This window comes from Streptomyces sp. P6-2-1 (genome assembly GCF_050613165.1).
Taxonomy (GTDB): domain Bacteria; phylum Actinomycetota; class Actinomycetes; order Streptomycetales; family Streptomycetaceae; genus Streptomyces.
The window spans coordinates 3,903,058-3,960,728 of the sequence record NZ_CP192513.1 but is presented as its reverse complement, the minus strand read 5'-3'; the positions used below and the strand labels follow the sequence as shown (position 1 = coordinate 3,960,728).

34 protein-coding genes, 1 tRNA gene and 4 pseudogenes are annotated in these 57,671 nt (G+C 70.6%); 13 read left to right on the top strand and 26 right to left on the bottom strand.

Annotated features, from left to right (window positions below):
• Positions 1 to 25: 25 nt before the first annotated feature.
• Together ACQYWQ_RS17030 and ACQYWQ_RS17025 are read right to left on the bottom strand one after the other, a co-directional pair.
• The gene (locus ACQYWQ_RS17030; RefSeq protein WP_431035603.1) at positions 26 to 436 is read right to left on the bottom strand and encodes a hypothetical protein; all 411 of its coding nucleotides are present in this window, start codon (positions 434 to 436) and stop codon (positions 26 to 28) included.
• Positions 437 to 780: 344 nt separating this feature from the next.
• Entirely contained in the window at positions 781 to 1,254 is a 474-nt protein-coding gene (locus tag ACQYWQ_RS17025; protein ID WP_431035601.1) for a lactococcin 972 family bacteriocin, read from the bottom strand.
• A gap of 253 nt (positions 1,255 to 1,507) precedes the next feature.
• Here ACQYWQ_RS17025 and ACQYWQ_RS17020 point away from each other — a divergent pair, with 253 nt between their 5' ends.
• Positions 1,508 to 2,434 (top strand): DUF5655 domain-containing protein, encoded by a 927-nt coding sequence (locus tag ACQYWQ_RS17020; RefSeq protein ID WP_431035600.1) that lies wholly within the window; start codon positions 1,508 to 1,510, stop codon positions 2,432 to 2,434.
• 93 nt (positions 2,435 to 2,527) lie between these two features.
• Here ACQYWQ_RS17020 and ACQYWQ_RS17015 read toward each other — a convergent pair whose 3' ends face one another.
• The 3 genes from ACQYWQ_RS17015 to ACQYWQ_RS17005 form a co-directional block, all read right to left on the bottom strand.
• On the bottom strand, positions 2,528 to 2,752 hold the full coding sequence (locus ACQYWQ_RS17015) for a DNA methyltransferase (protein ID WP_431039224.1): 225 nt from the start codon (positions 2,750 to 2,752) through the stop codon (positions 2,528 to 2,530).
• A gap of 105 nt (positions 2,753 to 2,857) precedes the next feature.
• Positions 2,858 to 3,916 carry an IS630 family transposase gene (locus ACQYWQ_RS17010; RefSeq protein WP_431039223.1) on the bottom strand — a complete coding sequence of 353 codons (1,059 nt, stop codon included), beginning with the start codon at positions 3,914 to 3,916 and terminating at the stop codon, positions 2,858 to 2,860.
• A gap of 234 nt (positions 3,917 to 4,150) precedes the next feature.
• A complete protein-coding gene (locus tag ACQYWQ_RS17005; RefSeq protein ID WP_431035599.1) occupies positions 4,151 to 7,135 on the bottom strand; it encodes an FG-GAP-like repeat-containing protein in 2,985 nt (994 codons plus the stop codon).
• A 529-nt stretch (positions 7,136 to 7,664) separates the two neighbouring features.
• Here ACQYWQ_RS17005 and ACQYWQ_RS17000 point away from each other — a divergent pair.
• Positions 7,665 to 13,859 carry an RHS repeat-associated core domain-containing protein gene (locus ACQYWQ_RS17000; RefSeq protein WP_431035598.1) on the top strand — a complete coding sequence of 2,065 codons (6,195 nt, stop codon included), beginning with the start codon at positions 7,665 to 7,667 and terminating at the stop codon, positions 13,857 to 13,859.
• An 812-nt stretch (positions 13,860 to 14,671) separates the two neighbouring features.
• Here the strand turns inward: ACQYWQ_RS17000 and ACQYWQ_RS16995 are convergent.
• A pseudogene (locus tag ACQYWQ_RS16995) lies at positions 14,672 to 14,855 on the bottom strand (transposase); the annotation flags it as partial.
• Between the two features lie 342 nt (positions 14,856 to 15,197).
• Here ACQYWQ_RS16995 and ACQYWQ_RS16990 point away from each other — a divergent pair.
• Together ACQYWQ_RS16990 and ACQYWQ_RS16985 are read left to right on the top strand one after the other, a co-directional pair.
• Positions 15,198 to 15,548: pseudogene (locus ACQYWQ_RS16990) on the top strand (winged helix-turn-helix transcriptional regulator); the annotation flags it as partial.
• A 209-nt stretch (positions 15,549 to 15,757) separates the two neighbouring features.
• A pseudogene (locus tag ACQYWQ_RS16985) lies at positions 15,758 to 16,385 on the top strand (site-specific integrase); the annotation flags it as partial.
• A gap of 121 nt (positions 16,386 to 16,506) precedes the next feature.
• Here the strand turns inward: ACQYWQ_RS16985 and ACQYWQ_RS16980 are convergent.
• From ACQYWQ_RS16980 to bldG, 11 genes are all read right to left on the bottom strand, one after another.
• The gene (locus tag ACQYWQ_RS16980; protein WP_431035597.1) at positions 16,507 to 17,106 is read right to left on the bottom strand and encodes a hypothetical protein; all 600 of its coding nucleotides are present in this window, start codon (positions 17,104 to 17,106) and stop codon (positions 16,507 to 16,509) included.
• Positions 17,107 to 18,287: 1,181 nt separating this feature from the next.
• Positions 18,288 to 18,361 (bottom strand) — tRNA-Thr (locus tag ACQYWQ_RS16975).
• Positions 18,362 to 18,444: 83 nt separating this feature from the next.
• The gene (locus ACQYWQ_RS16970; protein ID WP_431035596.1) at positions 18,445 to 20,040 is read right to left on the bottom strand and encodes an alpha/beta hydrolase; all 1,596 of its coding nucleotides are present in this window, start codon (positions 20,038 to 20,040) and stop codon (positions 18,445 to 18,447) included.
• Positions 20,041 to 20,119: 79 nt separating this feature from the next.
• Positions 20,120 to 21,325 (bottom strand): DNA polymerase III subunit delta', encoded by a 1,206-nt coding sequence (locus ACQYWQ_RS16965; protein ID WP_431035595.1) that lies wholly within the window; start codon positions 21,323 to 21,325, stop codon positions 20,120 to 20,122.
• 166 nt (positions 21,326 to 21,491) lie between these two features.
• Positions 21,492 to 25,082, bottom strand: coding sequence for a dTMP kinase (gene tmk / locus ACQYWQ_RS16960; protein WP_431035594.1), 3,591 nt, complete (start codon positions 25,080 to 25,082; stop codon positions 21,492 to 21,494).
• 463 nt (positions 25,083 to 25,545) lie between these two features.
• A complete protein-coding gene (gene topA / locus ACQYWQ_RS16955; RefSeq protein WP_431035592.1) occupies positions 25,546 to 28,428 on the bottom strand; it encodes a type I DNA topoisomerase in 2,883 nt (960 codons plus the stop codon).
• Positions 28,429 to 28,871: 443 nt separating this feature from the next.
• Positions 28,872 to 29,090, bottom strand: a complete 219-nt coding sequence (locus ACQYWQ_RS16950; protein ID WP_431035590.1) for a hypothetical protein — start codon at positions 29,088 to 29,090, stop codon at positions 28,872 to 28,874.
• A gap of 349 nt (positions 29,091 to 29,439) precedes the next feature.
• Entirely contained in the window at positions 29,440 to 31,059 is a 1,620-nt protein-coding gene (locus tag ACQYWQ_RS16945; protein ID WP_431035589.1) for a DUF7059 domain-containing protein, read from the bottom strand.
• Between the two features lie 129 nt (positions 31,060 to 31,188).
• Positions 31,189 to 31,770, bottom strand: a complete 582-nt coding sequence (locus tag ACQYWQ_RS16940; protein ID WP_431035587.1) for a small secreted protein — start codon at positions 31,768 to 31,770, stop codon at positions 31,189 to 31,191.
• A 400-nt stretch (positions 31,771 to 32,170) separates the two neighbouring features.
• On the bottom strand, positions 32,171 to 32,623 hold the full coding sequence (locus ACQYWQ_RS16935) for an ATP-binding protein (protein WP_431035586.1): 453 nt from the start codon (positions 32,621 to 32,623) through the stop codon (positions 32,171 to 32,173).
• A 108-nt stretch (positions 32,624 to 32,731) separates the two neighbouring features.
• Positions 32,732 to 33,085 carry an anti-sigma factor antagonist BldG gene (bldG, locus tag ACQYWQ_RS16930; protein WP_007823876.1) on the bottom strand — a complete coding sequence of 118 codons (354 nt, stop codon included), beginning with the start codon at positions 33,083 to 33,085 and terminating at the stop codon, positions 32,732 to 32,734.
• A gap of 81 nt (positions 33,086 to 33,166) precedes the next feature.
• Between bldG and ACQYWQ_RS16925 the strand changes: the two genes are divergently transcribed.
• On the top strand, positions 33,167 to 35,683 hold the full coding sequence (locus tag ACQYWQ_RS16925) for a DEAD/DEAH box helicase (RefSeq protein WP_431035584.1): 2,517 nt from the start codon (positions 33,167 to 33,169) through the stop codon (positions 35,681 to 35,683).
• On the opposite strand, the gene ACQYWQ_RS16920 is transcribed toward ACQYWQ_RS16925, so the two are convergent.
• The 7 genes and pseudogenes from ACQYWQ_RS16920 to ssd all read right to left on the bottom strand — a co-directional run.
• The gene (locus ACQYWQ_RS16920) at positions 35,598 to 36,032 is read right to left on the bottom strand and encodes an Rv3654c family TadE-like protein (protein ID WP_431035582.1); all 435 of its coding nucleotides are present in this window, start codon (positions 36,030 to 36,032) and stop codon (positions 35,598 to 35,600) included. The genes ACQYWQ_RS16925 and ACQYWQ_RS16920 overlap by 86 nt on opposite strands.
• The gene (locus ACQYWQ_RS16915; RefSeq protein WP_431035580.1) at positions 36,029 to 36,448 is read right to left on the bottom strand and encodes a TadE family type IV pilus minor pilin; all 420 of its coding nucleotides are present in this window, start codon (positions 36,446 to 36,448) and stop codon (positions 36,029 to 36,031) included. The genes ACQYWQ_RS16920 and ACQYWQ_RS16915 overlap by 4 nt, the downstream gene beginning before the upstream one ends.
• Positions 36,441 to 36,986 carry a DUF4244 domain-containing protein gene (locus ACQYWQ_RS16910; RefSeq protein ID WP_431035579.1) on the bottom strand — a complete coding sequence of 182 codons (546 nt, stop codon included), beginning with the start codon at positions 36,984 to 36,986 and terminating at the stop codon, positions 36,441 to 36,443. Before ACQYWQ_RS16910 ends, ACQYWQ_RS16915 begins: the two co-directional genes overlap by 8 nt.
• Positions 36,987 to 37,590: 604 nt before the next feature.
• Positions 37,591 to 38,415, bottom strand: coding sequence for a type II secretion system F family protein (locus ACQYWQ_RS16905; RefSeq protein ID WP_431035578.1), 825 nt, complete (start codon positions 38,413 to 38,415; stop codon positions 37,591 to 37,593).
• Positions 38,412 to 39,347 (bottom strand): type II secretion system F family protein, encoded by a 936-nt coding sequence (locus tag ACQYWQ_RS16900; protein WP_431035576.1) that lies wholly within the window; start codon positions 39,345 to 39,347, stop codon positions 38,412 to 38,414. Before ACQYWQ_RS16900 ends, ACQYWQ_RS16905 begins: the two co-directional genes overlap by 4 nt.
• Positions 39,344 to 40,516, bottom strand: coding sequence for a TadA family conjugal transfer-associated ATPase (locus ACQYWQ_RS16895; protein WP_431035574.1), 1,173 nt, complete (start codon positions 40,514 to 40,516; stop codon positions 39,344 to 39,346). The genes ACQYWQ_RS16900 and ACQYWQ_RS16895 overlap by 4 nt, the downstream gene beginning before the upstream one ends.
• A 368-nt stretch (positions 40,517 to 40,884) precedes the next feature.
• Positions 40,885 to 41,973: pseudogene (gene ssd, locus ACQYWQ_RS16890) on the bottom strand (septum site-determining protein Ssd); the annotation flags it as partial.
• Between the two features lie 742 nt (positions 41,974 to 42,715).
• Here ssd and ACQYWQ_RS16885 point away from each other — a divergent pair.
• Positions 42,716 to 43,540, top strand: coding sequence for an HAD family hydrolase (locus tag ACQYWQ_RS16885; protein WP_431035572.1), 825 nt, complete (start codon positions 42,716 to 42,718; stop codon positions 43,538 to 43,540).
• A 92-nt stretch (positions 43,541 to 43,632) separates the two neighbouring features.
• Here the strand turns inward: ACQYWQ_RS16885 and ACQYWQ_RS16880 are convergent, their stop codons facing one another.
• On the bottom strand, positions 43,633 to 44,457 hold the full coding sequence (locus ACQYWQ_RS16880; protein WP_431035571.1) for an oxidoreductase: 825 nt from the start codon (positions 44,455 to 44,457) through the stop codon (positions 43,633 to 43,635).
• A gap of 101 nt (positions 44,458 to 44,558) precedes the next feature.
• Between ACQYWQ_RS16880 and ACQYWQ_RS16875 the strand changes: the two genes are divergently transcribed.
• On the top strand, positions 44,559 to 45,590 hold the full coding sequence (locus tag ACQYWQ_RS16875) for an ATP-binding protein (RefSeq protein WP_431035569.1): 1,032 nt from the start codon (positions 44,559 to 44,561) through the stop codon (positions 45,588 to 45,590).
• A gap of 720 nt (positions 45,591 to 46,310) precedes the next feature.
• On the opposite strand, the gene ACQYWQ_RS16870 is transcribed toward ACQYWQ_RS16875, so the two are convergent.
• Positions 46,311 to 47,600 (bottom strand): hypothetical protein, encoded by a 1,290-nt coding sequence (locus ACQYWQ_RS16870; protein ID WP_431035567.1) that lies wholly within the window; start codon positions 47,598 to 47,600, stop codon positions 46,311 to 46,313.
• Positions 47,601 to 48,127: 527 nt separating this feature from the next.
• Here ACQYWQ_RS16870 and ACQYWQ_RS16865 point away from each other — a divergent pair.
• From ACQYWQ_RS16865 to ACQYWQ_RS16840, 6 genes are all read left to right on the top strand, one after another.
• Positions 48,128 to 50,806 (top strand): bifunctional SulP family inorganic anion transporter/carbonic anhydrase, encoded by a 2,679-nt coding sequence (locus tag ACQYWQ_RS16865; RefSeq protein ID WP_431035566.1) that lies wholly within the window; start codon positions 48,128 to 48,130, stop codon positions 50,804 to 50,806.
• 617 nt (positions 50,807 to 51,423) lie between these two features.
• The gene (acs, locus tag ACQYWQ_RS16860) at positions 51,424 to 53,358 is read left to right on the top strand and encodes an acetate--CoA ligase (protein WP_431039222.1); all 1,935 of its coding nucleotides are present in this window, start codon (positions 51,424 to 51,426) and stop codon (positions 53,356 to 53,358) included.
• Positions 53,359 to 53,732: 374 nt separating this feature from the next.
• On the top strand, positions 53,733 to 54,998 hold the full coding sequence (gene nhaA / locus ACQYWQ_RS16855; protein ID WP_431035564.1) for a Na+/H+ antiporter NhaA: 1,266 nt from the start codon (positions 53,733 to 53,735) through the stop codon (positions 54,996 to 54,998).
• 357 nt (positions 54,999 to 55,355) lie between these two features.
• Positions 55,356 to 55,919: a phage holin family protein gene (locus tag ACQYWQ_RS16850; RefSeq protein ID WP_431035562.1), complete on the top strand. Its 564-nt coding sequence runs from the start codon at positions 55,356 to 55,358 to the stop codon at positions 55,917 to 55,919.
• Positions 55,916 to 56,854, top strand: a complete 939-nt coding sequence (locus ACQYWQ_RS16845) for an alpha/beta fold hydrolase (protein ID WP_431035561.1) — start codon at positions 55,916 to 55,918, stop codon at positions 56,852 to 56,854. The genes ACQYWQ_RS16850 and ACQYWQ_RS16845 overlap by 4 nt, the downstream gene beginning before the upstream one ends.
• 278 nt (positions 56,855 to 57,132) lie before the next feature.
• Entirely contained in the window at positions 57,133 to 57,324 is a 192-nt protein-coding gene (locus ACQYWQ_RS16840; RefSeq protein WP_030999174.1) for a hypothetical protein, read from the top strand.
• The last annotated feature ends 347 nt before the right edge of the window (positions 57,325 to 57,671 follow it).

Sequence of the window (57,671 nt, the reverse complement as noted above, 5' to 3'; positions counted from 1 at the left end):
TCGGTGATTGGCGGGAAGGATATCTTCAGTTGCCGATGCCGGCCTGTGTACGCGATCTCCGCTCACGCCAGATGGTCCAGGTAACTACAGCTACGCCCAGCACAACCGCTACGGCGCGAACCACCTCCCACGTCAAAACTACTTCCGGTGCGGACGCGCCGCTTTCGACGCTAAGCCGCATCGTCATTTCGGCGAACACCACAACGGGCACAAGAGCCCGGAACGGGTAGGAAAATTGACCCCCCTTAGCCATCCACCCGGCGAGGCCAAATACCAGACCCGCGAGAAACCCAACCACGCACCACGCCGCCGTCATGGAGGCGAAGTCTCCCCATGAGAAGTACGTCGTTTGACCGGTCTTGTCAGAGAGATCGGTCCGTACGAAGTCGCCGAGGAATGCCTTCGTGACGTAGTAGACGAGGACTGCCGTGACCACGCTAAAGACCCCGAGCCCTGCCGCTTGAAATTTCGAGCGCCCGGCATAGCCCGCAAAAAAAGGTAGCGCAGCGTAACACCATCCGACGCTGAAAACCGCTCCTCCCACGCGTCCGATTCCGGCTCCACTCAGATCGGATAGTGGCCCCAGCGCCCCGATGAATGCGGCAGAGAGAAATGCGTAGGCGAACGAGCGAGTCAAGGGCATAGGAATCGTGCTTTCATAAAGGAACGGCTGTCAGTATGTCGCTTGGGTCTCCAACGAGAAGCCAAGACGCCGCACTCCATGGGGCCGCGCTCACTGCGCCCGACGTCTCGAACTCGAGCCAGCCCACATGTGCGACTTCAGTACAGTGACCAGTAGGCGCTGCACTTGTGTCCGAGGCCAGCCTTTGCGCTCGCCTTAGCCCACGCGTTGGGCTCCTTGACTACTTTGTCGACCGCTTCGGCAATCGAGACGGATGCCGAATGCGTCTTCTTCTGGTGGATGTAGTTCGAGAAGCACAGTTTCTTGCTTCCATCCAACGCCGTCCCGTAGTTCCAGTTACCACCGCCCCGGGAAACCCGCGTCTGCTTCTTACCGGACGACGCGACTTCCGGGTCCCAAGTGGCCGATCCCCATTCGGTGGGGGCCTCACCGTTCGGACCCTTCATCCAGGCGGGGGGCGGTACATCAGCCGACCTGTGCTCGGCGAGCACTACCTGCGCTTGACGCGAAGCGGACCCTTCTGCTGGTCCCGCCGCTGATGTGGCGTTGAGCGCCAGGGCTGCTGCGGCCGAAACCGCCGCAGCAGCGAGCGCCTTGGTGCCTCTCTTCAATTCACTACCCTCCAATTACTCAATGCATCCTCACGTTCACTCTAAATGAGGGCTCGCCGTAGAGGCACGCTTGCGCAGCGCGTCCGGGGCGCACCCGTGGGCAGTTGTTCGAGGGGCGTACATCCGAACCCAGACGGCACACCTCCGTTGTCCGGTGGGCTAGAGGAGACTTATAGCGTCACCTTTATGTGGGGAATACCCGCAGCTCGTCGTTGATTGGTCTTCTTGCGGATATCACGGGAGGAGCTGTTAAGTGGCCGAGCTGAAGGTGTTCCGGCGGGGTGCGGACGGGCGGGACGTTGAGCTGGTGGGTTCGGCGGTGGCGCTGGAGGTGGAGCTTCAGCGGCGGGTCGAGGCGGGCCTGGAGGCGATGCTCGGGGTTCGTTTCCTGGCGTCGGAGTACGCGACAGGGCCGTGGCACCGGGGACGGATCGACACGCTGGGGTTGGACGAGACCGGCGCTCCGGTCGTGATCGAATACAAGAAGGGCTCGGACAGCGGCGTGCTGTCGCAGGCCGTCTCATACATGACGTGGTTGCGCTCGGCGCGGCACGAATTCGCGGCGCTGGTGCGTGGCGTGCTCGGCGAGGAGGCAGCCGAGAGCATCGACTGGTCGCATCCCCGGATGATCTGTATCGCAGCGGCCTTCTCCCACCACGACCGCGTCGCCGTCGACACCGTTCCCGAGCGGATTGACCTCTTGCGCTACCGCGTCTTCGACGGGGACCTGTTGAGCCTGCTGGTGGAGCACTCATCGCCCGGCGTGCCGCACCCCAGTGGGGTTCGGGGCGGAAGAGAGCGAACCGCGGTAGCACCGATGCCGTCCACTGACTCGTTTCCGTCGGCGCGTTGCTCCGCTCCGGCGTGCCTGGAGGACCTGTACGGCGAGCTGGACGAGGCCCTCACGGCGTGGGGCGAGGTCGAGGTCACCCCGCTTCAGCACTACATCGCCTATCGGCGCCTCGTGAACATCGCCTCGGTCCTGTTCCGCCCGGGGCACAAGGTGATCCTCACGTACCTGCGCCTCGACCCCGACACGGTCGAACTGGAGGAGGGCTTCGCGCGCGACATGCGCGGGATCGGGCACCTCGGGACCGGGGACCTGGAGGTCCGCATCGGCTCGCCCGCCACCCTGGAGAAGGCGCAGCCCCTGATACGACGGGCCTTCGAAGCGGCCTGACCTACACGGAAGGGCGGCTGGAGCACCGAACTCCCGGTGCTCCAGTCGCCCTTCGCCGTCTCGGCTCTGCCGGCCCCGGACCGGTTCTCCGGCTCATTCTTCGGGCCCGGCGAGGGTGAAGTCGTCCTGGGTCAGCTCGGCGCGCAGGCGCTGCTCGGCGATGTCGGCGTAGTGGGTGGAGAGTTCGACGCCGAGGAAGTTGCGGCCTTCGCGCAAGGCGGCGACGCCGGTGGAGCCGCTGCCGGTGAAGGGGTCGAGGACCGTGCCGCCCTCGGGGCTGAGCGGGAGGACGAGCTCGCCGAACTGTGGCAGGAGTATGGAACCGGTGAGGTCGACGCGGCGGCCTTCGAGACCGGGCTCGCGGAAATCGTCGCATCCATGGAGCAGTGGTCCTCGGCCCCGGAGAAGCCTGTAGAGGACTTCTCAAGCTGCCTTCGCCGGGTACCGGGTCCAGGCACGGATAGGTGAGTCGGGGGCGAAGGCTGTCTTCGGTTCGGCGCGGGTGTCGCGCCAACGCATGTAGGCGGCGATCGTGGCATTCTGCTCACCGTGGCTGCGGTGGTCGGTGCCGTTGAGAGCGAAGTAGCGCAGAGCGGCGAAGTCGGCCTCGATCCAGTTCAGCCACGACCCGTAGGTTGGCAGGAAGACCAGTTCGATGTCGTTGGCTGTGGCCCAAGCGCGGACGTTCGGGTGCTTGTGCGGGGAGAAGTTGTTCAGCACGACATACAACTTCTCGCCGGGCCAGCGGGCGCGCAGCGCCTTGAGCAGGGACAGCAACTCACGCCACCGCTTGCGCGGCTGGATCCGGTAGTACATCTTGCCGGTGGCCAGGTCGAGGGCGGCGAGCATGTGCATCACCCCGTCGTAGCGGTTGTAGGTGGCCCGCAGGCAGCGCGGTGACCGGAGCGGACGCCATGCCTTGCCCTTGCGGGGCATCAGGTTCAGCGGGCCGAACTCGTCCACGCATACCACCCGGCCATCACTCGGCGGGGTGTCGTACAGGGCCAGGACCCGGCGCATCTTGGCGATGAAATCGCGGTCGTTCGAGGACTTCCAGATCGTGGTCGTCTGCCAGGAGACCTTGCCCTCGCGCAGTATTCGACGCAGCTTCTCGCGGCTGAGCGCAGGGACGACGGCCTGCCTGACCAGATGTTCGGCCAGCTTGGTCAGGCTCAAGGTAGAGAACCCGGTGATGCGCCAGTCGGCGGGGGACGTCAGGGCGATCAGGCAGATATGCTCGCGCACCCTGCTACCGATCGTCCTGGGGCGCCCCCCCGCTCCATTTTGGGTCGAGCGCGTCGAACCCCCGCTCGTTGAAAGCGTGGAGTAGTCGCGCACGTAGTCGGCACTGGCGTCCATCAACGAGGTGATGTCCGGCACCGACTGGCCCTGGGCAGACATCATGACGACGAGCGCCCGCCGTAGCTTCGCCGGGTCCTTGGCCGTTCGGCTGATCAGCTGCAGCCGGCGCCCTTCCTCCATGCTCACCGGCCGGACGAACATTCCAGGACGACGCCCCACCACCACCCTCGCGATCAAGACCTGGAAGCAGCCTGCCCTGCAGCGGACGAAAGATCAATACCCGGCCAGGGATCTGAGCCGAGCCACTAGCTGACATGCGCGTGGGCGGGTTGGTGACGCGATGTGGCCCGGCTGCTCCTTGCTGGGTGCGAGGACAGCCGGGCCCCTTTCGCCGAGTCGGCGTTGCCGTGTGACCTAGCTGATGGCGCGGAACGGCGCGAAGTCCGTAGGCATTTCCTCTGCGGTGCCCTTGCCGGTGGAGGGGTCTCGGTGGCCTATGAGTTTGGTGCTGGAGCCGGTCACCTGGGTGTACCAGAGGTCGAAGGCGCCGCTGTGGTCGGCGTCTCCGGGGGAGGTGAGTAGGGGATTGGCGGTGGTGGTGAGGGTGGTTGGGACCTTCACGCCGTGGGCGAGGTCGGGCAGTCCGTCGTCGCCCGTGCCGGGGTAGATGTAGACCGCGCCGGTGGTGCGGTCGCGGGCGCCGAGGTCGACGTGTCCGTCGCCGTTGGTGTCGCCGGGGGCGAAGAGGTCCGTGTCGGCCCAGGTATTGTCGCCGAGGAGGACGGGGTCGTACTCGGTGTCGAGGCGGTTGTCGTCGGTGGCGTAGTAGAGCCAGAGCTGGTCGCCCTGCTTGACGAGGAGATCGGGGTGCCCTGGCGTGTCCGGGGTTCCGTCGCCGTCGTAGTCGAGGGCGCCGTCGACATCGCCGATGGCGAGGATCTGGTCGGCGTCCTGCCAGTGGTTGTTGTTCTCGTCGTAGACGGTGAGTTCCTGGCGGGCTCCGCCGTCTTCCTCGGTGCAGTCGGTGCAGGCGAAGCCATATCCGTTGTTGGGGTGGATCCACAGACGGTCGGCATCGGCGGTGTCGTCGTGCCGGGCGGCGATGAGGTCTTCGTAGCCGTCGCCGGTCCAGTCACCACGGTGGGTGACGCGCACGCCCTTCCAGTTGGAGTGGGACGCCTCCTTGGCGACGTCCGCCACGGTGCCGTCACCGGCTCCGTACATGCGGTGCAGAACCTCGTCCTTGTCGATGGCCCAGAGGTCGGGGTTGCCGTCGCCGTTGATGTCGCCGGGCTGGTCCGCCTGTTCGAGGCCGAGGACGAAGAAAATGTACGTAGCCGCGTCCGAGACATTGCCAGCCTTGTCGATGCTCTGGGCGTACAGCGTGTGCGTCCCGGCGGCGGTGGGAGTGAGCTTGGCGCTGACCGAGCCCCCTGCGGCGGAGGGCGTCAGAGCGTGCTTCGTGGTGTCGGAGTCGGTCCAGTACTGGTACTTGGCGACGTCCTTCACGCCTCCGCTGGCGATCGTGAAGGTCCCAGGGGTACGGACGCGGCCGGTGGTGGTGGGAACGCCGTCGGAGCTGTCGGGGAAGTCCTTCGAGGAGACGGCGGGCGGTGTGCTGGGGCGGTTGGGGTCGAAGACGAAGCGGCAGCCGGCGGCCCCGAGGGTGGGCGTCCAGTCGGACTTGGCGGTGGCGTCGCTCGCCTGGGCCTTCCAGGAGAAATTGCCGTTCGCGTCGTTCAGGTACTTGCTGAGTGTGGCCTTGGGGACCTTGACCTTCGCGATGGTCCCAGAGGTCACCGAGACGGTCTGGTCGAAGAAGACCTTGCCCTTGTCGTCGTGGTGGCCGGTGGCCCAGAGGTGGAAGCGGGCAGTGACGGTACCGCCGTCCTTGTCGCTGACCTTGGCGGTCAGGGTGACGTCGGTGTTGCCGATGAGGCCGTAGGGCGCCGTGTCACCGCAGCCCTTGCTGTTCTTCGTCGAGGGGATGGTATCCAGTGCGGTGGGGGCGCTCGGCGGTGTGTTGTACGTGGTGGACATGACGGCGGACTTGGCGTCGAACTTCTTCCAGCCGTAGACGTCACTCTCGTTGTCCGCCGACAACTCCAGAGTGATCGAGTTCCACTTGCTGGAAGCCGCGTCCTTGGCGCCCTTGGTGACGTCGAACGCCAGGTTTCCGGCCGGGCAGCTCGAACCCCATCCCTTGGCGTCTGTGACGTCGTCCATCTTCTCCCGGCGCGTGGGACGGTTGTTCCAGGTCGTGGAGGCGCCGATGACGGCAGTGCGCCACAGGTTGACCTTGCGCGCGGTGCACGACCAAGACCACGTGTTCTTGATCCGGAACGTGGACTTGGTGACCTGCTTGTCCGTGCTCCACAGGTTCTTGGTGTTCATCCGGAAGTACGAGCGGGCCAGACCGTTGGTCTCGTCCTCGTAACCGGAGCGCGCCTCGTTGGTCGTCTTGCCCGAGCCGCCCCAGCCGGCGCCGTTGAAGAACGAGCTGTTGGGGTATTTCTTGTACGCGATGGTCCAGGAGTAGCGGGAGCCGTCGACATAGGGGTCGATGTACACCGGGTACTGGGTCTTCTCACCGGTCAGCAGGTCTTGGTCCGGGTGAAGTCGCAGGTTGTCGCCGTCGATGCTCACGGGCATCGCCGCCTCGTTGGCGCCGTGCGGCGGTTCAAACTCACTCGTGTCAGCGGCGGGGCCCGTCTCTTGGGCGGTGCGGGCGGCGAGGGGGGCCGACGCGGTGGTGCTGTCCCACATGCGGGGGGTGGGCGCAGTGAAGACGAGCTGCCCGGCGGGGTTGAGCGCCCTCATGTTGCCGTGCTCGTCGGCCTGGAGTGACACGCCGTCGGACTTGAGGGCGTAGGTGAGGTTCTTGAGTGCGGGGTCGGCGGCCGCCTCGGGCGTCTTGACGACAAGGAGCTGAGCGAAGCCGGTGGCTCCGGCCCGGAGCTTGAGGTCGACGTCGGGAAGTACGTCGGGGTATGTGGCGGTGTCGTCGGCGATCGTCGGCGACGGCAGAGCCGTAGGCCACGTAAAGGTGAGTGTGCGGCCGTCCCGTGTGATCGAGGCCAGCGTACGGTCGCCGCCGCCCCCGAAGCGCATGCCGACACTCGCCGCCTGCGGCTGGATCGCGCCGTCCGCCTCCCGGTGGAGCTGGGTGTCGATGTCGACGAACGCGCCATTCTGCCGTGTCCACCGGGCGACGGCGTACCGGTCCTCGGTGAACGTTCCGTCAGGGTTGGCGAACACCTGGGACGTCTCGGTCCTGCGCGCGAGCACCTCCACCGAGTCACCGCTGTCGGCTGCCTGCTGGGCCGCCTCGGCCTCCGGGCTGGCTGCGAGGCTCGACCCCGGAGGGGCGGCTGCGGCGGTCGCCGGAATGGCCGCCACGGTGAGGGCTGATGTTGCAACGAGGGGCAGGAGAAGGCGAGTTGCGCATCTGCTTCGCCTCCAAAGAATTCTCCTCATTACTTCTCCTATACACGGTCTTCACGAATGCGATCGCGGCGGACTTTACCTCTTTGGCGCGAGAGGGGTGCGACCTGGCCCGCCGCGTGGCAGAGCTTCTTACGCATTTCCGTCCACTTTATGCGGTTTTTCACTGTACATATCGCCCAAAATCCAGATGGACTTCCCGTGTTGCTATGCCGCGAGGAATAGCGGCATTTACGTCATTCCAAGTGTGGGTGGGCAAAATTGGATGAAGATACGGCTCCATCTTTCGCGAAGCCCTTTACTGTTGCTAAATTTTCCGACTGCATATTGTGAAGAGAAAGGGTGTGTTGTGCTCGAAAAGCGAAGAGCCGCGCGAGGCGGAGGGCGTCGCCATGAGGCGGCCTCGGGAAGGCGCCTACGCCGGGTCAGGTGGGTGGCCGGTGGCCTTGCTGGTCTGCTGGGAGCGGGGCTCATCGGAGGGCCGGTGGCTGAGGCGGCCGGACTAGATCTGGTGGACCTTGTGCGGCAGAAACCCGTACCGACCTCTGACGCGAAGAGGCAGGGTCTGCACGTCAAGGACGAGACGCAGGGGCGTGCGTGGAAGGCCCCGAAGGTTGCCTGGCCGAAGGCCGGTGTCGCGCCCGTGACGTTGCCCGAGACAGCACGGGCACGGGTGAAGGCCGATGGTCTGCCGGTCGGGATCCAACGCGCCACGGCGAAGGCGGGGCCGAGCAAAGCTGATGTCCAGCTCCTGGACCGCGAGACGTCGCGTCGCATGGGCATCGAGGGGATGGTCCTCGCCGTGCGCCCGACCGCGGGCACGGCGGGCAAGGCTGACGTGCAGGTGGATTACAGCGCGATCCGTGGAGCGTACGGAGCCGACTGGGCTTCCCGGCTGACGCTGAAGCGGCTGCCCGACTGCGCGCTCGACGCACCGGGTTCCGCCCACTGCGGCACGGGGGAAACACTCGCCTCGGTCGTGAACGACACTGCCGCCGGCACTGTCTCCGGCGTCGTCGCTCTGGGCAAAGCCAGTGCGCACGCGCAGTCCGACCCTGTCGAAGCCGCGCCGTCCACGGCGCGCTCGGCGACGGGTCTTTCGGCGGCGAGCGGTACGGTCCTGCTGGCCGCCACGGCGTCTGCGTCGGGTGCTTCCGGTGACTTCGGTGCCACGTCGCTGGCGCCTTCGTCGAACTGGTCTGCCGGTGGTTCCAACGGTGGTTTCTCGTGGTCGTACGACATTGACACCCCAGCGGTCCCGGGCGGGGTCGAGCCCGAACTTTCGCTCGGGTACAACTCGCAGTCGGTGGACGGGCGTACGGCGGCGACGAACAACCAGGCGAACTGGATCGGTGACGGCTGGTCGATGGAGCCGGGCTACATCGAGCGCCGGTACACCTCCTGCTCGGACGACGTGAAGGACGGCAACGGCACCGACAAGAGCGGTGACCAGTGCTGGAAGTCGGACAACGCGGTCCTGAACCTGGGTGGTCAGTCGAACGTGCTCGTCAAGGACGACGCGAGCGGTGAGTGGCACCTGGAGAGCGACGACGGCACGAAGGTCGTCAAGCTCAGCAGCACGGAGCGGGGCAACGGCGACAACGACGGCGAGTACTGGCGGGTGACCACGCCGGACGGTACGCGCTACTACTTCGGCTACAACCGCCTGCCCGGCTGGAGCACCGGCAAGCCCGAGACGAACTCGACGTGGAACGCGCCGGTGTTCGGCAACCAGAAGGGCGAGCCCTGCCACGCGGACGCGTACAAGGACTCGTGGTGCCAGCAGGCGTGGCGGTGGAACCTGGACTACGTCGTGGACCCGCACGACGACGCGATGGCCTACTACTGGCAGAAGGAGTCCAACTTCTACGGTCGTAACGTCAACCCGGACACGGGTGCCTCGACGGCGACGACGTACGACCGGGGCGGGTGGCTCGACCACGTCGACTACGGGCTGCGCTCCGACACGGTCTACAGCAAGAAGGCCGCGGCGAAGGTCGCGTTCACGATGTCGGAGCGGTGCCTGAGCGACTGCGGCACGTTCGATTCGGCGCATGCGAAGAACTGGCCGGACGTCCCGTTCGACCGGTACTGCAAGAGCGGAGAGGAGTGCAAGGACCGGTACTCGCCGTCCTTCTGGACCCGCAAGCGGCTCACGAAGATCGACACCTCGGTCCTCGTCGACGACGCCTACAAGCCGGTCGACTCCTGGGTGCTCACGCACCAGTTCCCCTCGACCGGGGACGGCTCGTCTCCCGCGCTGTGGCTCGCGTCGATCGAGCGCACCGGGCACACCGGTACGGGCGATGTGACATTGCCGAAGGTGACGTTCAAGGGGCAGCAGCTCGCCAACCGCGTCGAGGGCGCCACCACCGGCGGCCGCCCCGACCCCGTACCGCCGCTGGTGCGTTACCGCGTCTACGCGGTGAACACCGAGTCCGGTTCGACTCTCGGTGTCACGTACTCGGCCCCTGACTGCAAGCCGGGCGACATGCCCAAGCCGGAGTCGAACAATCGGCGCTGCTACCCGGTGATCTGGTCCCCGCCGGATTCTCCGGGCGCGGAGTACGAGCCGTACCTGGACTGGTTCCACTCCTATGTGGTCACCCAGGTCTTGGAGAGCGACAACACCGGTGGTGCTCCGGTCAAGGAGACGGACTACAGCTACCTGGACGGGATGGGCTGGGCGAAGGAGGAGGCCGACGAGTTCACGAAGGCCAAGCACCTCACCTACGGCGACCGCAAGGGCTACGGCCGTGTCCAGGTCCGTACCGGCGCGCCGGCCGAGGGCAAGCAGACCCTGACCGAGTACCGCTACTTCCGCGGCATCAAGGACGCCAAGGTCACCGACCACGAAGGCACCGCGATCACCGACCACCCGGCCTTCGCCGGCATGACCCGCGAGGAAGCCACCTACAGCCAGGACGGCGGCACCCTCGAATCCACCACAAGCTTCACCCCGTGGCACTCGGCGGCCACGGCCACCCACACGCGTGATGGGCTGCCCACGCAGTACGCCTACGCGACCGGCGGCGCCACCGAAATCGCCCGCACCTCGCTGGGCGAGGGCAAGTGGCGCACGACACGCACCGAGCGCACCTTCGACGACAACGGCCAGCCGCTGAGCGAGTCGGAGCTGGGCGACACCGCGAAGAGTGGCGACGAGGAGTGCACCACGACCTCGTACGCCAAGAACGCCGATGCGAACATCTTGACGCTGGTCAAGGAGATCAAGACCACCGCTAAGGCGTGCGGCGAGTTCACGTCCTTGCCCGACGACCTGATATCCGTCGAGCGGCACTACTACGACGGCGCCACCAGCCTCGACACCGCACCCACCAAGGGTGACGTGACGCGCCTGGACGAGCAGGACGACAAGGGCACCGGCTACCTCACCACCGCCACCCACACCTACGACCAGCACGGCCGCGAGCTGACCGAGACCGACGCGGACGGCAAGACCAGCAAGACCGCCTACACCCCGGCCACCGTCGCCGCCCCGGCCAAGGTCACCGAGACGAACGCGCTCGGACACGCCACCACGACCGAGTACGACCCCACCAGGGGCCTGGCCACCGGCATTGTGGACCCCAACGGCAAGCGCGCGGACGCCGAGTACGACGGCCTCGGCCGCACCCTGCGCACCTGGACCCCGGCCTGGCCCAAGAGCGCGCACGCCACCCAGCCGGCCCAGGAGTTCGCGTACACCGTCTCCACCACGGCCGCGAACACGGTCGCGACCAAGTCGCTCCAGTACGACGGCTCCTACGTCACCACCTACGAGATCCTCGACGGCCTGCTCCGTAGCCGCGAGACCCAAGTTCCCGCGTACGGGACGAAGAACCGACTGATCACCGAGACGCTCTACGACACCCGCGGCAACGCGTACAAGACCTACGACTCCTACTACGCGGACGGTGTCCCCTCGGCCACGCTGACCACCACGTCGGACAACAAGGTCCCGTCCATGACGGAGAACCTGTACGACGGGCAGAACCGCGTCACCGACTCCATCTCGCGCAAGTACGGCGACGAGACCTGGCGCACCCGCACCGAGTACGCCGGCGACCGCACAACGGTCATCCCGCCGGCGGGCGGCAAGGCGACCACGACGGTCACCGACGCGCTGGGGCGCACGAGTGAGCTGTACGAGTACACGAACGCGGCCCGTACGGCCTCGCAGAAGACCTCGTACACGTACGGCAAGTGGGACGAGCCGCTCAAGGTCACCGACCCAGCGGGCAACACCTGGACCCACACCTTCGACGCACGCGGCCAGGAGATCCGCACCGACGACCCCGACAAGGGCACGACGACGACCGGCTACGACAAGCTCGGCCGCGCCACGACGATCACCGACGCCCGCGGCGTCACACTGACCACCAGCTACGACGCCCTCGGCCGCGAGACATCGGTCAAGAAGGGCTCCACGACCCTGACCAGCCGCGTGTGGGACACGGTCGCCAAGGGCCAGCCCACCTCCAGCACCCGCATCGTGGACGGCAAGGAATACACGAACGCGACCACCGCGTACAACGACGACTACCAGCCCACCGCCAGCACCGTCACCATCCCCGAGCAGGCGGGAGCAGTCACGGGCACCTACGACTGGACGTTCGGGTACAACAAGTACACCGGACAGCAGGAATGGGTGAAGCAGCCCGCCGTCGGCAACCTGCCCAGCGAACGTGTCACCAGCGTCTACGGGGAGGGCAACCTGCCCTTCAAGACGACGGCGGGTTCCCTCGTTCTGGTGAACGACACCACACGCGACGCATGGGCCCGGCCAACCCGGCTCGAATTCGGGCCACTGGGCAAGAAGCTGTACCGGACCCGGGTCTACGACGAGCAGACCGGGCGCCTCACCCGTCAGATCACCGACCGCGACCTCGCCCCGCAGCGCGTGGACGACTCGTCGTGGACATATGACGACGCAGGGAACATCACCTCCCTCACGACCGCGTCCGGGCAGGACACGGCCCGCACGGTCGACACGCAGTGCTACACCCAGGACGCCCTCGGTCAACTGACCGAGGCGTGGACCGCCACAAAGGACTGCACTGCCAAGCCGTCGTCGACCACGGTCGGCGGTCCTTCCCCGTACTGGCAGAGCTTCACCTACGACGCCGTGGGCAACCGCACCGAGCAGGTGGACCACCAGCGCGGAGCCACCACCACCTACACCCAGCCCGAGCCGGGCAAGGCCCTGCCGCACGCCGTCCAGACCGCCACCGTCAAGGGCGGCACGGACGACGGCCACAAGGACACCTTCGAATACGACGACGCGGGCAACACCACCACCCGCAACCTCGGCACCCGCTCACAGTCCCTCGTCTGGGACGACGAGCAGCACCTGAAGTCCTTGACCGAGAACGGCAAGAGCACCGACTACGTCTACGACGCCGACGGCTCACGCCTTCTCACGCACCAGGCGGACGGCAGCACCACCCTGAGCCTGCCCGGCGGCAACGAACTCACCATCACCGCCACCGGTACCAAGGACGCCACCCGCTACTACACCCACGACGGCGAAACCATCGCCGTGCGGACCGGCAAGGGCTTCAGCTACCTCATCAACGACCACCAGGGCACCGCGCTGACCGCCGTCACCGCCGGAACCCTCCTCATCACCCGCCGCCGCCAACTCCCCTTCGGCCAGTCCCGCTCCGAGGACTCCGAAACCATCCCCGGCACCCGCGGCTTCGTCGGCGGCACCGACGACCCCACCGGACTCATCCACCTCGGCGCCCGCGAATACGACCCCACCCTCGGCCGCTTCCTCTCCGTCGACCCCATCATCGACGAAACCGACCCGGCCCAGATGAACGCCTACTCCTACGCCCACAACAACCCCATCACCCAAGCCGACCCCGACGGGCTGCGCCCCGACGGCCCCGCGGGCGGCGCCACCTACAACGACGACCGCTGGGCGGCCGACCGCGGCATGACCGCCGGCTACACCCAGAAAAACGGCAAATGGGTCTGGAACCAGACTCCCAAGAAGGACAAGGAATCCCGGAATAAGTACGCCGCCTACAAGGCAAGCCCCAGCACGTACAAGGTCTTCCACTATGACGCCAAGAAGGCGGCAAAGGCAGAGGCCCAGGCTAAGAAACGGGCAGAGAAAAGAAAAGCAGAAGCAAAGCGTCGCGACGCGATAGAGCGGCGACGCTCTATGAGTCGTGCAGATAAGATCGCAAACGGGATAGGGAAATACCTCTATAAAGCCATGGAGGTAGCGGACAGCATCGGGGGGGTTCGGAAAATTACAAAAATGACAGGATATGACCAAACTCGCGGATTCTGTGGAAATGGTGCAGCGAGCGCCGGGATTGCCGGGACGATGGGCCTATGTTTCTCCGTTATGCGAACACCCGACGGAATGTATCACCCCGCCATTTCGGGATCCTTCGGATTCGGCATCGGTTCACCCGGCGTCTCAGGTTCGGTAGACAATACGTACAGTAATGCCGATTCTTACGAGCAGGTTAAGGGGTGGGGAACCAACGTGGAAGTAAGCGCGGGTGCGCCGATCAGCGGCCACGCAGGATGGTCAACAGGCGGGGCCAGGAATTCAAAGGGGGATCTCGTGGGTGAGGTTTCCGCCGGTGTTGGCGCTGAAGTCCTACCCTTTGAGATCAACGGCGGCCCAAGCTATACCTGGGTGAAGAGCTGGTGAGTGGTTCAGGCACCGGACGAGAGGAATATTCGATATGAGCTCCCTGGCCGAAGGGACCGTGGTCGCCCTGATTGCAGGGCCCGTGGCAATGCTTTGCGGCCTTGGCCTACTTCGCTCCGCCAAGAGGAACACAAATACGCTCGCCAACTGGTCGCGTGAGCAGTATGGTCTCCAACCGACGAATCCTGCCGCAGCGCGTGCCATTACCTTCGCTGTTGGTGCGCTCTTCACGCTGGGCGGTGGGATAATCCTCCTAGTAGGGGTTCTCGGCCTGGTCCTCTGAGTTTCCGGGGAATCCGGACCCACCGAAGGGTGGCCAACCGCATCAGCTGCGATACGGTTGGCCACCGACGTGGGTGGCGGCTGTCCTCGCCGTGCTCGGCGCGGGGGTCGTCCGCAGCCCTGTGAGGTCGCGGACGATATCCTCGGCGCACACCCCCAGTGACCGGCCGGCGGCGCGCTCGCCGAGACGCTGGACCGAGGTGTCGAGGAGGCCCCGGCCTGGAGCAGCCACAGCTCGTCACCGAGCGGGGAAAGGGCCCGCCATCAGTACGGTCGCAGGTCAGCACAGCCGTGCCGGGCTCGGTGCGGGCGTGGTGCCCGCGCACGCTCATCGTGCTCCTCCGACCGCCTCCGGCTCCCACCAGGTCCTGCGGCGCGTGCGCATCGTGGACAGCTCAAGAACTTCCGGGCCGTCGCCACGCGCTTCGACAAGCGTGCGTGCGGGTCTGTCAATCGAGCGGTGTAACGAGCGTGGTTGGGGTTACTGGCGGGCTGCGGAGAGGCGGCCGTCGGAGGCGTTCAACGCGGTCTTCCAACGCAGAGTCCAGCAGTCTTCGTCAGCTGCTGGAGCAACCCGCCCTCACCCGTCAGCTGCAGTCCTTCGGCCTGGGCCCGGGACACCAGCTCTTCGATCAGCCGGTCATCCATCGCCTTCGCCGGCTGAGGCTCAGCCGCCTCGACGGTCTCGGCCTCGATCACACTCTTACTGGTCATCGGTGCATCCTCCATGATCGGAAGTGACGTCGAACGATGCACAGTCCCAGTCGACGAAGCCACGACGCGCCACGCCGGATTGCGGGCAGCGCCGTATCGGCTCAGCGCGCAGGGCGAAGCTTTGCTTCCCGTGCTGAGCACCGTGTCGCAGTGGTCCCGCGCACACCTGTCCCTGGGGCCGATGGCCGACGCCGAGCGAACCGAGGACGCACTGCATCGCCTTGCCCTCCGGCACACCACCGCCGTGATCCAGATGCTTGACGCGAACGACGGCCCGATGCGACTGGCGTACCTCGTTGCGGAGACGGGGATGGATCAGGCCGTTGGCACGCCAAGCTCCGTCGGCTCCAGGCCGACGGACTGGTCGCGCGATCGGGCTCACGGCACGGCGACCCGTACGTCCTCACCGATGCAGGTCAGGCTCTGGGGCCCGTCTACGCCGGTGTCGAAGACTGGAGCGAGCCCGGCGCCGTACGCCGCGATCCGCCTTCTGCTCGCCGCCCGGAGGCAGCGGCCACGCGCGCCCGCGCCGCCGACATGCCGCTGAGCGGGGCTGGCGAAGACATCCGCGTCACGGCAGCCCTCCAGCGGAGCACGCCGACCTCGACACCCCTCTTCAGCCACCCGTCCCAGCCTCAGCCGCGCGTCTCGGCGGCTGTGACCCTTCAGTCGACGCCGGGCCGAGGCCGGTGACCCACACGGTCGGGCCCAGAAGCGCCTCACCACCGCCTTGTCCGCGCGCTTCAGCATCGTCCTGTGAAGCGCGCGGACGCTCTTTCACGCCCCCGCCCTCGACTACGGGATGCTCACCGGCGCGGTGCACGTCGATCCTGGTCCGCGACAACCGGATGCGGCGACACGACGGGCGGCCAAGCCTTGGGCACACGGCTGGTGTGGCTGGTCGGGGTGAGAGCTGCGGCGTGCGGTGGGTAGACCACTCGGCCAAGGCACGCTCGCTCACCATCGCGACCCAGCTCGTACAGGATGGATGGGACGTTCACGAGGGTGCTCCGAAACCGATTCCGGTGTCCGTCTGATCGCCCTCGACGAAGAAACCAATCAGTACCTCTCAGCCCACAGGCTCCGCCAGCAACGAGAGCGAGAGGAATGGGGCGAGGGCTGGCTGGACACCGGACGCATCTTTACCCAGGAGGACGGCTCCCTCCTTCACCCCGGCAAGGTCAGCGACCTGTTCGAGCGCTTGGTGGAAGCCGCTGACCTGCCGCCGATCAGGCTGCACGATCTACGCCACGTCGCAGCGACCCTGATGCTCGCCGCCGGGGTCGATATCAAGGTGGTCTCCGAAACACTCGGCCACTCGGACACCCGGATCACGAGGGACATCTACCAGTCCGTCCTGGACGATCTCGCCCGCGACGCCGCCGAGAAGGTCGTCCAGCTCGTCCCGCACACACGCCGCTCAGTTACCACTGTCACCGACCGGCGCTCCGAGCAGTGGACGCTGCCCCTCGCCCGAGGATGAAGCCGCCCCACAAGGCCGACATCCCAAGGAAAAAACACCCCGCTTGACTCCCCCACGGAAGCCCCGACCGGTTTCACCGGTCGGGGCTTCTTGCCTACACGGGCGAAACCGCATCAGCACACCGGCACGTTTCGACCCCGGGCGGGCCCGACGTACTCTGATTTTCCGTCAGCTACGTACCTGAGCGCTCAATATGACCTCGCAGGCAAGGAGCCGAACGAGATCGATATCTGGCCAGAGCGCTTCGGCCTCGTCACTCTGGGGAAGAAGGGCGGGAGTATTCAGATATTTCGGGTCATCCTTTGCGTGAACGATCCGATTCCGAATTCTGTAGACCCGTTCAGCCACCTGATGAGAAAGGATGGTGTGCTGGTTATCCGGGTTGATATTGTCAGTAATCCCCCTGATTGGCCCCTGCTTCGTAAAATGCTTGCCCCATTGCCTCTTCGAAAAGAATTCCAGGAGCACGTCATGTCTTACGAAGTCCTTCAGGAGCGTTTTCAGATGCGCCGCCTCAGACGCCGTGGCGGATGTCTCGCCCACGTCGAGAAGGCGCATCAGGCTCTTGTCAGAGCGGCGATCGAATCGAGGATCCGCCAACTCAAGCTCGATCTTCTTGAGCGCGCCCCTCCTTCCGGCTACGGGGAAAAAATTCTCCAGGACTTGATAGTAGGACAAAAAAGCGAGCGGCGGGTTCCCCGTCGCGCTTCCCGCGAAGCGGAAGAGGACTGAAACTTCGGATTCGATCTTGATTTCCGGGAAGCGCACGATTCGCTCTGGCTGTTCACCTCTCGCCGGGTGCCGCCGTCGGTCCGTCTGACTGGGCCATTTAGCAAGGCGCAAGTTCAAGCGATTCCGTACGTCGAGTTCGTACAGCAGTGAATCAACGAGGGGAGCCGCAGCTGCTTCTAGTTCCTGAGCCCTCATCTCTCTGTCATAGAAAACGCGCAAGGAAGTGACGTAGCGGGGTGCCTCCCCAAATCCGACGTTGGCTAAGACGTGGCACGCCTGCGATGGGCCTCCCACTTCTAGGCAGACGCCGTCACCCGTGAGGTGGATTTTCGGCGCCCCTTCGTGCGTCAGGATTCGATCGAATCTCAAGGTCGCCGAATTATCCGGGTCATGACGGCGTGCACATTCATCCTCGGTTTGGTCTGCAACCAGCCCTAAAAGTCTTCGCAAAATGGACGGCCCCGGCAACTGGTTAGGGCCAAGGAGGAATTCAAGGTACCCATCGCTGGGGATTACTATCCCAGCCCACTGAGCAGAGTGCTGGGCGCCCTTCTCGAGCTGAGTAAGAAGGGTCGCATGATACCCCCTAGGGAGATGCACTTCTCTGTTACCAAGATGGTTCCATCTTGGGTGCGACGAAAATTTGAACGACCCAGCCTGGGTACCGACCAGGCCGATATCGTGCTCAGCCAGCAAGCGGATCATTCGAGTCTCTGAAGCAGTATTCGCTAAGGCTGTCGGGGCTGTCTTAGATCTACTCTCCTCCCGCAGCTCTCCATCAACCCACTCCTCTTCGTTTTCTTCTTGGACAGTCACATCTCCCCCTCGCGGCGATCTGAACAAAAGGATACCGAGACATCGAGGGCAGCGGGGTGGGTCTGGCCAGTTACATGCCCAGCCCGCAGGCTGAGCATGACCAGCACCCGTACGCCCTTTGGCAAAGCGGGCGGGAGCACCGCCCGCCGTGCGGGTCGATTGAGATCACTCCAGGCGGCCGGTATCGGCTCATTGTTGAAACAGCACAACGCTTGCTGTCAGGGTCCCGCTCCTGCCGCTCGTCCTCGGCCACGGCCGTTGCACTCCGCTTGCACGTTCGGCCACGGTCCGGCCACGGAGGCCCGGAAGGCGGCCACTCCCGTAGCGACTTCAGTCGCGAGAGTCGAGTCGAGAACGCAGAAAACCCCAGGTCACGGCGTATGTGACCTGGGGTTTCTCGGAGCCGCCTTCGGGATTCGAACCCGAGACCTACGCATTACGAGTGCGTTGCTCTGGCCAACTGAGCTAAGGCGGCTGGTGTGCTGTCCCGTCGGGGTGCAGCAGCCTCGGCAAGTCTACACAGTTCTCGGGGGTGCTTCCGACCGGGCGGGGGTGGGGTCAGTGGCAGGTGGTGTCGGGGGTGGGTGGGGTGCCGGTGAGGAGGTAGGTGGTGAGGGTGGTGTCGACGCAGGTGCTGCCCCTGTTGTACGCGGTGTGGCCGTCGCCCTCGTAGGTGAGGAGGCGGCCCGAGGTGAGCTGAGCGGCGAGGGAACGGGCCCAGCGGTAGGGGGTGGCGGGGTCGCGGGTGGTGCCGACGACGACGATCGGCGGGGCGCCCTCGGCCGTGATGCGGTGCGGGGTGCCCGTGGCGGGGTGGGGCCAGTCGGCGCAGATCAGGGCGGTCCAGGCCAGCGCGCGGCCGAAGACGGGGGAAGCCTTCTCGAAGTCCGGGAGTGCGGCACGTACCGCCGCGGGGCCGGTGAAGGCCGGGGGTGCGTCGAGGCAGTTCACGGCGGTGTTGGCGGCCATGAGGGACGAGTAGTGGCCGTTCGTGCCGCGCTCGTAGTACGCGTCGGACATGCTCAGCAGGGTCGTGCCGTCGCCGTCCATCGCCTCGCCGAGTGCCCGGCGCAGCGCGGGCCAGGCGGCTTCGGTGTAGAGCGCGGCGATGATGCCGGTGGTGGCCTGTGCCTCGGTGAGCGTGCGCGTGCCGTCGTCCGTGGGGAGCGGGGCGCGGTCGAGTGCGGCGAGGAAGGCGGCGAGTGTGCCGTTCGCGGCGGGCCCGGCGGCCGGGAGCGGGCAGTCCTCGCGGTGGGCGCAGTCGCGCTGGAAGGCGCGGAAGGCCGTCTCGAAGCCGGCTGCCTGGTCGAGATTCAGACGGCGCGCGTCGAGCGAGGGGTCCATCGCGCCGTCGAGGACCATGCGGCCGACGCGGCGCGGGAAGAGTTCCGCGTACGTGGCGCCGAGGAACGTGCCGTACGAGGCGCCGACGTAGTCGAGCCGGCGCTCGCCGAGCACCGCGCGCACGATGTCCAGGTCGCGTGCCGCCTCGGTCGTCGAGACGTGGCCGAGCAGCGTGCCCGTACGGCTGCGGCAGGCCTCGGCGAAGCCGTGGAACGAGCGGCGCAGCGCCGCCGTATCGGCCGCGTCGTCGGGCGTGACGTCGGTGGCTGCCCAGCGGTCCATGCCCGGTCCGTCGAGGCAGCGCACGGGAACGCTGTGGCCGACCCCGCGCGGGTCGACGCCCACGAGGTCGTACCGCGCCCGTACCGCCTCGGGGTAGTGCTCCCCCGCGTACCCGGTCAGGAAGTCCACCGCCGAACCGCCTGGCCCGCCGGGGTTGAGGAGGAGGGAACCGAGGCGCCCACCCGGGCCTGTCGCGGGCTTGCGCGCGACCGAAAGCGCGACGTCGGCGCCGCCGGGGTCGCTGTAGTCGAGCGGGACCCGGACGGTGGCGCAGGCGAGGCCGCGCTCACGCGCCACGGCCCGCCCGGCGGTGTGCGCGGCGGGCTTTCCGCAGGTGTGCCAGTCGACGTGCTGCTGGTAGTACGGGGCGAGGCGGGGCGCGTGCGAAGGCCCCCCTGTCTGCGCGGCAAGCGCCTTCCCGCCCGTCGTCGGCACGGTGGCGGCGAGGGCGAGTGCGAGGATCGCGGCGAGCCCGGCGGTCCACCGCGCGCGGGAGGGCAGATGCGGGCGGCGAGGCAGGAGGCTCATCCCGCGACTCTAACCCTGAGCGATTCCTTGACTACTATCCGCGCGTGTCGCCCTGGTGGAGCGGCCGGTCCCCCGCACTTCAGCCCGCTCGGAGTGCCATCGCCATCGACTCCACCGCGAGCAGCGGGGCCACGTTCCTGGCGAGCGCCTCGCGGCAGGCGCCGATGGCCTCCATGCGGCGCAGTGTCGACTCGGGGCGGCTCTCGCGCGCGATGCGCTCGATGGCGTCCCGTACGTCCTCGTTGGCGATCTCCGCGCCCGCGCCGAACTGGAGGGCGAGCACATCGCGGTAGAAGCCGGTGAGGTCGAGCAGCGCGAGATCGAGGCTGTCGCGCTGGGTGCGGGTCGAGCGGCGCTTCTGCCGGTCCTGCAATTCCTTCATCGCCCCCGCGGTGCCCCGGGGGAGACGGCCACCGGCCTGTGCGCCGAGCGCGGCCCGCAGTTCCTCCGTCTCCTTCTCGTCCGTGACCTCGGCGACCTCCTTGGCGTCGTCCCCCGCCGCGTCGATCAGCTCCTGCGCGGCGCGCAGCCCGGCGACGACGTCCCCGAGCCGTACCGGGAGCTTCAGCACAGCGGCCCGGCGGGCCCGCGCCCGCTCATCGGTCGCGAGCCGACGCGCGCGATCGATGTGCCCCTGCGTGGCGCGCGCGACGGAGGCGGCGAGCGCAGGGTCGACACCATCCCTGCGGACGAGGAGGTCAGCGACGGCATCGACGGGAGGCGTCCGCAGACTCAGGTGCCGGCAACGGGAGCGGATGGTGGGCAGCACGTCCTCCAGCGAGGGCGCGCACAGCAGCCAGACCGTACGGGGCGCGGGCTCCTCCACGGCCTTGAGCAGCACGTTCCCCGCACCCTCGGTGAGGCGGTCGGCGTCCTCCAGGACGATGACCTGCCAGCGCCCCGTGGCGGGCGAGAGCTGCGCGCGCCGCACCAGGTCGCGCGTCTCCTTCACACCGATCGACAGCAGGTCGGTCCGTACGAACTCGACATCGGCGTGGGTCCCGATGAGCGCCGTGTGGCAGCCCTCGCAGAAGCCGCACCCGGGCTCCCCACCCGCCGCCCGGTCCGGGCTGACGCACTGGAGCGCGGCGGCGAAGGCCCGCGCCGCCTCGGCCCGCCCGGAACCCGGCGGCCCGGTGAACAGCCAGGCATGGGTCATCCGCGAGCCCGCCGCCGCCTCCCCGCCCTCGGCGACGGTCGTGACCAGCGCGTCGGCGTCCTTCGCCGCCGCGGCGAGCTGAGCGCTCACCCGCTCCTGCCCCACCAGGTCGTCCCAGACCGCCATCGGTCACCGCACCTTTCGTCGTACCTCGCCCTCCATTGTGGGCGAAGGCGCTGACAAGAGCGGGAACTCCCGCAGGTCACCGGCCGTTGGAGGCCCTACAGGGGGCCCACCCATCCCCTAGGGAATCCGTTCGAGCGCCCCCTAAGGGTCGGCCGCCCCGCGGCGTTCAGTCCTTCCGCCCGCGCCCGCCCCACCCGCGACGCTTCCGCTCCTTGCCCTCGGGGCCCGACCCCGTTGCGGCACCCGAGCCGGAGCCACCGCCGGAGCCACCGCTGGTGCCGGGCCCGCTTCCGGCCTCGTCCCCCGGCCGCTCACGTGGCTCGTACCGCGCCCCGAGGAGTTCGTCCGCGAGGGTCGGCAGGTCGTCGAGCGGCGTCTCCTCGGCCCACGCGGGGCGGGGTCGGCGACGAGGCGCGCCGGTCTCGTCCACCTGGGGCAGCTCGCGCGTACGGTCGTCGGGGCCGAGCCCGCCGGGCGGCGGGCCGGGGCGCTCGTCGCGGAAGAACCCGGGCGGCACCCTGTCCGCCGGATCGTCCGCCGGTGCCTGCGGGGCTCCACCGGACGCGGGGGTGCCCGGCTCCCTGTACTGCGGCAGCACCGCGGTCTCGTCCTCGGCACCGCCCCGACCCGCGTCCGTCGGCTCCCGGTACTGCGGCAGCACGGTCGTGTCGTCCTCGACGCCGTCCCGCCCGGCGGGCGCCGACTCCCGGTACTGCGGCAGCACCGTCGTCTCGTCCTCGGCACCGGGACGTACGACCGGCGTGGACACCGTGGTGTCCTGGTCGCTCGCGGCGAAGCCGGGGCGCGGGGCCTCGTCCTCCACCTCTGGCTGCTCGTCCCGTACGGCCCCTGGCCGCTCATCCCTTACCGCATCGGACGTGTGGAAGCCGACGACCGGCGTCGGCACCGTCGTCTCGTTGTCGGGCACGGCGCCGGCGGAATCACGGGCCTCGCGCTCGGCCCGCTGAGCTTGCTGAGCCCGTTCGGCCCGCTCCGTCGCCGCCCGCTCGGCCGCCGCCCGCTCCGCGTCCTCGCGCGCCCTCCGCTCGGCCGCCGCCCGCTCCTCGGCCTCTCGGGCCGCCGCCCGCTCCTCCGCCTCGCGGGCCTCCCTGGCGGCCGCTTCCTGCTCCTCGGCGAGCTTCCGCGCCCGCTCCGCCCGCAGCAGTGCCTCCTCGGCCTTGCGCTGCTTCTCGATACGGCGCTGCTCGGCCTCCTCCCGCAACCGCTTCTCCTCAGCGGCCTGCTTGCGGAGTCGCTCCTGCTCGGCCTCACGGGCCGCTTCCTCCGCCTCGCGCTTGCGCTGCTCCTCCTCGGCGCGGCGGCGTTCCTCCTCCTCGCGCTGGCGGGCCTCCTCCTCGCGGCGCAGCTCCTCCTGCCGCCGGGCCTCCTCCAGCTCGCGGCGCTTGCGTTCCTCCTCCTCGGCGCGGAGCCGGGCGAGCTGTTCCTGCCGCTCGCGCTCCTGGCGCTCTTCCTCCGCCTTGCGCGCGGCCTCTTCCTCCGCCTTGCGCCTGGCCTCTTCCTCGGCGGCCTTGCGCGCCTCCTCCTGGGCCTTGATCTCGGCCTCGGAGAGGGGCAGGAGCTGGTCGAGACGGTGCCGCACGGTCTGGGTGACGGCCTCGGGCTCCTGCGCCCCGTCGACCACGAGGTACCGCTCGGGCGCCGCGGCGGCGAGAGTGAGGAACCCGGTGCGCACCCGCGCGTGGAACTCGGCCGGTTCGGACTCCAGGCGGTCCGGGGCCTCGGTGAACCGCTCGCGGGCGGCCTCGGGCGCCACGTCGAGCAGCACCGTCAGGTTCGGTACGAGACCGCCGGTCGCCCAGCGGGAGATCCGGGCCACCTCGACGGGCGAGAGGTCGCGGCCCGCGCCCTGGTAGGCGACGGAGGAGTCGATGTACCTGTCGGTGATGACGATCGCGCCGCGTTCGAGCGCGGGGCGGACGACGGTGTCGACGTGCTCGGCGCGGTCGGCCGCGTACAGCAGTGCCTCGGCCCGGTGCGAGAGCCCGGCGCTGGAGACGTCGAGAAGGATCGAGCGCAGCCGCTTGCCGACCGGGGTCGCGCCCGGCTCGCGGGTGAGGACTACCTCATGGCCCTTGGCCCTGATCCACTCGGCGAGCGCTTCGGCCTGCGTCGACTTGCCCGCGCCGTCGCCGCCCTCCAGAGCGATGAAGAAGCCGGTCGCCGAGGCCGCCTGCTCGGGCTCGCCACCGCGTACGGCCTCGCGCAGATCGCGCCGCAGCGGCACCCCGCTGCGGTCGTCGGTCTTGGCGAGGACGAGCGCGGCGACCGGCAGGAGCAGCGCGCCGACGAGCATCAGCGTGTAGGAGGCGCCGGCGTGGTCGAAGGTGAACTTGCCGTTCTCCACGCGGTGCGGGCCGATGAGAGCGGCGAGGACGGGAGCGGCGACGGCGGCGAGCGCGGCGGTCACGCGCGCCACGGTCTGGAGGTGCTCGCTCGTACGAACCCGGCGTGGCTCCTCGGTCTCCTGGTCGAGCAGCGCGTGCGCCGTGTTGGCGGAGACGCCCGCGGCGAGACCGGCGAGCAGCAGGAGCAGCAGGACCGTGGTGATGTCGGGCACGAGCCCGGCGATCAGCAGCGCGAGCCCGGCGAGCGCGAGCGCGAGCGCGAGCAGGCGACGGCGCGAGAGCGCGGGCAGGACGGCGCGCGCGCCGCGGATGCCGAGCGCGGTGCCGCCGGTGAGCGCGAGCACGAAGAGGCCGTACGCGACGGGACCGCCCCCGAGATCGGCGGCGTGCAGCACGGAGACGCCGACGGCGGCCGCGATGGCCCCGGCGACCGCGGCGCCCGCGCCGACGAGGGCGGGGACCGCGCCCGTACGCCCCTTGTCGTGCGCGCCGCCGCCGTCCGCACCACCGGTGCGCGGCCTGCGCAGGCCCTCCAGCGGGGAGCGCGGGCGTGGCGTGCGGCCGCCCGGCAGTTCGAGCGCGGAGACCACGGAGAGCGAGGCGGCGAAGAACCCGGCGGCGACGTACGAGGCGAGCGCGGCCTGGTGCAGCGCGAACCAGTCGAGGCCGGCGCCGAGCAGGTTCCCGACGAGGGTGACGGCGACGAGGGTCAGCGCGGCCGCGGGGATCGCGAGGAAGCTCGTACGGACCGACAACGTGCGCAGGGCGCGCAGGTGGTCGGGGAGCGGGCGCACCGCGTCACCCTCGACGGGTGGCGCGGGCAGCAGCGCGGGGGCCGCGCTCTCGCGGCACACCGTCCACAGCCGCTCGGCGAGACCGGCGACGAACACGGTGACGAGGAGGAGTGCGAGCGCGTTGTCCGGGGTCCAGTCGATCCACAGCGGGGCCACGATGAGCAGCGCGGCCCGTACGCCGTCCGCGCCGGTCATGGTCCAGCGCCGGTCGAGTGGGCCATCGGGCGCGGTGAGGGCGGTGAGCGGTCCGAGCAGCACCGCGCCGAAGAGCAGCGTCGCGACCAGGCGCGCGCCGACGACGGACGCGACCGCGAGGGCGGCGCCGCGGTACCCGCCGCCGAAGGAGTCCTGGAGCACGGCGGACTGGAGCACGAGCACGACGAGGACGAGCAGCGCCAGCGCGTCGCCCACGCCGCCCACGAACTGGGCGCTCCACAGCCGCTTGAGGGGCTGCGAGCGCAGCAGCGCACGGACGGCGCGCTCGCGGGAGTCCGCGACGAGGGCGCTGTCCGAGGTCGTGCTCTCCGAGGTCGCGCTGCCTGACGTCGTGTGGTCTGAGGTCCGGGCGGCGACCGCCTCCTGCTCGGCTCGCATCATTCGGCCAGCCTATCGGCCGGGCCGGACATTCCGTGCCCGTGCCCGAACATACGTCCCCTCTCCTGCACGCCTTCTTCTCCTTTCGCCGAGGGAGTCCCCGAGGCAACCGTCGACGGGTTCCCCGGGGATTCCCCGTGGGTTCCGTCGAGGGCCTTCGCCCGGGGACCGGGGCCTCGTGATCAGCCCCGCGTCGTGCCCGTACCCACCTCAGCGCCCCCAAACAACTGCCATCCACTGCCACACATCCGTCAGGAGGCTGCCAGGTCAGGGGACTGACCGTGCTTCCGCCGGGAGACCGCCCCGCCGGGAGGCCGCCCCCGCACACGCCGGCGCCTCCGCCCCCCGCTCCCGCTCCCGCTCCCGCCCAAGGGGCCACCCCGTCGACAGACCGCCCCCGCACACGCCGAGGGCCGGGCAGCACCTTCGCCGCCCGGCCCTCGCCGCGTCCGTCACCTCGCGAGGCTCACTCGCCGCCGTCGTCCCCACCGGCGCCCGAAGCCGCGCCCGACCGCGCCCCCGCAGCCGCCTTCTTGGCGGTCGTGGTCTTCTTCGCTGCCGTTTTCTTGGCAGTCGTCGTCTTCTTCGCCGCCGTCTTCTTGGCAGTCCCTGCCGCGGCTGTCTTCTTCGCTGCCGTTTTTTTGGCGGGCGCCTTCTTCGCGGCCTTCTTGGCGGTCTTCTTCGCCGGACCCTTCGCGCGCTTCTCGGCGAGCAGCTCGTACCCGCGCTCCGGCGTCAGGTCCTCGACGCTGTCGGAGGCCCGCAGTGTCGCGTTGGTCTCGCCGTCGGTGACGTACGCGCCGAAGCGCCCGTCCTTGACCACGACGGGCTTGCCGCTCACCGGGTCCTCGCCCAGCTCCTTGAGCGGCGGCTTCGCGGCGGCACGCCCGCGCTGCTTGGGCTGCGCGTAGATGGCGAGGGCCTCGTCGAGGGTGATGTCGAAGATCTGGTCCTCGGTCTGGAGCGACCTCGAGTCCGTGCCGCGCTTGAGGTACGGGCCGTAGCGGCCGTTCTGCGCGGTGATCTCGACGCCCTCGGGGTCGGTGCCGACGACGCGCGGCAGCGACATGAGCTTGAGCGCGTCCTGGAGCGTCACCGTGTCGAGGCTCATCGACTTGAAGAGCGAGGCGGTGCGCGGCTTGACCGCGTTCTTGCCGGTCTTCGGGGTGCCCTCGGGCAGGATCTCGGTCACGTACGGGCCGTAGCGGCCGTTCTTCGCGACGATCTCGCGGCCCGTCTCCGGGTCCGTGCCCAGCTCGAAGTCGCCGCTCGGCTTCGCGAGCTGCTCCTCGGCGAACTCGACGGTCAGCTCGTCCGGCGCGAGGTCGCTCGGGATGTCGGCGTGCTGGTACTCCTCGGTGCCCTTCTCGCCGCGCTCGACGTACGGCCCGTACCGCCCGACGCGCAGCACGATGCCGTCACCAACGGGGAAGGAGGAGATCTCGCGCGCGTCGATCGCGCCGAGGTCGGTCACGAGTTCCTTGAGCCCGCCGAGGTGGTCGCCGTCACCGTTGCCCGCCGCAGCGGCGGCCCCGCCGCCCGCGCCGTCCCCGTCGCCCTCGCCGAAGTAGAAGCGGCGCAGCCACGGCACGGCCTGCGCCTCGCCGCGTGCGATGCGGTCGAGGTCGTCCTCCATCTTCGCGGTGAAGTCGTAGTCCACGAGGCGGCCGAAGTGCCGCTCCAGGAGGTTGACGACGGCGAAGGAGAGGAAGGACGGGACGAGCGCGGTGCCCTTCTTGAAGACGTAGCCGCGGTCGAGGATCGTGCCGATGATCGAGGCGTACGTCGAAGGGCGGCCGATCTCGCGCTCTTCCAGCTCCTTGACGAGGCTGGCCTCGGTGTAGCGGGCGGGCGGCTTGGTCGCGTGCCCGTCGGCGGTGACCTCCTCGGCGCTCAGCGGATCGCCCTCGGCGACCTGCGGCAGCCGGCGCTCGCGGTCGTCCAGCTCCGCGTTCGGGTCGTCGGCGCCTTCCACGTACGCCTTGAGGAAGCCGTGGAAGGTGATCGTCTTGCCGGAGGCGGAGAACTCGGCGTCCCGGCCGTCGCTCGCCGTGCCACCGAGGCGGACGGTGACGCTGTTGCCGGTCGCGTCCTTCATCTGCGAGGCGACGGTGCGCTTCCAGATCAGCTCGTAGAGCCGGAACTGGTCGCCGGTCAGGCCGGTCTCCGCGGGCGTGCGGAAACGATCCCCCGAGGGACGGATCGCCTCGTGCGCCTCCTGCGCGTTCTTGACCTTCCCCGCGTACGTGCGCGGCTTCTCGGGGAGGTAGTCGGCGCCGTACAGCTGGGTGACCTGGGCGCGCGCGGCGGAGATCGCCGTGTCGGAGAGCGTCGTGGAGTCCGTACGCATGTAGGTGATGAAGCCGTTCTCGTACAGCTTCTGCGCGACCTGCATGGTCGCCTTCGCGCCGAAGCCGAGCTTGCGGCTCGCCTCCTGCTGGAGGGTCGTGGTGCGGAAGGGCGCGTACGGGGAGCGGCGGTACGGCTTCGACTCGACGGAGCGCACGGCGAAGCTCGCCTCGGCGAGGGCGCTCGCGAGGCTGCGCGCGGCCTGCTCGTCGAGGTGGAGCACGTCCGATTTGAGGCGGCCGCTCGCGTCGAAGTCCCTGCCCTGCGCGACGCGCTTGCCGTCCACGGTGTTCAGGCGCGCGACGACGGTGGAGGGGTCGCTCGCGTCGCCGGTGCGGCCGGTGCCGAAGGTGCCGGTCAGGTCCCAGTACTCGGCCGAGCGGAAGGCGATGCGCTCGCGTTCCCGCTCGACGACGAGCCGCGTGGCGACCGACTGGACACGCCCGGCCGACAGGCCCGACATGACCTTCTTCCACAGCACGGGGGAGACCTCGTAGCCGTAGAGCCGGTCGAGGATGCGGCGCGTCTCCTGGGCGTCGACGAGCTTCTTGTTCAGCTCGCGCGGATTGGCGACGGCAGCGCGGATCGCGTCCTTGGTGATCTCGTGGAAGACCATCCGGTGGACGGGGATCTTCGGCTTGAGCACCTCCTGGAGGTGCCAGGCGATCGCCTCGCCCTCCCGGTCCTCATCGGTGGCGAGGAAGAGTTCATCGGACTCGCGCAGCAGGTCCTTGAGCTTCTTGACCTGCGTCTTCTTGTCGGAGTTGACGACGTAGATCGGCTGGAAGTCGTGCTCGACGTCGACCCCGAGGCGGCGCGTCTCGCCGGTGTACTTGTCCGGGACCTCGGCGGCACCGCTGGGGAGGTCGCGGATGTGCCCGACGCTCGCTTCGACGATGTAGCCGGGGCCCAGGTAGCCCTTGATCGTCTTCGCCTTGGCGGGCGACTCGACGATGACGAGTCGGCGACCGCCGTTCGCGGTCTCGCTGGTCGGGGACAACGTGGCTCTTCTCTCCGGTCGAGGCTCAAGGTCCGCGGGACGTGAGGACGTGCCCGGGGCCGGGCCACAGGGGACCCGACGCCTCCCACACTCCTGCGGGTGGGTGACTGCTGACGCTGCGGAGTGTGACGGTACCTCCCGCCCCCGTGTCAAACGGGAAAAGCCCGCAACGGCCACTCGAACGGTAACCCGACTACCGCCATTCCTGCCGCCCGGACCAGCTATCCGCCGTTTCGCACGGAGTGCGGTGATGCGGTCCACCTCCGCTCCACCGCAGGTGGGAGGGGGTACGGGGCCTCTGGCGGTACGTGTTCGGGGCGCCCTCGCACGCGCGCCACCGCCCGGAGGCGCCCGGCCCGCCGCGCCCGCGCGGCCCGAGCCGGAGCCCCGCCGCGGCCCTCTCTACGGCAACAGCGGTACGCCCGTCCCCCGCCGCACCCGCTTCAGATCCGCCCGAAGCACCAGAGCCCGAGCCCGAGACTGCTCACCGAGAACAGCAGCGCGAGCACGGCGGCGGTTCCCGTCCTGGTCCCCTCGGCGACGGGCGCCCCGAGCGCCAGTCGCACACAGGTCCACACGAGCAGGCAGCTCCCGAAGAGCAGGAACACCGCTCCGGCGAAGACCGCCGGGAGGTTCTCCGTGACCGCATCGACCCTGTCCATCCGGCCCTCCGCCTCCCCCGGCACCGTCCCCGGCACCACCGCGGGCCGGTCCGACCTCCGGCCCTCTGTTGCGGGAAGGCTGGCAGCGGGCCGCTTCGTCCACACGAACCCCAGGTGAACTCAGGGACACCACGAGACGACGAGGACCGTGGCGGCGGGGACGCGGGACGGGCCAGCACGGACATGGCGGGGGACAGACGGACGCCGTGGGACCGGCAGACGCCGTGGGACAGGCGGACGCGGGACCGGCGGACGCAGGGCGTACGGGAGCGCTCAGGCCCCGCCTCGCCTCGGCCCCACTCCGCCGAGAACGCCGCCCGGCCCCGTACCGGCGCACACCGCCCCGTACTCAGAGCACGCTCGGCTGCTCCTCCCCCACCCCCTGCGACCCGTTCAGGCCCACCGGGTAGAGAAAACCCTGCTCGACCAGGAGACGGATCTGCTCGGGGGTCCGGTCCCGCAGCAGCACCGGGTCCTCGTCCACGAGCTGGGCGATCGCGTCGAGGATCGCGCCCGCGCTGAGCGTGCCGTCGCACACACCCGCGAAGCCCGCGCCGATCGTGTCGACCCTGGTCGCGCGCCGCATCCCACGGTGCTGGCGCAGCACCACGTACTCCGGGTTCTCCGCGCCCGGCTGCCCGATCTGCTCCTGCACCACCTCGGGAGCGAGCCGGAAGTGGTCGGCGAGAAGCGCCGCGTCGTCGTGCGCGCGGAGGTAGTCGATACGGGCGAAGTACGCGCGCACGGCGGGCCCGAGTGGCTGCTCGACCGGGTGCGGCCACTCCTCGATCGTCACGGATGGCTCGGCGGCGGTGGTACGGCGGAGCGTGATCCAGCCGAAGCCGATCGCTGTGGTCCCCCGGGCGGCGAAGGAGTCGAGCCACTGCGCGTACCGTCGTGCGTACTCCGCGCTCCCCTCCTTGTGGTCCCCGGCGTCCCGCAGCCACAGCTCCGCGTACTGCGTGACGTCCTGCACCTCGCGCTGCACGATCCAGGCATCGCAGCCCGCCGGCACCCACTCCCGCACACGCTCGGTCCACGTCTCGCCCTCGACGTGCTCCCAGTTGGCGAGGAACTGCGCGTACCCGCCCTCGTTGAGCCGCTCGCCCGCCGAGGAGACCAGCTCGCGGCAGAGGCCGTCCCCTTCCCTGCCGCCGTCGCGGTAGGTGAGCCGGGCGCCGGGCGAGATGACGAAGGGGGGATTGGAGACGACGAGGTCGAAGGTCTCCGCACCGACCGGTTCGAAGAGCGAGCCCGTGAGGAGGCGCGCGGGCTCGGCCCCGGAGAGGGCGAGGGTGAGCGCGGCGAAGACGAGCGCGCGCGGGTTGAGGTCGGTCGCGGTGAGGCGGGCGGTGTGCGGGGAGGCGTGCAGGGCCTGGATGCCGGAGCCCGTACCGAGGTCGAGAACGCTGTCGACAGGGGTGCGCACGGTGAGTCCGGCGAGGGTCGTCGACGCGCCGCCGACGCCGAGGACGACACCCTCCGCGCGCTTGCCGATCCCGCCTGCCCCGCCCACGGCGCAGCCCAGGTCGGAGACGACGTACCAGTCCTCGCCCTCGGGGCCGCCGTACGGGCGGACATCGACGGTGGCGCGCAGCTCACCCTCGCCGTCCTCGCGCAGCCAGCCGCACTCCGCGGCCGCCGCCACCAGTTCCTCGCCGAGCACCGCCACGAGCGCCGTACGCGTCACCGCGCGCTGGAGGAGGAAGAGCCGCACGAGCGCGGCGACGGGGCCGGCGGCGCGGGTGGCGCGCAGGGCGGGCACCGTCTCGCCGCGTGCGAGGGCCGCGTACGCGGGGGCGCCGAGCAGGTCGAGCAGTCCGTCGGCGGTGAACTCGGCCTTGAGCAGCGCTTCCCGCAGCAGGCTCGCGACCTCGGCGCCTCTGCCCTCGTGGGCGGGCAGGCTCTCGGCGCCGGGCAGCGGCTCGGCGGGGTCGTGGGGGCTCGCGTTCGTGGAAGTCGTGCTCACCCGTCCATTGTGACGGGCCCCACTGACAACGCGCGGCGCGGCCTCACCCCGGGCCCATCCGCGCGTCCGCCCGCACACCGATCCGGGCATCCACCCCCGCGTCGTTCCCCGCGTTCACCCGCGCGCGCCTCACGTGGAGGGCGAGGCGTTCGGCACCGAGGGCGAGGGCGACGCCTTCTGGCAGTTCTCCTGGTCCTTCATCGCCTTCGCGACGTCCCCGGACTGGAGCTTGTTGAGCGCGTCGTTGCTGCCCTGCGAGATCTTGGCGAGCTGCGCGGCCACGTTCTTGAGCCCATCGGCGAACTTCGCCTGATTGCTCGTGTCGAGACCGTCGACGGTCGTCCTGAGCTTCGCGTACGAGGCCGAGCTGGCGTTCAGCTCCTTGACCACGTCCTTCTTGGTGTCCTCACCGTTGTCCACCGGCGGCGCGCCCACCTTGTCGAGGGACTGGGCCAGGCCCTTGTACGCGGTCGAGAGGTCCTGGAACGCCTTCGAGTCGGTCTTCTGGACCTCGGCCGGCTTGCTCGTGTCGGCCGTCTGCTTGTCGATCGCGGCGGTAGCCGAGTTGATCTTGGCGACGTGGGGCTTGATGTCGCCACAGAAGGTCTTGGCCCAGTCGTTGACCTTGGCGTCGTTGTCGTCGCCGCACCCCGACAGGGTCAGCAGCAGCACCGCGCCACCGGACAACGCGCACAGGAATTTCTTGCTCACCGGATCGGTCCCTCCATGACTGTCGGCCCCGGAACTTACACGGGGCCGGGGAGGTGCCCGCGTGATCTTCGAGAAGTTCGCGGTTTTTGGGCCATTTGCCCCACAGGAGAGATGACTCACGGCATACTGCGCGACTCCGGGGGCTCCGGGGGCTCCGGGGGCTCCGGTAGCGGTGCGAGAGCGGGAAGGACGCGCGGCGCAACCTCTTGTACGGGCGCACGGGCAGGTACGGGAGCGGGCGAGCACCTGCCGTACGGAGACCCGGCGCGCCTCTGGCGCGGGCGGTGCTGGAGCGGAGGTACGTGAGCCCGGGCCGGGACCGCGGGGTCCGGCCCGGAGCCGGTACGAACAGGGAGAAACAGGCCGGCGGCACGCGGCGCCGTTAGGGCGCGGCGCGGCTTCAGAGGCGGGGTGTGCTCTCCGCGAGGACGTCCGGCTTGGCCGGCCAGGTCATCCGCAGCCTGCCGCCGTTCTCGCCCGTGGTGACTTCCACGTCGTCGACGAGCCCGCTGATCACCGCGAGGCCCATCTCGTCCTCGCCCTCGGTGTCCACCTCGTCGTCGCCGATCATCGCGCCGGGTGTGGCATCGGTCACCGAGGCGTGCGGGGCCTGGTCGACGACCTCGATGGAGAACTGGTCCTCCGCCTCGATGAGCCGTACGCTCACCGGCTCGGTCACCCCGTGGTTCTGGTGCAGGCCCACGGCACGCGTGCACGCCTCGCCCACGGCGAGCCGTACCTCGTCGAGCACGGCCTCGTCGACACCGGAGCGACGTGCCACCGATGCCGCCACCAGCCGGGCCGTCCTGACGTGCGCGGGCAGCGCGCTGAAGCGGAGTTCGACGGTGGCCATGCGGTCCCCCTCAGACGTACGAACGTGCCTGCGGACGCGCCGAGGGGAAGTCCCGGCGGCGACGCCCGCCTCCGGCCCCGGGCCCAGCGGCCCGGGGCGGAGCGGAACTCAGTCGGTGGCCGCGACGGCTTCCTCGACCGAGGTGTGAATGGGGAAGACCTTGGTCAGTCCGGTGATGCGGAAGATCTTGAGGATTCGCTCCTGATTGCACACCAGGCGCAGCGAGCCCTCATGGGCCCGGACACGCTTGAGGCCACCCACCAGGACGCCGAGACCGGTGGAGTCGAGGAAGTCGACCCCTTCCATGTCGACCACCAGGTGGAAATTGCCGTCGTTCACCAGCTCCACGAGCTGCTCACGCAGCTTGGGAGCGGTGTAAACGTCGATTTCGCCGCCAACCTCGACGACCGTACGGTCGCCACCGGGGCCGGACACATTGCGAGTCGACAGGGACAGGTCCACTGATCCTCCAGCACCTTGCTATCGAGCGGTCATCCCTCGGGACACCTCGGCCTGAGCCCCCGGGACGGTTCGCCAGCCGCCTTGGCATTCAATCACTTACTGGTAGGCGCGCACGACGCCTTCTGCGCATTGTCCGCCGCGCCAGTGACACACTCGATGCCGATGGCCACGTACTCCACGACCGGCCGCCCCCCTCGGGGCACGGCCGCACAGCACTCTCCCCGAGCGGTTCTGGACCGTCTCGCCGGGGGGTCGAGCCGCGCTGAGCGCATCACTCATACGGAGCACCTGCCCCCGCGCCCGGCGAGCTATGCCGTCTGGCCGCATCAGGTTCGGCCGGAAGTGATCGCCGCCGTGCAGGAGGCGGGCATCGCGCACCCCTGGTCCCACCAGGCCCAGGCCGCCGAGCACGCCCTGAACGGCGAGTCCGTCGTGGTCTCGACCGGCACCGCGTCCGGCAAGTCCCTCGGCTATCTCGTCCCGGTGCTCTCCACCCTTCTCGACGGCTCCGAGGCACCCAACGGGCGCGGCGCCACCGCTCTGTACCTGGCCCCGACGAAGGCGCTCGCCGCCGACCAGCGGCGCGCCGTGCGCGCGCTCGCCGCCCCGCTCGGCCGCGCCGTGCGCCCCGCCGTCTACGACGGGGACACCCCCGTCGAGGAACGCGAGTGGGTCCGTCAGTACGCGAACTACGTCCTGACCAACCCCGACATGCTCCACCGGGGCATCCTGCCCTCGCACCCGCGCTGGGCCTCCTTCCTGCGTGCGCTCCGGTACGTCGTCATCGACGAGTGCCACGTCTACCGCGGCGTCTTCGGCTCCCACGTGGCCCAGGTCCTGCGACGGCTGCGCAGGCTCTGCGCCCGGTACGGCTCCGAGCCCGTCTTCCTCCTCGCCTCCGCCACCGCCGCCGAACCGGCCCTCGCCGGCGAGCGGCTCACCGGGCTGCCGGTCGCCGAGGTCGCCGAGGACGGCTCCCCGCGCGGGGAGGTCGTCTTCGCCCTCTGGGAGCCCCCGCTCACCGAACTCCAGGGCGAGAAGGGCGCACCCGTACGCCGTACCGCGACGGCCGAGAGCGCCGATCTCCTCACCGACCTCACGCTCCAGGGTGTGAGATCCGTCGCTTTCGTCCGCTCCCGACGCGGCGCCGAGCTGATCTCCGTCATCGCCAAGGAGCGCCTCGGCGAGCGGGACCGGAGCCTGGCCTCCCGCGTCGCCGCCTACCGCGGCGGTTACCTCGCCGAGGAACGCCGCGCCCTCGAACGCGCCCTGCACTCCGGCGAACTGCTCGGCCTCGCCGCCACCACAGCGCTCGAACTGGGCGTCGACGTGGCCGGTCTCGACGCCGTCCTCATCGCCGGCTACCCCGGTACGCGCGCCTCGCTGTGGCAGCAGGCGGGCCGCGCGGGCCGTACCGGGCAGGGTGCCCTCGCCGTCCTCGTCGCCCGCGACGACCCGCTGGACACCTTCCTCGTCCACCACCCCGAGGCGATTTTCGACCAGCCCGTCGAGTCCACCGTCCTGGACCCGGACAACCCCTACGTCCTCGCCCCGCACCTGTGCGCGGCGGCCGCCGAGCTGCCCCTGACCGAGCAGGACCGCGCCCTGTTCGGCCCGGCGACCGCCGAGCTGCTCCCGCAGCTGGAGGCCGCCAAGCTGCTGCGCCGCCGCGGCCGGTCCTGGTACTGGACCCGCAAGGAACGCGCCGCCGACCTCACCGACATCCGCGGCGAGGGCGGTCCCCCGGTCCAGATCGTGGAGGACGGTACGGGCCGCCTGCTCGGTACCGTCGACGCCTCCGCCTCGCACACGACCGTCCACGACGGCGCCGTCCACCTCCACCAGGGCCGCACGTACCAGGTGCGCACCTTCGACCTGGACGCGAACGTCGCCCTGGTCGAGGAGGCGTCACCTCCGTACACGACCGTCGCCCGTGACACCACCTCCGTCTCCGTCCTGGAGACCGATCGCTCGATCCCCTGGGGTGAGGGCCGCCTCTGCTTCGGCTCGGTCGAGGTGACCCATCAGGTCGTTTCCTACCTGCGCCGCCGCCTCCTCACCGGCGAGGTACTCGGCGAGACGAAACTCGACCTTCCGCCGCGCCACCTGCGCACGCGCGCCGTGTGGTGGACGGTCACCGAGGACCAGCTCGACGCCGCTCTCGTCCATCCCCAGCAACTCGGCGGCGCCCTCCACGCCGCCGAACACGCCTCCATCGGTCTCCTTCCGCTCTTCGCCACGTGCGACCGCTGGGACATCGGCGGAGTCTCCGTGCCGCTCCACCCCGACACCCTGCTGCCGACGGTCTTCGTCTACGACGGCCACCCCGGCGGCGCCGGCTTCGCCGAACGCGCCTTCGCCACCGCCCGCGAGTGGCTCACGGCGACCCGCGAGGCCATCGCCGCTTGCGAGTGCGACTCCGGCTGCCCCTCCTGTGTCCAGTCGCCCAAGTGCGGCAACGGCAACGAGCCCCTCCACAAGCGCGCGGCCGTCCGCCTCCTCACCGAACTCCTCAAGGGCTCCCCGGAAGCGGCTTCTCCTCCGGAGGCGACCAGCCCGGCCCCTGTGCCGCGACCGGCGGCCCCGCCCGCGCCCTGACCCGCACCGTCCACGGCCCGACCGTTCCCACCGAGGTGACGTCGGCGTAGCGCCCCCGAAGCCCGCACTCGGCGAGCCGCCCGCCCTGCGCCCCGGCCACCCGCCGGGCGGCTCCGCAGGCCGCTTCCGTCCCGCGCGCCCACGTGTCCGCGGCGGCGAGTGCTCCCAGATCAGCTACCTGGGCCGCCCGGTGCCTGGCGAGCACCACCTGCCCGTAGGCGAGGACACCGGAGAAGAGGACTCCGAGCGTCGCGAGGACCGCGACGGCCCACACCGTCGCCGCCCCGCGGTCCCCCGCGTCCCGGCCGTCTCCCGCCCACGCCCTCCGCGCACGGCTCACGAAACTCATGAGGCGGCCACCTCGCCCGGGCGGGCCCGCTCCTCCGCGAGCGCCACGGCGGAGGAGCCGAGTCGCACCCCGAGCCCGCCGGGGCCCGGAGCCTCGGCCGTGACCGTGACCCGCACGACGTCGCCGTCCCTTTCGATCCTCACGCGTGCGCCCTCGGGCGCGACATCCCTCGCCGCTGCCACCGCCCGCGCCTCGGGGTCCTGGCGGGCCGCGGCCCGGGCGCCGACACTCGCGGCGTCCACGCACCGCACCTGCGCCGCCGCCGCGAACAGCGCCCAGACCAGGGCGAGCGTCACCATGACGAGCAGGGGCAGAACCACCGCGGACTCCGCCGTCACCGTGCCGTCATCGCCTCCCCGCGCGGGGCGGAGGCGGCGCGAGGGGCCCCACCGGGCGGCACCACGCCTCTCACGCATGGAACGCCTTCATCACAGCGGCCTGCAAGGCCGAGTGCACCGCGCCGCTCGTGACGACTTTGTAGAGCACCGTGGCGATCCCCACGGCGGCGAGCAGCGCGACGGCGTACTCGGCCGTCGCCATGCCGAGGTCCCCCCGCTCCCTCGTCTCCTTCGTCGCCTGCCGCAAGGTCCAGCGGATGCGCCGCCGCATCAGGTCCCGCCGCGCCGCCTCTCTGCGCTGATAGCGGGGGAAGGCGGGGCTCCCGTGCGCGCCGGGACGCTGACGGGCCAGTACTTCCGCCCGGCGCCGCGCCCGCTTCAGCTGCGCCCCGGCCCGTGCCACCCCCGCGTCGCGTTTCTCGTCCACCGGCGTGGGATCGGCCGTCGCCGTCCCGGTCCCGGCGGCTACGGGTGCCGGGCCGCTGTCCGGCCTCGTCCCCTCGGGCAGCGCCGCTCCCGTACGGACGGACGCGGCGCCGACCGCCGCGCCCCGCCGCACACGCCGCTTGCGGCGGCCGTCCTTCGCCTTCCCGTTCCGGCGAGCAGCATCCGCCACCACCCGCCCCGCCTCCGCCTTCGCCGGATCACGCGGCTCTCCCGAGTCGGTCACCCACACGGGGCCGTCGGCCTGTGTGGGAGCGGCCGGTCCTGCGGAACCCGGCGCCTTCCCGAGGGTGTTCGCCTCTCGCGGGCCGTTCGCTTTCGCAGGGATCGCAACACCGTTCCCCGTCAGGCGCCCCTCCCCCACGGCACCCCCCGCACGGCGCGGGCTCAGCGCCGCGCACCCGGGCGCCCGCTCGCCACCGGGCCTCGGCACCGCGTCTCCCCTCCGATGAGCGCCCGTCCGGTGACGCCCCGGAACGCCCCGCTCGGGCACGCTCGCGACGCCCCGCTCACGCGCACCGGCGGCGAGGGCGCGACAACCGCGGGCGATGACGAGACGCTCTTCCCCGAGGTCCCGGCGCGCCCTGCCCTTGGCGCCGGTTCCACCCCGCCTCCTGCCATGCACGCTGCCTCGTGCGGCTCCGCGCGCACCGGCGCCCTTGCCTCGCGTCTCGCGTGCGGACTTCACGTCGTTCCCCATCACGTACTCCTTCTGGTTTCTTCTCCGCCTCGGGGGCTTCTCCGCCCGCCGAGCTGTCCTTTCACCGCCGCTCCGCTCAGCGGCGTGTCAACTCCCCCGCCAACCCGAGCAGGACGGGTGCCACCCCGAGGATCAGGAAGGCCGGGAGGAAGCAGAGGCCGAGCGGTGCGGTCACGAGCACCCCGGCCCGTCGAGCCCGCGCGGTGGCGGCGCGCGCCCAGCGGGCGCGGCAGTCCGCCGCGAGCGCGAGGGCCGGCGCCGCGACCGGGGCTCCGGACGTCGTGGCGCGCTGGAGCAACCCCGCGAGGCCGCCCGCTCCGGGCAGAGAGCCGAAGAGTGCCCAGGCCCGCTCCGGTTCCCCGCCCAGGCGGATCTCCGCGGCCACGTGCCGCAGGCGCTCCCCGACCAGCCCGTCGAGGGAGCCGCCCACGGCCTCCGCCGCTTCCACGGGCCCCGCCCCCGCCGCCACGCAGGCGGCGAGCAGGTCCGCGGCGAGCGGCAGGTCGGCCGGCGTCCCCTCCTCCCGCCGGCGTGGTCGCCGAAAGCCCCTCAGCTCTCTGTTGCCCCCGGGCCGACTGTTCCGCCGACGCACGTCATCAGCGCGCATCCACCGGTGCACGAAGACGGCCGCCGCGATCCCACCGACCAGCCAGCTCGTACCGCCGCCCAGGGACCACACGGCGCACCCCGCCCCCACGACGGTCACCCACCGTCGCGCCGCAGCGGTCCCCGCCGGCAGGCGCGTACGGAGCGGGCGACCGGCCCCCGCCGCACCGAACAACCGACGCCCGCGGCCCCGAACCACCGCCCTTCGACGACGGGCGAGCAGCGTGCCGGGGAAGAGGAACAACGCCAGCGCCCACACCGCGATCCCCACCCTGTGGACCGCCTCCGCGCTCACCTCGCCACCCCCGCGCCGTGCTGCGCCTGCCGGACGAGCCACAGGCACCACCACACCCCGGCCGCCTCCAGGGCGCTCCCGAGCACAAGGCACACGAACCCCGGTACCGAGCCGAAGAGCACGCTCAGCGGTGCCGCGCCGACCGCCGAGCCGAGGAGCACTCCGAGGAGTGGCAGCGCGGCCAGGAGCCCCGCCGTCGCCCGCGCGCCGCTCAGCTGGGCGAGGAGGTCCGCGCGTTGGTCGCGGTCGGCGAGAAGCGCACGCTCCAGTCGCTCCAGGCCGACCGCGAGCCCGGCTCCCCGGTCGAGGGCCACCCGCCAGCAGGCCGCCAGGCCGACGAGGCCTTCGGCGCCCGGCACGCGTGCCGCCTCGCGCAGTGCCGCGGGGACATCCCCGCCGAAGCGGGCCGCGGCGAGGATGTCCGCCCGTCCCCGGCCGAGTTCGCCGCAGGCGTCCACCGCGTGGGCCAAGGCCTCGGCCGGCCTGCTCCCGGCCCGTACCTCGCCTGCCAGAAGTCCGCACAGCACCACCACCGCGTCCGCGCGTGCCGCCCGCGCCCCCGCCGCCGCACGGGTGCGGCACACTCCGCGCACGAGTGGCCAGGCGGGCAGCGCCAGCGCCAACGGGACGAGGGAGCCCGCCAGCAGCGCCACCGCCACCGCCCCGGGCGCACACCACCACTCCGGGCGCCACTGGGCCCGCAGCCGCGCGAGCGAGCGCCGCCACGCGGCGGGCGGTTCGTGTCCCGCGCCATCGGCCAGCAGTGCCCGGGCCCTCGCGGTCCCGGGCCGACCGCCCCACCGCACGACTGCCAGGCCCACCACCGCCAGCACGACCGCCCAGGCAGGTGATCCGAGCGCTCCGTGAAATCCGGGCGCTCCGTGAAATCCGGGCGCCGCTTCCGCGAGACGCCACCACGATCGCCCTGTCACGACGCGAACTCCTGACCCCGTTCGCGCAGCAGTTCCCTGAGCCGGAGCCATCCTTCCTCACGCACGAATGCCTTCTCACTCCAGCGCAAGGCGGGCACCGTCACGACGAACCCGGCCGTATCACGGGCGAACACCCGGATCTCGGCGATCCTGCGTCGGCCCGCGCTGTCCCTGGCCAGGTGAAGGACCACGGAGAGCGCGGCGGCCACCTGGCTGTGCAGCGCGGCCCGGTCGAGCCCAGCGGCGGTGCCGAGCGCCTCCAGGCGAGCAGGTACGTCGGAGGCGGTATTGGCGTGAACCGTGCAGCAGCCGCCCTCGTGCCCGGTGTTCAGAGCGGCGAGCAGGTGGACGACCTCGGCCCCGCGCACTTCGCCGACCACCAGCCGGTCGGGCCGCATCCGCAGCGCCTGACGGACGAGATCCTGGAGCGTGACGCGGCCCGCGCCCTCCTGGTTGGCGGGCCGCGTCTCCAGGCGTACGACGTGGGGGTGCGCGGGCCTCAGCTCGGCCGAGTCCTCGGCCAGTACGAGGCGTTCCGCCGGACCGGCGAGACCGAGCAGCGCGCTGAGCAGCGTCGTCTTGCCCGTCCCCGTGCCACCGCTGACCAGGAAGGAGAGGCGCCCGGCGACGAGGGCGCGCAGGACGGCGTCGCCACCGGGTGGGATCGTGCCTGCCGCTGTCAGCTCGGCCAGGGTGAAGGCGCGGGGGCGCACGACCCGCAGGGACAGGCAGGCGGAGCCGACCGCGACCGGCGGCAGCACGGCGTGCAGTCGTGTTCCGTCGGGCAAGCGCGCGTCCACCCAGGGGTGGGCGTCGTCGAGGCGGCGGCCCGCGACGGCGGCGAGTCGCTGCGCGAGTCGGCGCACCGCCGCGCCGTCGGCGAAGCGCACTCCGCTCAGTTCGAGGCCGCCGCCGCGCTCCACCCAGACCCGGTCGGGCGCGGAGACCAGGACGTCCGTCACGTCCGGGTCGGCGAGCAGCGGCTCCAGCGGTCCGGCGCCGATGAGTTCGCAGCGCAGCAGGTGTGTGAAGCGCAATACCTCGCTGTCGCCGAGCACGCCGCCCTGCTCCCGCACGGCGAGAGCGACCTTGGCAGGAGTGGGTTCGGCACCGTGCTCGGCGAGCCAGCGGCGCACTCCGTCGAGAAGCCCTTCGGCTGTGGGGATCACCGTAGTGCTCCCGCCTCGCGCACGGCGGCCCGGTAGGCGAGCGCGGCCTGCTCGTCCGCCGCGTACTCCCGCGCGCGCCGCGGGTCCGCGTCCGTGCGTACGGGCCGTACGGGCCCGGCCGGCCGACTGCCCTCGGGCCAGGCTCCGACGGGGCGGCGGCCGAGTACGCGTGTCCCGCTCCCGAATCCCCACGTTCCGGCCGAACGGTGCGCGGCACCGCTGTCACACGGTCCCGCCGTGGGAGCGGGGGGCGCGGTCTCCGGGTCGCCCGGTGGCATGGGATGTCCTCGGCGGGCGCTCCGCGCGTGGGTACCCCGTGCACCTTTCCTTCCTTGCGGGCGCCTGCCCCTTCCCTGCTGCGGGGGCGCGGCCTCGTCCCAGAAGTCCTGACAGAACTGGGCGAGCGGGCCCCGCGAGCCGGGCGGCCTTCCCGTGGCCTGCGCGCGCACCAGGCCGCCTTCCCAGGGCACTTCGCCGACGAAGGGCAGTCCGAGCAGGCGCACCACTTCGGCCGTGTCCAGCTCGGTGACCGCGGGGGCGGGCGGCGCGGAGACGAGGAGCCGGACATCTGGGGTCAGGGCGCCGACGCCGGCGGCGACCTTACGGGCCGAGGCCAGGGCACGCAGTTCCTTGGGGACGAGGAGCAGGACGAGGTCGAGCTGGCGCAGTACCTCCGCGACCTCGGCGTCGCAGCGGCGCGGCAGGTCGACGACGACGGCTCCGCCCCGGCGTCGCCCGGCCGCCAGGACCGCGCGCACCGCCTCGGGCGGGATGCCGTGGGTCTCCCCGCGGTCCCAGCTCAGGACGCGCAGGCCGTGCGAGGCGGGGAGGGATTCCTCCAGGGCGCTGCCGCTGACCCGTCCCCGTGAGCGAGCGAAATCGGGCCAGCGGAGGCCGTTCTGACGCTCGGCGCCGAGGACGACGTCGATGCCGCCGCCCCAGGGGTCGGCGTCGACGAGGAGGGTCTTCCTGTTGTCGGCCGCCGAGGACAGGGCCAGCGCGCAGGCGAGTGTCGAGGCACCGGCGCCGCCCCGGCCCCCGATGACACCGACGGTGAGGGCGGGCCCCGCGGTCCCGCCCTCGGCCACTTCGGCGACCTCGGCGAGCCGGTCGGTGAGCCATTCCTCGGCGTCGGGCAGCACGAGTACGTGCTCGGCACCGGTCTCCACCGCGTGCCGCCAGACACCCTGCCCGGTGACCGGGACGCGGCTCAGCACCAGCAGACCGGGCCTGCGCGCCAGTCCTGAGAGGTGGGGCAGTACGTCGGTGCCGAGCAGGACGAGAGGGGGTGTCTCCCACTCCCCGCGCCGCTCCGGCGCGGTATGGCGCACTTCGGGGATGACACCGGCCGCCGCACACAACCGCAGGACGTCATCGAGGAGTTCGGGGTCCTCGGTGATGACGAGCGGCCCGGGCGGCCGCCCCTCCCTCACCTCCGCACCGGAGACAGTCGCCATCGGCCTCCCGCGCGGTGCCGGGCCCGAGCTGCCCCGCGCGGAGCTTCCCGAGCCAGCGGTCCTTGCCTCGTCCCGCACCGCGCCGGTGCGGGCCTCTTCTCGCCTTCCCCCGTGCACACCCATCACTTCCGCTTCCTTTCGGTGTCGTCTTTCCAGGCCGTCGCTCGGTGTGATCCGCGCCGTTGGACCGGCCTGCCGCGCGTAAGCGCGCGCCGCGAAATGAAGCGTCCTGCCGCCGGGAAGACCCGGGAACGGCCCGCACGTTCTTCGCGAACGCATTCAGGCTTGCAGAGAGCGGGGAAGCATTGAGCACCCGAGAGCAAATCTGTGGATAACTCAGCGGAAGTAGATATTCGCGTCACTCATTCCGGTGACGAGAGTGAGAGAAGTACCGAAGTTATCCACAGATTTCAGCGCGATGCGCCCGAGCGACCACGGAACGTGACAGGCTGTGCATCACGAGCACTCGACCGCACCAGCGGCCGGGACGGGGGGCGCGTCATGCGCAGAGGAGGGGGAAACCTGATGGCGAGTCGGACAAACCGCATCAAACGACCGCAGACATGCGACGACCCCCGCCGGGGGGGAGAGCGGGGGTCGTCTCCACGGCCGACTCGGGGGGGGGGGGAGGAGTCGGGCCGTGTTAGACACGGTCGCGAACGATCCGTGACTTTCATGGTGTACCCGAGCGCCCTCTCAGGCAAACCCGCACGCGCCGCCTTACGCCGAATGGCGGGCGCCTATGCTCGGCCCCGTGGAAAACCACTCCTTGCCGCGCGCAGCCGCCTTCTTCGACCTCGACAAGACCGTCATTGCGAAGTCGAGCACACTCACGTTCAGCAAGTCCTTCTATCAAGGCGGACTGATCAGCCGCAGAGCCGCTCTGCGAACCGCGTACACGCAGTTCGTCTTCCTCGCGGGTGGCGCCGACCACGACCAGATGGAGCGGATGCGCTCCTACCTCTCCTCTCTGTGTCGCGGCTGGAACGTGCGGCAGGTCAAGGAGATCGTGGCGGAGACCCTGCACGATCTCATCGACCCGATCATCTACGACGAGGCGGCTTCCCTCATCGAGGAACATCACGCGGCGGGGCGCGACGTGGTGATCGTCTCCACTTCGGGCGCCGAAGTCGTCGAGCCGATCGGCGAGTTGCTGGGAGCGGACCGAGTGGTCGCGACGCGCATGGTGGTGGGTGAGGACGGTTGCTACACGGGTGAGGTGGAGTACTACGCCTACGGCCCCACCAAGGCCGAGGCAGTGAAGGAACTGGCCGCGACCGAGGGCTACGACCTGACCCGCTGCTACGCCTACAGCGACTCGGCGACCGACCTGCCGATGCTGGAGGCGGTGGGGCACCCGGCGGCGGTCAACCCCGACCGCGCCCTGCGGAAGGAGGCGCTCGCCCGCGAGTGGCCGGTACTGGACTTCCACCGTCCGGTACGGCTCAAGCAGCGCCTGCCGAGGTTCCGGCCGCCCACGCCGGTCCTCTTCGCCGCGGCGGCGTTCGGCGCTGCCGCCGCTGCGGGGCTGGTCTGGTACTCCAGCCGCCGCAGCCACACGAGTTGAGCCGCCCTCGCTCGTGATTCCCCCGAGCCCTCGCACCGACCGCAGGTGCCAGGAGGCCGTCGCCGACGGCTCACCCACTCGGGGAGGGCACTTCAAGCAGCCCCGCGCTGAAGTGCCTCACACACGGCGGTGGACTCGCGCGCGCCGAGTTCCACCGCCCGCGCACAGTGCCGGACCCAGCCGGCCACACCCGCCGGGGTGCCGGTGACGTATCCGGCCAGGGCTCGGGAGTACTCCTCGGCTCCCAGCTCCGCGTGCCCCACCTCGGCGGGACACACCGCCTTCGGGTCGAGACCCGAGCCGACCAGCACGATGCGCTCGGCGGCGCGCGCGACCAGCCCGTTGCGCGTCGTGAAAGGTCGCAGGGCGAGGAGTTCGCCGTGCACGATCGCCGCGACGACCAGGGCGGGCGCCGTGGAACCGGAGGCGAGCAGCGCGGTCAGCCCCTCCAGCCTGGCCGCGGTCTCGGCGGCGTCGGGCAGGGCGAGCCCGAGGTCGAGATCCTGGACGCTCTCGCCCGCCACCCGGGGTCGTCCCACCTCGGGGGCTTCCCTCGCCTCGGCCACCACGTGCAGGCGGGCCAGGACGCGCAACGGCGACTGGCCCCACACGGAAAGGAGTTGTCCCGCCTCGGCGCTCAGCCGCAGCGCCGCGCCCACCGTGCGCGCCTCGGGTTCCGAGCCGAAGTCGGTACGGCGTCGCACCTCCTCCAGCGCCCAGTCGGCCCCGTCGAGCGCGGCGGAGGCGCGGGCGCCTCGCAGGGCTGCCTCGGAGCTGATCTCGTTGCTGCGACGCCGCATGACGCGGTGGGCGTAGACGCGGTCCACGGCGGTGCGGACGGATTCGACCGCCTCCGGTACCCCCGGCAGGCCCGCGAGGGCGGCGAACGGGTCGGCGCCCGCTGCTGTCGTACTCATGAGTAAGACCCTACGCAGTCGAGGTGCCAGCCCCTCGAAGGAGTGGTGTTCTTCACGCGGGTTGGACACGAACCGCCACCGACTCTCTACGCTAGGTGAATATGAAGATCGCTTTCGTAGGGAAGGGCGGCAGTGGCAAGACGACCCTGGCCGCACTCTTCGTCCGCCACCTCGCGAGGACAGGTGCCCCCGTCCTCGCGATGGACGCCGATATCAACCAGCACCTCGGCGTGGCCCTCGGCCTGACCGAGGAGGAGGCGGCGCAGTTGCCCGCGATGGGCGTACGGCTCCCGCTCATCAAGGAGTACCTGCGGGGGAGCAATCCCCGCATCGCCTCGGTGGACACCATGATCAAGACGACCCCGCCGGGCGCGGGTTCGCGTCTGCTCCGGGTGGCGGAGGCGAACCCGGTGCACGATGCCTGCGCGCGCCGGGTGGAGCTGGACGAAGCGGACGCCAGGCTCATGGTGACCGGGGCGTTCACCGAGGCGGACCTCGGGGTGGCCTGCTACCACTCGAAGGTCGGGGCGGTGGAGCTGTACCTCAACCACCTGGTGGACGGGCGGGACGAGTACGTGGTGGTGGATATGACCGCCGGCGCGGACTCCTTCGCCTCCGGGTTGTTCACTCGCTTCGACATGACCTTCCTGGTGGCGGAGCCGACCCGGCGGGGGGTGTCGGTCTACCGCCAGTACAAGGAGTACGCCCAGGACTTCGGGGTGGCGCTCCGGGTCGTGGGCAACAAGGTGGACGAGCCGGAAGACCTCGCGTTCCTGAAGGACGAGGTGGGCGATGACCTGCTCGTGACAATCGGCAGGTCGCGGTGGGTGCGGGCGACGGAGAAGGGACACCCGGCGCCGTTCGGGGAACTGGAGGGGGAGAACAGAGCGGCGCTGGCCGACCTCCAGAGGTGCGTGGACGCCGCGTACCCACGGCGGGACTGGGAGCGGTACACGCGGCAGATGGTGCACTTCCACCTGAAGAACGCGCGGAGCTGGGGCAACGAGCGGACGGGGGCGAACCTCGCCTCGCAGGTCGACCCCGACTTCGTCCTCGACGAAAGCGGCCGGAAACGGAGCACGGGCGGCCTTCGGCACGTACTCGACCAGGACACGATGACGGACGCCATCTGACGAGGCCGATCGGTACCGGGCGATGCGGAGCGATGCGGTGCGGGGTGGGCAGAGCCGCACGAGGGGCGGCAGGGGCACCAGTACACGGGCGGGCGAACCGGGCGTCGCGCGTTGACTGCCGGGGACTCCCCGAAGGAGGGGTCCGGAAGGGGCGCGAGGTTGACGTCGGTGAGACGCGAAAGCAGGAGCCGGGCGGCGTTTGTTCGCAGGGGCCCGAGAGAGGCGCGAGTGCCTGAATCCCTTGTGCGGCAAGGGAACACCGGGGCCTCACTCGTGTGCGGCAGGTGCGCAGGGACGAGGTGGACGGGGCGGCGGGAGTGGGGCAGGGGCGGCTTCGGGAGAGGCGGGAAAAGGGTGAGGCGGGTGGCGGGCGAGGCTGATCCGTGTAGCGTCCGGACCACGGTCTGCGTCGTTCCTCCCGAACCGGCCCCTCCCCCGGCCAGGGACCCGTACGATCAGCCCAGACCCCGTGCCCTGGCCGGCACCCCGAATGCCGGTCCGGGCACGGAGTCGGTGGGGTCCGTCGCGACGGACCCCACCACACCTCAACAGTTGTCGGCCGTGCCGCTGTGCGCCAGCGGGACCGGCCGGGCGCTCCCGATCAGTTCGCGGGGGCGCTGAACAGCTCCGGGGACGCACTGCGCGAGGACGGTCCCGGAGGGGCGGGACCCTGTGGGACGCCGGCCCCGCAGGGACCTGCCTCGTTCGTCCTGTTCCGGCTCAGTTCTTCTTCTCCTCCTTCTTCTGCGGCTGGGCGCCCGCGGCGGCGTCGGCGGCGGCCGGGGTGGTGGAGTCGAGGGCGCCCCAGCCGTCCTTGGGGGCCTGGCCCACACCGAGCTTCTGGAGCTTGGCGAGGGTCGCGGGGTCCTGGGCGTCGAGCCAGTCGGCGAGTTCGCGGAAGGAGACGCAGCGGACGTCCTTCTTGTGGCAGACCGTCTTGACGACGTCCTCGACGGCGTGCATGTACGTGCCGCCGTTCCAGGACTCGAAGTGGTTGCCGATGATCACCGGGGCGCGGTTGCCCTGGTAGGAGCGGTCGAAGGACTGGAGGAGCCCGTCACGCATCTGGTTGCCCCAGAACGCGCGCTTGGCGGGGTCGCCCTGAGTCGTCCCGGACTGGTTGACCAGGAAGTTGTAGTCCATCGAGATGGTCTCGTACGTATGGCCCGGCATGGGGACCATGTGCATCGAGAGGTCCCACATGCCCTGCTTCTTGGTGGGCCAGACCTGTTCGCGGACACCACTGCTGTCGTAGCGGAAGCCCATCGGCCCGGCGGCGGCCATGAAGTTCTGCTGGCCTTCGAGGCAGGGGGTGCGGCCGCCGATCAGCTCCTTGTCGTAGTCGAAGGGGAGCGGGTCGGCCTTGCCGGTGGCGGTGTTGGTCTTCCAGGTCTTCACGAACTGCTTGGCCTGAGTGATCTCGCTGCGCCAGTCCGCGACGGACCACTCCCCCACACCGCCACCCTTGCCACAGAAGTGGCCGTTGAAGTGGGTGCCGATTTCGTGGCCCTCCAGCCAGGCCTGCCGGACCTGGTCGACGGTGTCACGGATGCCCTTGAGGTCGTTGAAGCCGATGTCGGAGCGGCCCGGGGAGTGCATGGGCGGGTGGTAAAGGTCCTTCTTCGCGCCGGGGAGCATGTAGACCCCGCTGAGGAAGAAGGTCATGGTCGCGTTGTTCTCCTTGGCGACCTTGCGGAAGTGCGAGAAGAGCTTCTGGCTGTCTTCCCCCGCACCGTCCCAGGAGAAGACGACGAACTGGGGAGGCTTTTGACCGGCCTTGAGCTTCTCGGGACGCAGCTGATGCGGCTGCACGCCGGTGAAGGCGGTCGACCCGTCACCGATGAGGCGGACTGCGTTCTTCGGGGCGGGGGCTGGTTCGGCCTTCTCCTTCTTTCCCTGGGCACTGGGGTGACCGGTGTCGTGCGAGGCGCCGCCTCCGCAGCCTGTCAGGGCGACGGCGCAGGCGGCGGCCACTGTGGCCACCGCCGTCATTCTTCTGGTGGCAGCCATGACGGCCCACCTTCTTCCTTGGTTCGCTCACGTGGGCCGCACCGCGTCCCGTCAGGCGGGAAGGGACCGGCCGAGGTCCGCGCCAAGGTCACATATCGGGCTATTCCGTCATGGACTGACAAGCCGTACAAAATGATTAATCACCCTTGCGGGTGAACTAAAGGCCTGTTTGCCCCGATAGACGGCAAGAATCCTTTACTCTCAATTACGGTTCGTTTACCAAGTGTTGAAGCAGTGTGCTCGGTGGCCCTACCGAGACCGGCGCGTCGCCTCCCCCACCCCCACCCCACGCGTACGTCCCCGGGCCGCCCCGGACTCGCCGCAGGCAGCCACCGACCCGCGCCCCAGCACCTCAAGCACCTCAGCAGCCCAGCACCCCAGCGCCCAGAAGCACCTCGGCAGCCGCCCACCGCAGACCACACAGACATCGCACGCCACGCACCCCGCACACCACGCATCCCGCCGCTGTACGCCGTGACCCACGGCCGCGCCTGACGCGACCGCGCAGCCCCGGAGGAGACGGGAACATGACCTCTCGCGTAAACACACACACCTCGCACGGGCCGCCGGAGCCCGAGAAGCCCGGAGCCGAAGATCACCCCGGGACCAGGCATCGCTCCGGACCCGGGCACGGCCCCGGACCCGGACACGGCCCCGGACCCGCCCCTGGTAAGGCCGACGCCACCGAGCCCACCCCGGCCCGTACGGCCGAACCCCCCGCCCACGACCACCCCCGCACCCCCCGGGGCCCCCGCACCTCCCAGGCCCCCCACAGCCCCCTTCGCCAGCCGTCCCCCCGCCCCGGCGCCCCGCGTCCGCGTCCTCGGCCCCGCTTCCGCCTCCCCGAGGCCGTTGATCTCTCCGCCTCGATCTCCGTGTTCCTCATCGCTCTGCCGCTCTCGCTCGGCATCGCACTGGCGACCGGGGCACCGCTTCAGTCGGGGCTCGTGGCGGCCGCCGTGGGCGGGCTGATCGCGGGACGGCTCGGCGGCTCGGCGCTCCAGGTGAGCGGGCCCGCTGCCGGGCTCACGGTCGTGACGGCCGACATCATCCAGCAGTACGGCTGGCGGGCGACCTGTGCGATCACCGTGTTCGCCGGGGTCTGCCAGCTCGGGCTCGGGGTGCTCCGCGTGGCACGTTCCGCGCTCGCGGTGAGCCCCGCGATCGTGCACGGGATGCTCGCCGGTATCGGCATCACGATCGCCGTGGCGCAGGTGCACATCGTGCTCGGCGGTACGCCGCAGAGCAGCGTGCTCGACAATCTGCGCGGGCTGCCCGCCCAGCTCGCGGACACACAGTGGGCGGCGCTCGCCATGAGCGTGGTGACGCTTGCCGTGCTCTTCCTGTGGCCCAAGCTTCCGGGTCGCGCCGCGCGGCTCGCGAAACTGCTGCCCGCCACGCTCGTCGCGGTCACTGCGGCGACACTCCTCGCGGCGCTCGCCGGGCTCTCGCTGCCCCGTGTCGACCTGCCCTCCTGGAGCAACCACGCCCTGCCCGCCCTGCCGGAGGGCCCCCTCGGCGGCATCGTCGCCGGGGTCGTGACGGTCACGCTTGTCACGAGTGTGCAGTCGCTGCTCGGCGCGGTCGCCGTGGACAAGCTCGTCGCAGGGCGGCCCGAACAGGCCGTACGGGTGCCGCGTTCGAACCTCGATCGCGAACTGCTCGGCCAGGGAGCGGCGAACATCGCCTCGGGCGCCCTCGGCGGCCTGCCCGTCGCCGGAGTCGCCGTCCGCAGCACCGCGAACATCAACGCGGGCGCGGTGAGCCGCGCGTCGACGATGCTGCACGGGGTGTGGGTACTGGTCGCCGCACTGCTCGCGGTGCCCCTGCTCCAGTACATCCCGCTCGCGGTGCTCGCCGCGCTCGTGATGTCCGTGGGCATCCAGATGGTCAATCTGCACCACATCAGGACCGTGTCACGGCACGGGGAGTTCCTCGTCTACGGCGTGACGACGTGCGGTGTCGTCTTCCTCGGCGTGCTCGAAGGGGTCGGCCTCGGCATCGCCGTCGCTGTCGGCCTGGCCCTGCACCGGCTGAGCCACACCCGGATCGTCCATCACGAGCGGGCGGGTCACCACCTCGTCCACGTACGCGGGCAGTTGACCTTCCTGGCGGTGCCGCGGCTGAGCCGCACGCTGCACCACGTGCCCGCGAAGGCCACCGTCGTCGTGGAACTCGACGGCTCGTTCATGGACCACGCCGCTTTCGAGACGCTCCAGGACTGGCGGACCTCGCACACCGCGCAGGGCGGCGCGGTCAGCATGACGGGACCTGTCGGCACCCGTGTCACCGAACCGGCGCCGAGGCCGCACAGCCACTGCCGCACCTGGACACCGTGGCGCAACCACAGCAGGCCGGCGACGATCGGCCCCGTGGCAGCGTCGACCGGGGCGGGCAGCGGGTCGCAGCGCCTCGTCTCCGGGATCAGCGCCTTCCAGCGCGACACCGCGCCCCACATGCGCGAGGAACTCGCCCGCCTCGCGCGGGAGGGGCAGCGGCCCTCGCAGCTCTTCCTCGCCTGCGCGGATTCACGCCTCGTCACGAGCATGATCACGGCGAGCGGCCCCGGCGACCTCTTCACCGTGCGCAACGTGGGCAATCTCGTCCCGCCGCCAGGCGCGGACAAGGGCTCGGGCTCGGGCTCGGGCTCGGGCTCGGGCTCGGGCTCGGGCTCGGGCTCGGGCTCGGTGGAGGGTGCAGGCGCGATGAGCGGGGACGATTCGGTGGGGGCCGCGATCGAGTACGCGGTCGACGTGCTGCGCGTCGAGTCGATCACCGTGTGCGGGCACTCCGGTTGCGGCGCGATGCAGGCGCTGTTGAGCGCGGACGAGCGGCGGAGCGGGGCCACGGGCGAGGAGGCGGAGGACGCGCCGTTGTCGCCGCTGTGGCGGTGGCTGCGGTACGGGGCACCGAGCCTCGACCGGCTGCGGGGCGACGCGAGCGCGCTGCCCGGCTTCGCACGGCGCGAGCCCGTGGACGTCGCCGAACAGCTCTGCCTCGTCAACATCGTGCAGCAGCTGGACCACTTGCGGGGGCATCCGGCGGTCGCCCGCAGGCTCGCCGAGGGCAGCCTCGCGCTGCATGGCATGTACTTCCACGTCGGCGAGGCGCAGGCGTACCTCCTCCGTGAGGACACCGCCGGGGCCGCGCCCGTCTTCGAGGAGGTGAGCGCCGCCCAGGAGCCGGAGCGGCCCGTACCCGCCTGACGAGCCGGAATCCCCGAAGATCCACCGCAGGGAGGACGGCTTTCCCGCACGGAGGACCCGGGCGCGCCCGTCCGCCGCCCGAACCTCCCCCCGGAGTCGCCCACGGCCCGTCCCGGGGCGTCCAACCTGAGGAGCCCCCCGGGCATCCATCCCGGGGCGTCCATCCCGGGGCGTCCGCCCTCGTACGTACGGCTGCGCCATCCCCGTACGTACGAGGGCGGAGTCACGCCCCCTGCGCCACGCCCCGCCGCCTCCGCGCGCCCTCCTTCTCGCCGCCCCCCGACGCGCGGCGGGGACACGCCGCCGGGTGGCGGGGAGTGAGTGGCGGGGCAGGTGGGCAGGAGCGAGGGGAACAGGGTCGTCGGGGTGCGCCGGGCGGGTGGGCTCCTGGGCGCTCGCGGTGCGTTTGCGCACCTCGCGGGCGTGACGGGTGAACCTCCGACGTGGGATGTCCGTGCCAGGGGTAGCGGGTCCGTGTGGTCCGCGTGCGCCCTGGCGGGTCCGCTTTGCGGGGGTTGACCTCATGTCTCCGCGAGCGTTGAATCCCCTTGGCAGGACAGAATTGGTCTACACCACGGGACGGTGGGTCAGTGAGCGAGCGTTCGTCAATCGCCAACATGCTCAAGGAAGAGCGGAAGTTCGCGCCGCCGGCTGAGCTGGCGGCGCACGCCAATGTGAAGGCGGACGCCTACGAGCGGGCGCGCGAGGACCGCCTCGGCTTCTGGGCCGAGCAGGCGCGCCGGCTGAGCTGGGAGACCGAGCCCACCGAGACCCTGGACTGGTCGAACCCGCCGTTCGCCAAGTGGTTCGCCGACGGCAAGCTGAACGTCGCGTACAACTGCGTGGACCGGCACGTCGAGGCGGGCAACGGGGACCGGGTCGCGATCCACTTCGAGGGCGAGCCCGGCGACAGCCGCAGCATCACGTACGCGCAGCTCAAGGACGAGGTCTCGCGCGCGGCGAACGGCCTCGTCGAGTTGGGCGTGGGCAAGGGCGACCGCGTCGCGGTGTACCTCCCGATGATCCCCGAGGCCGTCATCGCGATGCTCGCCTGTGCGCGCATCGGCGCCATGCACTCCGTCGTCTTCGGCGGTTTCTCGGCCGACGCGATCGCGGCGCGGATCGCCGACGCGGACGCGAAGGTGGTCATCACGGCCGACGGCGGCTACCGGCGTGGCAAGCCGAGCGCGCTGAAGCCCGCCGTGGACGCGGCGGTCTCGCGCTTCGACACGGTCGAGCATGTCGTCGTGGTCCGCCGTACGGGCGAGGACACGGCGTGGACCGAGGGCCGCGACGTGTGGTGGCACGAGCTGACCGAGCGCCAGTCCGCCGAGCACACCCCGGAGGCCTTCGAGGCGGAGCAGCCGCTCTTCATCCTCTACACCTCGGGTACGACGGGGAAGCCGAAGGGCATCCTGCACACCTCGGGCGGCTACCTCACCCAGGCCAGCTTCACCCACCACGCGGTCTTCGACCTCAAGCCGGAGACGGACGTCTACTGGTGCACGGCCGACATCGGCTGGGTCACCGGTCACTCGTACATCGTCTACGGGCCGCTCTCCAACGGCGCGACGCAGGTGATGTACGAGGGCACGCCCGACACTCCGCACCAGGGACGATTCTGGGAAATCATCCAGAAGTACGGGGTGACGATCCTGTACGCGGCGCCGACGGCGATCCGCACGTTCATGAAGTGGGGCGACGACATCCCCGCGAAGTTCGACCTCTCCTCGCTGCGGGTGCTCGGTTCGGTCGGTGAGCCGATCAACCCCGAGGCGTGGATGTGGTACCGCAAGAACATCGGCCACGACAAGGCACCCATCGTGGACACCTGGTGGCAGACCGAGACCGGTTCGATGATGATCTCGCCGCTTCCCGGTGTCACCGAGACGAAGCCGGGCTCGGCCCAGCGGCCGCTGCCCGGCATCTCGGCGACCGTCGTCGACGACGAGGGCAACGAGGTGGAGAACGGAGGCGGCGGCTACCTCGTGCTCACCGAGCCGTGGCCCTCGATGCTCCGCACCATCTGGGGCGACGACCAGCGCTTCATCGACACGTACTGGTCACGCTTCGAGGGCAAGTACTTCGCCGGTGACGGGGCGAAGAAGGACGAGGACGGCGACATCTGGCTGCTCGGCCGGGTCGATGACGTCATGCTCGTCTCGGGGCACAACATCTCCACGACCGAGGTCGAATCGGCGCTCGTCTCGCACCCGGCGGTGGCCGAGGCGGCGGTCGTCGGCGCGGCCGACCAGACCACGGGCCAGGCCATCGTCGCCTTCGTGATCCTGCGCGGCACCGCGACGGAGTCCGAGGACCTGGTTACCGAGCTGCGCAACCACGTGGGCGCCACGCTGGGGCCGATCGCCAAGCCGAAGCGGATCATGGCGGTCGCCGAGCTGCCGAAGACGCGCTCGGGGAAGATCATGCGGCGACTGCTGCGGGACGTCGCGGAGAACCGGGAGCTGGGCGACGTCACGACACTGACGGACTCCTCGGTCATGGACCTCATCCAGTCGAAGCTGCCTGCCTCCGGCGGCAGCGACGACTGACGGTCTCCGTCGATCGAGGGAGGGACGGGTCCTTCGGGGCTCGTCCCTCCGTCGTACGGGGGGACTTCCGCCGTGCGGGGGGACTTCCGTCGTACGGGGGCGACTTCCGCCGTGCGGGGGGGGACTTCCGTCGTACGGGGGCGACTTCCGCCGTACGGGGCCCTCGGCGGTACGGGCTTCGGCCGTACGCGGGTGGGGCGGCGCCCGGCGGGCGGGGCACGTGAGGGGGGTGGGCCCGGAGCGGGCCCGTGGGTAGGGTGGCCGCGTACGCCCTGCGTACCGATAACCGAAGAGGGGTGCCGGGAAGTCTGGTCGGCGTGTGATCACCTGACGCCGAACGGCGCCCGCACGGGCGCCGGACCTGGAGAGCCCCCGTGCCCAGCCCTCGCCGGACCCCTTCCGGCCGCCACTTTCCCGGCGGCCTCCCGCTCCCCGAGTACCGCCGCGGCTCCCGTCGCCTCGCCGACGCCCTGCGCGCCGAGACCCTCGGCGGGGTGCTCCTCCTCGTCGCCGCGGTGCTCGCCCTCGTCTGGGCGAACACCCCGCTTTCACACAGCTACGAGACGGTCCGCGACGCCCACTTCGGGCCAGCGGCGCTCGGTCTGCACCTCTCCGTCCAGCACTGGGCGGCCGACGGTCTGCTGGCCGTGTTCTTCTTCGTCGCCGGTGCCGAGCTGAAGCGCGAGCTGGTCGCGGGGGACCTGCGCGATCCCAAGGCCGCGCTGCTGCCCGTGGTCGCCGCGGCCTGCGGGATGATCGCGCCCGCGCTCGTGTACACGCTCGTCAACACGGTGGGCGGGGGTGACCTGGGCGGCTGGGCGGTGCCGACCGCGACGGACATCGCCTTCGCGCTCGCGGTGCTCGCCGTGCTGGGCCGGGCGCTGCCCTCACCCTTGCGCGCCTTCCTGCTCACCCTCGCGGTCGTCGACGACCTCTTCGCGATCCTGATCATCGCGGTCTTCTTCACGAGCGGCCTGAATCTGGCGGCGCTCGGCGGCGCGGTCGCCGGGCTGCTGCTCTTCTGGTTCCTGCTGCGGCACCTGCGAGTGCGGGGCTGGTACGTGTACGTGCCGCTCGCGCTCGTGATCTGGGGGCTCATGTACAACAGCGGCGTCCACGCGACGATCGCGGGCGTCGCGATGGGGCTCATGCTGCGCTGTCACCGCGAGGAGGGCGAGGCACTGTCGCCCGGGGAGCGGGTCGAGCACATCGTGCACCCCTTCTCCGCAGGACTCGCCGTGCCGTTGTTCGCGCTCTTCTCGGCGGGCGTTTCGGTCGGTGGCGGCGCGCTCGCCGACGTCTTCACCCGTCCCGAGACGCTGGGCGTGGTCCTGGGGCTCGTCGTCGGCAAGACGGTGGGCATCTTCGGCGGTACGTGGCTGACCACACGAGTGACCCGGGCATCCCTCAGTCCTTCCCTTGTATGGTCCGACCTTTTCGCGGTCTCCGTGCTCGCCGGGATCGGCTTCACGGTCTCGCTCCTCATCGGCGAACTCGCCTTCACGGACGATCCACACCTGACGGACGAGGTCAAGGCCGCGGTCCTGACGGGGTCCCTCATCGCGGTACTGCTCGCCACGGTGCTGCTGCGGCTACGGAACCGGGCATACGCGCGACGGCGGACGCAGGCGCAGGACTGACGTCCCGTTCGGCGCGGGAGTGCCACGTACGGCCGGAGACCATAGGTCCCAGGGCCGGGGGCCCGTACGTCCCGGGACGGGCCCGTACGCCGCGCGAAGGACCTCGTGCCGCACCCGCGCCGCGCCAGGACCGCACCCGTGCCGCGTCCGGACCGCGTCCGGACCGCCTCCAGGCCCCACCCGTACCCCACCCGACAGGAGTCAGGCGGGCGGGGCGGGGGAAGCGGCAAGGGCAAGGGTCCGGCATGATCTGAACCCTGACCGTGTTTCGGGCGGGTGCGCCGCCGCCCGGACGAGGCGGGGGCCGCGAGCCCGGGCCCCCCGCGCAGACCGGCGAAAGAGAAGAGGGAGTACGCGATGAGCGCACCCGACAGCGTGAGTCACCGCCCCGGCGAGCCCGAGGAGGCGGCGGCGGCCGCGGCGCTGAGTGCGGACCGCAGCCTCGGCCAGCTCGTGGCCACCGCGACCTCCGAACTGTCCGCGCTGGTCCACGACGAGATCGCGCTCGCCAAGATCCAGATCATGAAGGACGTGAAGAAGGGTGTGGCCGGGAGCGCGGCGTTCATCGTCGCGCTGACGCTGTTCCTCTTCTCGCTGCCGATGCTGAGCTTCGCGCTCGCGTACGGCATCCGCGCCTGGAGCGGCTGGCACATCTCCGTGTGCTTCCTGCTCTCCTTCGCTGCGAGCGTCATCGTGGCCGGTTTCTTCGGCCTCATCGGTCTCCTCCTCTTCAAGAAGGCGCAGAAGGGCAAGGGCCCGCAGAAGGCGGCGGCCGCGGCGAAGGCCGACGCCAACGTGCTCTCCAACGCGAAGCCGCACCCGCGTCCCGAGACGCCGGAGCTGGAGAAGTTCCCGCCGCTGGCGCGGAAGGGCGGCGAGGGAGCGGACGGCGCCTCGGCTGTGGCACGCTCCTCCTCATGACGGCTACCGACCCCCGTTCGGCGCAATCCGCCCCCGCGATCCGGATCGACGGTCCCTGGACCCACCGGGACGTGGCGGCGAACGGCGCGCGCTTCCACATCGCGGAGGCGGGCGAGGGGCCGCTCGTCATGCTCGTGCACGGCTTCCCGCAGTTCTGGTGGACGTGGCGCGAGCAGCTCACCGCGCTCGCCGCCGCCGGGTACCGGGCGGTCGCGATGGACCTGCGGGGGGTCGGCGGCAGCGACCGCACGCCGCGCGGTTACGACCCGGCGAACCTCGCGCTCGACATCACCGGCGTGATCCGCTCGCTCGGCGAGCCGGACGCGGCGCTCGTCGGGCACGACCTCGGCGGCTATCTCGCCTGGACGGCCGCGGTCATGCGGCCCAAGCTCGTGCGCCGCCTCGCCGTCTCCTCGATGCCGCACCCGCGCCGCTGGCGCGCGGCGATGCTCAGGGACCCGCGGCAGTCCGCCGCGGGCTCCTACGTATGGGGCTTCCAGCGCCCCTGGATTCCGGAACGGCAGCTCGTCGCCGACGAGGGCGCGCTCGTGGGAGAGCTGCTGCGGGACTGGTCGGGGCCGCGCCTCCCGGACGACAAGACGGTCGACGCCTACCGCAGGGCGATGTGCATCCCCTCGACGGCGCACTGCGCGGTGGAGCCGTACCGCTGGCTCGTACGCTCGCTCGCGCGCCCCGACGGCGTGCAGTTCTACCGGCGGATGAAGCGGCCGGTACGGGTCCCGACGCTGCACCTGCACGGGGCACTCGACCCGGTGCTGCGCACCCGCTCGGCGGCGGGGTCCGGTGAGTACGTCGAGGCGCCGTACCGCTGGCGGCTCTACGAGGGGCTCGGGCACTTCCCGCACGAGGAGGACCCGCTCGGCTTCAACCGCGAGCTGATCGACTGGCTGCGGGACCCGGAACCCGATCGCTGATCCTCTTTCCGGCCATCGGCATGTGGTCCGTGCGGAGTCGGTCGCTGACGCGCGCTCCGTGTCGTGGGCGTGTCGTCGGCGGCTGACGCGTGGTCCGGGGTGTGCGCGTGTGCGCCCCCCGCGCCGCCGTGCGCTTCCCCTCCCCGGCCCGTCGGGCCCCACCCGTACCGCTGAGCGGACGGGACCGTCTGACGATCGAACAGGTGTTGCCAGCCGCATAGGCCAATTAGGTGCCGGGGGTGCGATTACCGACCATGAGAGCCGGGCAGGGACGGGTTATGGGCTGGACGCACGACTACAGTGACGCAGCACGCGACCGCCGCTCAGTCTCCGCGCTGAGCAGCCACGAGGGGGCGGGTCCGTTGGGTTCCGGCGAACCGCACCCCTCCCCGGACGGGGTCAACATCCCCCTCATCCTCCGCCGCCGGGCCCGCTGGGTCTCGGCCCGTCTCCGGCACACGCGCGACTGAACGACCCCGGCGCCCACGCCAGGGCCCGGCCGGGGAGCACGGAGGCGCGGGGGCGCACAGCTCCGCGTACGAAATCCGCGCACGGCCGGCAGGACGCGTCGCCACCGCGAGCGCGGCTGCCTCTCTTCCCGGCCCGCACGACCACGTACGCACGACACTCCGGGCCCCGCGCCACGTGATCCGTGGCAGTCGGGGCCCGTGGTGGTGTCGGGCGCGGGACGACGGGCCGTACGGGCCTGGCGGCGCTCAAGCGGGGCCGTACGGGCCCTTGCTGCCGTACGGGCCCTTGACGCTGCACGGGGCCTGGTGCCGTACGGGCTGCTGGTGCCGTGCGGGGTGCTGGTGCC

Coding starts and splice junctions, on each gene's coding strand:
- ACQYWQ_RS17010 (WP_431039223.1), bottom strand. CDS start 3,916: ATGGAGGAAGGGCGCCGGCTGCAGCTGATCAGCCGAACGGCCAAGGAC.
- ACQYWQ_RS16970 (WP_431035596.1), bottom strand. CDS start 20,040: ATGAGCCTCCTGCCTCGCCGCCCGCATCTGCCCTCCCGCGCGCGGTGG.
- ACQYWQ_RS16965 (WP_431035595.1), bottom strand. CDS start 21,325: ATGGCGGTCTGGGACGACCTGGTGGGGCAGGAGCGGGTGAGCGCTCAG.
- tmk (WP_431035594.1), bottom strand. CDS start 25,082: ATGATGCGAGCCGAGCAGGAGGCGGTCGCCGCCCGGACCTCAGACCAC.
- ACQYWQ_RS16950 (WP_431035590.1), bottom strand. CDS start 29,090: ATGGACAGGGTCGATGCGGTCACGGAGAACCTCCCGGCGGTCTTCGCC.
- ACQYWQ_RS16935 (WP_431035586.1), bottom strand. CDS start 32,623: ATGGCCACCGTCGAACTCCGCTTCAGCGCGCTGCCCGCGCACGTCAGG.
- ACQYWQ_RS16920 (WP_431035582.1), bottom strand. CDS start 36,032: ATGAGTTTCGTGAGCCGTGCGCGGAGGGCGTGGGCGGGAGACGGCCGG.
- ACQYWQ_RS16915 (WP_431035580.1), bottom strand. CDS start 36,448: ATGCGTGAGAGGCGTGGTGCCGCCCGGTGGGGCCCCTCGCGCCGCCTC.
- ACQYWQ_RS16885 (WP_431035572.1), top strand. CDS start 42,716: ATGCTCGGCCCCGTGGAAAACCACTCCTTGCCGCGCGCAGCCGCCTTC.
- ACQYWQ_RS16880 (WP_431035571.1), bottom strand. CDS start 44,457: ATGAGTACGACAGCAGCGGGCGCCGACCCGTTCGCCGCCCTCGCGGGC.
- ACQYWQ_RS16875 (WP_431035569.1), top strand. CDS start 44,559: ATGAAGATCGCTTTCGTAGGGAAGGGCGGCAGTGGCAAGACGACCCTG.
- ACQYWQ_RS16870 (WP_431035567.1), bottom strand. CDS start 47,600: ATGGCTGCCACCAGAAGAATGACGGCGGTGGCCACAGTGGCCGCCGCC.
- ACQYWQ_RS16865 (WP_431035566.1), top strand. CDS start 48,128: ATGACCTCTCGCGTAAACACACACACCTCGCACGGGCCGCCGGAGCCC.
- acs (WP_431039222.1), top strand. CDS start 51,424: ATGCTCAAGGAAGAGCGGAAGTTCGCGCCGCCGGCTGAGCTGGCGGCG.
- ACQYWQ_RS16850 (WP_431035562.1), top strand. CDS start 55,356: ATGAGCGCACCCGACAGCGTGAGTCACCGCCCCGGCGAGCCCGAGGAG.
- ACQYWQ_RS16845 (WP_431035561.1), top strand. CDS start 55,916: ATGACGGCTACCGACCCCCGTTCGGCGCAATCCGCCCCCGCGATCCGG.
- ACQYWQ_RS16840 (WP_030999174.1), top strand. CDS start 57,133: ATGGGCTGGACGCACGACTACAGTGACGCAGCACGCGACCGCCGCTCA.